We start from the raw sequence: 55,939 nt of genomic DNA on the forward strand, positions 1-55,939 counted from the left end.
TCTCATTGAGTGGCGGCGAGGCCGCCTCCGAAGGTCGTTCGGAATCCGCTTCGTTCCGACCTGACCTTACCGTTGTATAGCGGTTCTTGACAGTTCAAAGTACGTATTGGAAACTCGAACTGGAGTGTCGAACGTGGGCTGATTCCAAGTTGTCGGATTCATCCTGCGGCTAAAGCCGTAGATATTCTCCTTGATTTCGTATAATCCCCGCCTGGCCACCCATCTGCTGGCTGTCGGGCTCCAGTTCCGACTCGAGAGTCGCGGCGAACGCGTCGGTCATCGCGAACTCGTCGCCACGGCCCGCTGCCATCGTGTGTGCGATCGCCGCTGCGAGTTCGCGTTTCGACGCCAGTGGGCTCGCGGGTAGTTCGGAGCCGGGATCGGACGGCCGCTCGAGGACCGACTCGAGTTCCTCGTCGACCCGAACGATCGCGTCGACGTTCGCGTTGTAGGCGACGAACACCGGTAGCTCCTCGAGAGCGGCGATGTCCGCTTCCAGCCGGGCGTGAGCGTCCTGCATGGCACGGCCCTCTCCCAGACGCAGCGGGATAATCCCGTGGGTACCCGGTCGTCTTCCTGTCGGTACTCTCGGTTGTACGCGGTGTTCACTACCGTCGGGTGATGAGTTGTCGTTTCCTCGTCGGTCTGGTCTCTCCGTCCGTCGTGTACAAAATCGTTCGACTGCGACTGTCAGATGGAACGACGGCAAGCCGATCGCATTGACTGCTGCCCGACAGTGTGAAAACCGTCGCTTGACACGTCCTGATACGCGAGGACGGGACACTCCGCTTGATCAGTGTGACCAGCCGACGCCAAGGTCCGTCGTCTGCAGCTCTCGCGTAACACCGACTCTTCGGTCTGGCGCAACGATCCTCTTTTCTCTCTCCTTTGCTGTGTTCTCTCCACGACCAATGTGTCCCTGGGCTCGAGCGGACCGTCTGACCCAGCGGATCGAAACCGAGACGACCCGATGGCCACAGACACGATCGTGGCTACGTGACGAGCCCGGAGTCGACCGCGATGGCAGCGAGGACAACGAGACCGAGGCCGCCGATCCGGACGGCTCCCGCGAGGGTCGTTCGTCCCGACGGAACCGATTCGGCGACCGCGAGGACGACGAAAATCCAGCCCAACGTCATCCAGACGGTGTTCCCGCGAACGAACGATACCGTGAAACTGGTGGCAGCCAGCAAGAAGACGAGCGCGTTGACCGGCCAGCCGGACGGCTCCTCGAAGATTCTCGTAGACCCCAGCCACCCGGACTCCGTTCGTGACCTCGTCATTGGTGACCAACTCGTGTCGTCAGTGTGTAAAGATTGCCCTGTCGACTGGCGAACCCGATCCGGGCTCTTACAGCGAGAACAGTGTGAACGCCCACGAGCTACCTCTAGGGTGAAGGCCGTACGCTCGAGTGGCAGGCCACCCTACGGGGCCTCAATACGAAAGCAACCCGTACTAGGCGAGCGCGTCCTCGAGACGGTCGATCAACTCGGCGTTGCCGACGTGTAGCGGAGCCCTGTCGTGGAGGTCCGTCGGTTCGACCTCGAGAATCGACTGGCTGCCGTCGGAAGAGCGACCGCCGGCCGCCTCGATGAGGTACGCGATCGGGTTACACTCGAACTGCAGGCGCAGTTTGCCGCGGGGGCTGTCCTCGAGGGCGGGGTAGGCGAAGATGCCGCCATAGGTCAACACCTGGTTGACATCGCCGATCATCGCACCGCCGTACCGGAGCTTGTGATCCGGGTTCGACTCGATCTCGCGGACGTATGTCCGAAACTCGTCGTGCCAGTGTGGGACCCGGCCGCCGAAGCCGTAGACGAGCGGGTCGTCGGGCAGAGTGATCTCTTCCTCGACGACGGTTCGCTCGCCGCCCGTGAGTTCGTACTTCGTAACCGATCCGTCGCGGGCGTAGGCCATCGTCGTGATCGGTCCATAGAGGATCCAGCCGGAGGCGACCAGGGCCGTCCCGGGCGCTGGAAGCGGCTCCTCGTAGATGCCAAACACCGTCCCCATCGTGTTGTTCGATTGCAGGTTCGACGAGCCGTCGAGGGGGTCGACGGCGACGTACACCTGCTCGTCCCCGCCGTCGATGATCTCCGAGCGTTCCTCGCTTGCGTACTGGCCGACGCCGTCGATCGAGGTCAGCCGGTCGGCGAGCAACTCGTCGGCCCACACGTCCGCCTCGGCCTGGACCTCGCCGCTCGGGTTCTCTTCGTCGGCTTTCCCTCTGCGACCGACCAGTCCCTGGCGAATCTCGGCTGCCGAGCGAGCGATCGTGGCAACGACGTTCTCGACGGGATCGAGCCCTGATCCGGGTTCGGGGTCTGGGTCCGGGTCACGGTCACGGTCACGATCGCGATCGGGATCGGTGGCGGACATCCTACTCCGTGGCCTCGAGCGCGGCGTCGGCCGTTTCCTCCTCGTAAATGACCTTCTCGAGGGCGTCGAGGATACGCGTCGGGTTCTCGCGTTGCCAGACGTTGCGGCCGACGGCCAGCCCCGTCGCGCCGGCGTTGATCGCGGCCTCGACGGTCGAGAGGAACTCGTAGTCCGATGTCTTGGAGCCGCCGCTCATGACGACGTTCATGTCACCGGCGCACTTGCAGGCGTGTTCCATCGCCTCGGCGCTACCGGGGTACTTGACCTTCGCGATGTCGGCACCCAGCTCGAGCCCGAGTCGGGTTGCATAGGAGATGACCTCCGGCTTGGTATCGTTTTTGAGCCCCTGGCCACGGGGGTACGACCACATGACGACCGGCAGGTCGTGCTCGCGGGCGTCCTCCTGAACGTCGCGGAACTCCTCGGCCATCTCGACCTCGTGGTTCGAGCCGCCATAGAGCGTGAATCCGATGGCGTCTGCGCCGAGTTCGGCCGCGTAGTCGACCGAGCAGTTGACCGCCGAGTCGTACTCGCCCATCCAGAGGTTCGACGTGCCGTTGATCTTCAACAGGAGGTTGACGTCGTCCTCGAAGCTGGGGTAGTACCCCTCCGCGATCCCCTTCTGGACCGCCATACAGGAGACGGCGTCGTGAGTCGCCGTCTCGAACACCGTCGAGGGATCGAGCTTCTCGGGAACCTCCTCGAAGTCTACAGGCCCGTGCTCGAGCCCGTGGTCCATCGCCAGGATCAGTGATTTGCCGTCGCGAACGATCGGGGAGTCGTCGATCGGGATCATCTGGTAGATGGTCCGACAGTCCGCTATATATCTCTGATGGTCCTGATTATCGAAATTACGTACTTCTGTAGTAATTGTCCACGAAACCGACGGACGGCACGGCCCCTACCGAGAGTAGAACCACCCTTCGACGACGGCGAGAACGGGCATCCGAGGTTAATCGACCAGTTCGCGTGCGTTGTGTCGCCATGCGCGAACGTGTAACACGTCGAGATCGAGTGCGTTGGCGACCTCGGTTGCAGTAATCGTCGCCAGGCGTTCGGCCGATCGGATGCCGGCCTCGGCCAGTGTGTCCGCATCGTCCGGGCCGACGCCAGTGACGGCGGTAACGGGCGTCGGCTTCGGGTACGGACGTTCGTCCGGTCGTTCCCGACCGACCGTCTCGAACTCGGCCTCGTACTCGAAGGACTGCCAGTCCTCGTCGTCGCTGACGGCGATCCACTCCCGTTCGGCTTCGCCGAGCCCTCGGACCTCGTTCGAGCGTCGATCGAGGTCCCCGTCACCGTCGCCGTCGCTGACGAACGACCACGGCAGCGAGAACTTCCGTCGCAGGTCGTCGGCGACCGACTCGTCGACCCCCGCCTCCAGCAGCGATCGGTAGGAGTGGCGCTTCTCTCGAACCGCGGCCGGTTCGAGGCCCGCCTCCTCGAGTGTGGCGCGTTCGTCCCCACCGATCCGGGACCCCTCAGTGTCCTCCGGGCCCGAATCTGTCGACCCGACGACGTATTCCTTGCTCACGCGATCCACCAGTTGGCTGTATCTCACACTGTCTCGCCTTGAATTTTATTCTCCACTCGTCGACATCTCTTCGGACGACCACGACCGATCGCGGAGCGTACCGCCCGAACGGTCACTCTCGGCGGACGTGACTGGCTCATCGGTCGAAACCAACCGGCACACTTACGGAATCGTCGGCTGAATCACTGTCCATGGTTCGCGATCGGATCGAACGGATCGGCGTCGTCGGCGCAGGAACCATGGGCAGCGGCATCGCGCAGGTCGCAGCAACCCACGGGTACGACGTCGTGATGCGGGACATCGAAGCAGAGTTCGTCGAAAACGGGTTCGAATCGATCGAGGACAGCCTCGGTCGACTCGATTCGCGGGGTGACCTCGAGGAAGACCCCGAGACGATCCGCGGGCGCATCGACGGGACGACGAACCTCGAGACGTTCGACGACCGCGATCTCGTCGTCGAGGCCGCCCTCGAAGATATGGAGGTCAAAAAGGACGCGTTCGCCGACCTCGAGCGCGTCTGTGACGACGACGTGATCCTCGCAACGAACACGAGCACGCTGTCGATCACGTCGATCGCCTCGGACCTCGAACACCCGGAGCGCGTGATCGGACTGCACTTCATGAACCCGGTCCCGATCATGGAGGGCGTCGAAGTCGTCGTCGGCGAGAAGACGACCGACGAGGTCACCGACCTGGCCCACGAGCTTGCCGAAGACCTCGGAAAGACAACCTGGGAATCGGACGACAAACCCGGTTTCGTCACCAATCGCATTCTCATGCCCTGGATCAACGAGGGCATTCGAGCGTACGACGAGGGCGTCGCCTCCAAGGAGGACATCGACGCGGGGATGGAACTGGGGACGAACGTCCCCATGGGACCACTGAAACTCGCCGACCACATCGGTCTCGACGTCTGTCTTCACGCCTCCGAGACCCTCTACGAGGAACTCGGCGATCGGTACAAACCCGCGTACCTCCTCAAACGGAAGGTCGAAGCCGGCGACCTCGGCAAGAAGACCGGCGAGGGCTTCTACGACTACGAGTAGGCCTCGTCGCCGTCGACCGCCCTCTCGAGTGCCCCGGTAGAACGGTCCGGCTCGAGCCGGAACCCGGCGAGGTCGACGTTTTGGTGATCTTACCAGCGTTTCAACCGACGGTCTTGGACATCCTCAGTCTCCGCCCCAGTCTGTGTCTCGCCGAAAACGAGGTTCGGATGTCGTTACTGGTGGAGTGGCTTCTCGGCCATCTCACGGCGGAGGTCCTCGAGTCGCGAGCGCGAGACCTCGCCTTCGAACTGCTGGATGAGTGCGTACACTTCCGCGCGGGGGACCTTCACGTCGCCTTCCTTGACGACGTCTTCCGGACGCTCTCGGAGTTCGCGCATCGTTCCGACCGCGAGCAGGTACGGGATCGCCCACGCCGAGAGCCGGTTTCCGTGGCGCTCGGGGACGACCTCGAGGTAGCGGTGAGCGTCGTCGACGTACGTTTCCGCGCGGTCGGTAACCCGTTGGATGACGTTGGTGACCGCGCCGTGGTTCTCCTCGCGGGTCACCTCCTCGATCGCGACGTTTTCCTCCTCGAGCCACTCGGCCGGGAGGTAGACGTTGTTCTCCTCGTGATAGTCGTTCTCGACATCTTTGGCGATGTTGACCAGCTGCAAGAGCAACGCGAACGAGCGGGCGTTGTCTCGCATCTCTTCGGCCCGTTGTTCGGACGCGCCGCGGGCGACCAGCCCGGTGATGAGCGTCCCGACGGTGCCGGCGGCGTACCAGCAGTACTCCTCGAGCTCTTCCAGAGTCTGCAGTCGGAGCCCGCCCTCGTCGGCGTAGCGGTCGGTGAACATCGCCATTCCGTCGACGAGTTCGCGGACGGGATCGCGCATGATCTCGCGGGGCTCTTCGTCCAGGGACTCGAACGTGCCGAGCACACGGGGCGTCTCGGCGACGACTTCCCAGTCCTCGTTTCGCTTTTCGGGGTCCGGAACCCAGGGCTCGACCTCGTCCATGAACGCGGCGACGGTGCGGTCGGTGTCGGTCTCCGGATCGAGCAGTCGGTCGTACTCCTCGAGCAGTTCGGTCTGGGTCTCCGGCGGGATGTGACCGGCGTCCTCTATCGTGTCGGCAACTCTACATAAAAGGTAGCCGACGCAGATATGTTTCGCCATCGGCTCCTCGAGCCGATCGATAGTAATAGAGAACGTCCGCGAGACGCCGTGAACCGCGTCGTAACACCACTCCAGATCGGCGTGGGTTCCGTATTCGGGCTGGCCGGAGGTCATCTACTCGAGGATATTTTGGGCCCATCCCGGAAAAACGCCGCGGTCCCGGCGGAATACGGTCGGGATTCCTGACCACGCCTGTCGCAACTGCCGTTCGTCTACCGAACTGATCGTCGAATGTGCCGCCGTCGCCGCTTTTGCCGTCGAACGGTCGGCCGTGAGCCGTTGATCCACGGAAGTGAACGTCATACGAGTGTGGTAACAATGAAGGGCAGACCCCACGAAACCCGGGTATGGACTTCGCACTCTCGGCAGAGCAACGGCAGATCCGGGACATGGTATCGGAATTCGTCGACGAGGAGGTCGTCCCCGTCGCGGACGAAATCGACCACGAAGACGAGTTCCCGCAGGACCTCGTCGACGAGATGGCGGATCTCGGGCTGATGGGGATGCCGTTCCCCGAGGAGTACGGGGGTGCCGGGCTGGATTATCACTCCTACGCCATCGGCCTCGAGGAGATCTCGCGTGGCTCGGGTGGCCTGGGAACGATCGTCGCGGCTCACATCTCGCTTGCGGGGAACATGCTCTACGAGTTCGGCGACGAGTCCCAGAAAGAGGAGTACCTGACGCCGCTGGCGGAGGGACGAGATATCGGTGCGTTCGCGCTCTCGGAGGCAGGTGCGGGCAGTGACGTTCCGGCCATGGAGACTACCGCGGAGAAAGACGGCGACGAGTACGTGATCGACGGCGGTAAGCTCTGGATTTCGAACGGCTCCGTCGCCGACACTGTCACGGTCTTCGCCAAGACCGATCCGGAGGCAGGGAACAAGGGAATCTCGTCGTTTATCGTCCGTCCCGAGGAAGACGATGGCTTCATCGTCGAGAACACGGAGGAGAAACTCGGCGACAAGGGGTGTCCGACGGCGGAGCTGCGATTCGACGACCTGCGTATCCCCGAAGACCGGCTGTTGGGCGCGGAAGGCGACGGGTTCGTCCACGCCCTGAAGACCCTCAACGGCGGCCGCATCACGATCGCCGCCCGTGGCGTCGGTATCGCCCGTGCTGCCTTCGAAAACGCCAGGGACTACGCGAACGAACGCGAGCAGTTCGGCCAGCCGATCGGCGAGTTCCAGTCGATCAAACACAAACTGGCGGACATGGACACGAAAATCCAGGCCGCCAAGATGCTCATGCACAAGGCCGCTGACAAGAAAATCCGTGGCGAGAACTACATCAAAGACGCCGCCCAGGCCAAGCTGTACGCAAGCGAGGTCAGCCGCGAGGTCGCTAACGAAGGCATCCAGATCCACGGGGGGTACGGCTACACGAAGGACTTCCCCGCCGAGCGGTTCTACCGCGACGCCAAGCTCAACGAGATTTACGAGGGCACCAGCGAAGTGCTGCGGAACACGATCGGCGACCAACTGCTCGAGGAGTAGGGACACCGACTCCTCGTCTCACTGTGCAGACGGGCCGTTGAAAGTCGCTTCCGACGCAGTTGTGATCCGTATTCGGTCGCGCCGGGAACTCGCTTCACGGAAGCGTTTCACGATAGGGTGGGGTAGTTTACACGATTCGGTACGTCGCCGTCACGTCGACGGCCACGTCAATCGGGTTCGGCCGAATATTACGAGCGGATGGTGTAGCCGACGTGGCGTCGAGAAGTGTCGACCGTGGCTCCTCGCCGAGTGCTCGTTCGGTCGTTTCGATACTGATGACTTTCCCCAACGCCAGCCGCTCGCATTCGACTATCGTTTCGGCGCGTCGACGCGTGCGTTCGACGCCGTCCTCGAGTGCTCGTTCGTACAGTCGGTTGCGAGTCTCCGCCTCGAGCCCGAACTCGATCCCGTCGATTTCGGCTCCGGCGTTGGCCCCTGCGGTGACGACGTCGATCGCAGCGTCCGGATCGGTGTCTACCGCGAGTGAGACGGCTGCGACGACCGTCTCGTCGGCGTCGTCGAAGTCAGTCGTCTCCGTTATCCGGACGTTCGTCCGCCGACTTCGGTGGTTGCCCGACAGCGAGTCCCGGACGCGTTCGATCCCGTCTTCGGCCGCTGTTCGTGCGCTGTCGGGGGTCGGACCGCCGCGAGCGACGGTCAGTTCGACCTGGGCCCGCTCCGGGTCACACGTCGCCGTTCCCGTCGCTTCCGTCGTAACGGTGCGCTCTCCCATTCGTGACCAGTGTTCGTTCGAAACTTGATAAACGTAGGGCCGACGTGCCGACTGTTTTCGACGGTCAATCCTGTTCGTCGTCCTCCGCTTCGAGGTGGGTCTGGAGCCACTCGTAGTGCTCTCGTACCCGTCGTTCTCCCGCGTCGGTGAGCGCGTACACGTCGTGGATACCGTCCGTTCGCTCCTCGACGAATCCCGACTCGACCAGTGCCGACAGCGAGCCGTAGAACGATTTCGGGTCGATACGCTCGTCGTAGTGAGACTCGAGCCGGGACTTGAGCTGCTGTCCGCGGAGTTGTCCGTCGCCGGCAAGCAGGACACAGATGTCTCGCCGTCGGCCGCTCTGGAGCCATTTGGTCATAGATACGTGGACTGGCGTCGTCGAGCCGGTCGTTCGTTACGGTTTCGTCTTCACGTCATCTGTCGCTACAGACACTCATACTGTCGGACAAACCATTGTGCACACCGACCGCACTCGAGTCGCGATCGGGGGTGTACCGACTGTTGTCCAATAGTCTCATCCGAGGTCGAGACTCCCGCGAACGGCGGAGACACCGGTCCAGCAGACGCCGCCAAGCGCCGAGACGGCGACGACGAGCGACGCGCCGACTTCGATGACGGCTCCCCCGTCGCTTCGGAGTTCGTGCCGGAAGAGGAGCCAGCCGTTCGGATCGCCGATTACGACGCTCCCGGAGCCGACTGCCAGCGAGACGAGCACGCTGGCGATAGTCGCGCCGAGCAACACTGCAAGCGTGCCGACCGCTCCGACGGCGATGCTCGAGCACAGTACGACGACGACTCGCGAGTCGGGTTCGGCGACGTGGTCCGCCGACGGGCCGTATATGGCGAACCCCTGTGGGGGCCGGTTCCCCTTGGTGCGGTCGTCGCTTTCGTCGGCTTCGCGCTCGCCGCTTTCGTCGTCTCCTTCGTCGCTGGCCGCGCCACGAACACGCCCGAGCTCCGTAACCCGCACGCTCGAGGGGTACCGCAGCAGCGTCGCGGCCATCCAGAGATCGCCGACCGACCCCGCGGCGTTGGCTGCCAGCGGCACGAGCAACGCGGGGGACGGGTAGACCGCGATCGTAACCAGCCCGAGCGCAGTGATACCGACGAACGGCGCGAGCAGGACGACGAGCATCTCCCGGCGGGTAAACGCCGTCCCCTCGGTTTCTGCGTACGCGTATGGGAGCACGAAGTACGAGATGCCGATTCCGTAGGTCGGCCCGCCCGTCTTTCGATCGCTGTACCTGGTGATGAAGACGCCGTGGAGCAACTCGTGGAGGACGACCGTCAGCGCCACCAGCCCGAGCGAGAGGACCAACGACCAGCGGACGAACGGCGGCGCGGGGTCAACGACGATCGGCTCGAGTGTCCGTCCTCGAGCGATCGCGAGCACGTGGCCGAAAGCGTACGCGAACGCGAAAAACGCCACCACAGCGGTCGCGAGCCACTGGCAGGCGACGGGCCGGGTGAGGCGAAACTCCGCGATCGGGCGGCGTGTGGGCGGCTCCGGACGGCTCACGACACGCCCTCTCGTCGGCGGCGAAAAAGCGGTACCGGTATCGAACAGATCGCGAGTGTCCAACCCCATCGTCCTCGGGACCTCGTTTGTGAGCACGATTGTCGAAACCGACAGCTTCCCGGTGCTCGAATCCCGATGGTGACGTATGACCGACCGGGAGACCGAACCCGACGGCGACGGTTCCGAAACCGACCCCAACGACCGAACCGCCGCGAACGCAGGCATCGAGGCGACCTACCGCGAGACCGACGAGGAACGTCTCCTCGAGTTCGAGCGCACTGCCGGGACGGCCGCAACCGCTGCGATCGCCCAGAACGTCGAGGGCTACGCCATGCTGAAGGTCCGACCGACGGCGACCGGCGACGAACTCGAGCGCTACTACGGGTTCGACATGGCGCTTGACCACGCGGCGGAACTGCTTGGCGTCTCGGCCCGTGAGCTTCCAGTGCCGGCCGCGGCCGACGACATGGGAATGTAATATCCCGCGGAACAATCTTCACTGTCCCTCGAATAGGGGGAAAAAGCGGGAATCATAAATACGCGGAGTCGAACGATTCAGACGAGAATAGCCGTGGCAACTGAGTCGTTTCCCCGCCCGATCCGGACCCATCGACGGTTCTCCGCACTGCTCGCAGCGACTGCGCTGGGCGTTTACGTCTTGTTGATCGTCGGCGCGACGACCACGATCACGAACGCTGGTTCGGCGTGTTCGACGTGGCCGACCTGCCACGTGCCCACGGACCCGCTGAGTCAGACCCAACTCGTGATCGTCTGGGGCCACCGGCTCGCCGCCGTACTGGTCGGCGCGCTCGTCCTCGCGTCCGTCGTCGCCGCGGTCGTCGGCGACGCATCGCGTCGTGTCGGCGCAACGCTGCTCGCCTCGGCGGGCCTCTACGCCGTGCAGGTCGGCGTCGGGGCGGCGACCGCGACCCTGGGTCCTGCCGCGATCACGCCGGGACTGCACCTCGGGCTCGGCGTCGTCATCTTCGGCGGGGTCGTCCTCGCGCTCGCCTGGGACCTCGAGATCACGACGGGCGAAGAAGACGACGCGATCGAACTCGATGCGGGCGAACCGGAACCCGCAGCCACGGCCGACGAACGAACGCTTCCCTCGAGCGGCCTCGAACGCGCCAAACTCACCGGGTTCGCCTACTTCAAGATGATGAAGCCACGGCTGATGTGGTTGCTCTGTCTCGTCGCAGCCGCGGGAATGGCGCTCGCGGCCGGACCCGCGTTGGATGCACATACCATCGTCGCGACGCTCGGCGGCGGCGTCCTCGCGATCGGTGCCTCGGGCACGTTCAACCACGTTCTCGAGCGCGATGTCGATCGGAAGATGTCCCGCACGGCGGACCGACCGCTGGCGACCGACCTGATCCCGGTTCGAAACGCGATGGTGTTCGGGGGCCTGCTGACCGTCGCCTCGCTCGGCGTCTTCCTGACGATCAACCGGCTCGCGGCGGCGCTTGGGCTCGCAGCGATCCTGTTTTACAGCGTCGTCTACACCCTGTTGCTCAAGCCCAATACGGTCCAGAACACGGTCATCGGTGGCTTCGCCGGTGCGCTTCCGGCCCTGATCGGTTGGGCGGCCGTCACCAACGAAATCGGGCTGCCGGCGCTTGCACTGGCCGGCGTCATCTTCCTGTGGACGCCCGCGCACTTCTACAACCTCGCGCTGGCGTACAAAGACGACTACGCCCGCGGCGGATTCCCGATGATGCCCGTCGTCCGCGGTGAGACCGAGACCCGAAAACACATCGTCTACTACCTGGCCGGGACGCTCGTCGGCACGGTCGCGCTCGCCTGGATCACCGATCTCGGCGCGATCTACGCGGCCGCGGTCGCGATCTTCGGTGCCGTCTTCCTCTGGACGGCCGTCGTCTTGCACTTCGAGCAGACCGAGGCAGCGGCGTTTCGCTCGTTCCACGCCTCGAACGCCTTCCTCGGTGCCGTTCTCGTTGCAGTGCTGGTCGACGCGCTCGTACTCGTCTAGTCGAAGCCACCGATACGCCTAACGGTCCGCAAGCGCTAACGCCGTCGATGAATCGTCGCTCGTTTCTCGCCGCGGCCGCCGGTACAGCCGCCGTCAGCACCGCCGGCTGTACCGCGCTGTTCGATGCCTCGATGCCCGACGAACTCGAGGGTATCGACCCCGATCGACAACTCCCGGTACCGACGCTGGGCGACGGTACGATACCAGTCGACGTCTACGAGGACCCAGGCTGCGACGCTTGCCAGGAGTTCCAGGCCGACGTGTTCCCGGTACTCGAGTCGGCGTACATCGAGCCGGGTGTGATCGAGTATCGCCACTACGATTTCGTCGTGATGGCCGCCGCCGCGTCGCTCGAGATGGCCAACGCTGCCCGCGCGGTACAGGCCGCAACGCGGAGCGACGACGACCCCAATGGGGCGTTTTTCGCGTACAAATCGAGCGTCATGGCCGACGAACGCGAGAGCGACGACGAATTGGCTGTGGCCGCCGACGCCGACGCCGTCGATGTCGCTCCTGATGTCGTGACCGACGCACTCGAGGACGAGACCTACTACCCGACGCTGGCTGCAGACTGGGAGCGTGGCGCGGAGGCAGGCGTCGAGGCAACGCCGACAGTGATCGTCGACGGCGAAACCGTAGACACGCCGCTCGACCCGGATGCGGTCGGCGATGCGATCGAGAACGCAAGGTAGTGGCTCGAGTTAGGACGGTTCCTCGGGGTGTTGGCCGAAGGCCGCAGGCCGGAAGCCGACTCGAACGTCTACTGGTAGGCCTCGAACTCCTCGCCGAAGACGGCGAAGTAGACGACACCGATCATGCCGATGATCGAGGCGACGGTAAACGCCAGTTCGGGCGTCGCGTACTGCCAGAGGATACCGCCGAGTAGTCCGCTCGGGATCACGACGAGACCGCGGACGAAGTAGTACGAGCCGGTGACGCGACCTCCGGCCCCCTGCTCGGCCGGGCCGACGATCAAGGCCTTGTGCGCTGGGAGTCCGGCGAACCGCAGCCCGGAGAACGCAAACAGGGCGATCAGTACCCAGACGCTCTCCGGTGCGAAGATTAGCATGACCGGGAACGCAGCGTAGACGAAGAATCCGAAGCCGACGACCGGTTTGAGCCCGGTTCGTTCGGCGACCTTCGCCGCCGGGGCCATCGTCAGCAAGGCGACGAGCATTTCGATCCCCGACAGCACGCCGAAAAACGCTGCCGGAGCGAGATCGATCGTCCCGATTGCGGGCAGGGTCACCGTCCAGCCGATCTCCAGCATCCGGGTGATAACCAGGATAAAGAACACGTACACCATCCCGTTTGCGAAGCGGACGAACGTGTCCGCCACCAGCAGGGGGCGCAGCGGATCAGGCAGTGCCCGGAGGTCCTCGACGAGCCGACCGAAGCCGTCGAACTCCTTGCCGACGGTGTCCTCGGCGGCCTCGTACATGAAGTGCTGGACCACCGTCCCGAGGAGCGCGAACCCGATCGCGATCGCGAGTACCCCCAGGAATCCGGGCATGAACTCGTCGGCGACCAATACCGCGACGATAAGCGGTGCGAGGAGAAACGCCGCTCGGCGGAACGTCTCCGTGCTGGCGAACCCGCGGGCCAGCCGATCCGGCTCGGTAGCCTGCTTGACGATCGCGTAGTGGCCGCCGATTCCGAACGACTTCCAACACTGTGCGAGGAGGAGGCCGACGAACACCCACACCCACGGCTCGATGGTGACGATACCGAGATCGATAGGATCGACGAACGCGGCTGCCAGCCAGACGCCGAAGCCGATCGCCGACAGGAACCCGAAGACCGTCAGGGCGTAACGCGACCCGACGCGGTCCGAGATGACGCCGCCGTAGTAAGGGTACACCGCACCGATAACGTTCCCGAACGTCCCCCAGATCCCGACGATGAGGCCCGTCGCCCCGAGAAAGACCAGATACTCGGAGAGAAACCGGTTCGTCATCTGGAACCCGAGGCTGAACGCGAACATCGCCAGCGACAGGACGAGCACGTCCCGTTTGAGCGAAAAGAACTGCTGGAACGTCTCTAACGGCCCTGTTTCCTCCGCGTCGACGGTGACTTGCTCCCTTGACATCGTATCTCGAGTCGTAACTCGCGTTTCACGGACTGGTTTTATCGGTGGCGACGCCGATTCCGTCCTCGAATTTGCGTCGATCCCGAGCCCGAGCCCGTTCTCGTTCTCGTTTCCGTTCTCTTTTCCGCTCTCCCCCGGCAACCGCCGTCACTGAGCTGCTGAGACCGACGGCTCCGACGCAGCCGAACGGCTGCTCGGTCACGTCTCCACGTCGTTGCTCGAGGATAAATAGATTATCGTATATGGTCTACCGATATCGATTTACCACTCCGGGCACTCTCTCGTACCGAGGCCCACGGAACACCTATGACCGGCCGGAAAAACGCGATGCTCACGACGGAAGACCGGCGATGGTTGACGGGAGAGAAGCGATACGACGGGGAGCACGCGACACAACAGCGCTACCAACGCCGCCGGGATATCCGAGAGCGCGTCTACAACTCGCTGCTCGATTTCTCGGTACTGTTCGAGCACCTCGAGGACGACGAGCGGGAGAAACTGTTCGGCACGCCGGGAACGGAGCAGACGGCGGTCACCGACGACGACCGTCTGTCCGACGGCGTTTGCGACGCACTCGCGTTCCTGCTGTACAGTACGGGAATCGACGCGGCGATGGCCGGGGACGACGGAGCGACTCCGTTGGCGGAACGGTTGCTCGTCGACGCCTTTCACCGGGCAGGGCGTGAAGACGGCTATCTGGTCCAGGACGTGACCCTCGAGGTCGATGCGGTGGGGCTTCCCCGAGACTCGCTTCTCGATGACTTGGCGGCGGGAAACGAACTCTCACCGCAGGAACTCAGGGTCCTGCTCGAAAGCGAGGACGTCGACACGCGGGCGGTCCAGGAACACATTCGAGGACAGCTACTCGACGAATGATGGGGAGCACAGCGTCGGATGCCTGTGTTTCGCCGCATTCGGAGACAGTACGGACTACGACCAGACACCGGAGAACCAATCGATGACGACCACGACACCGACCGAGACGTTCGAACGGGAACTACGGAAGCTCTATCACGCGGAACTCGAGATTCTCGATCTACACGCGGATCTCGCGGACGCCGCGGCGAGTGACGACGTGGAGGCGCTCTTTGCGGATCACGAGGCGGAGACGGTCGAACAGATCCACCGGCTCGAGCGCATTTTCGAGGAACTGAACGAGAAGCCCCGGGCCGAAGGGAGCCCCGTCATGGAGGGAATCCTCGCGGAGAAAGACGAGATCGTTTCGACGGACGCCCCGCCGGCCCTTCGTGATCTGGACGTGTTGAGTACCGGGATGATGAACGAACGGTTCGAGATCACGGTTCTCGATCGCCTTCTGTTGTTGGCGACCGATCTGGACCTCCCGGAGGACATCTCGACCGAGCTGGCGGCGAACAGACAGGAAGCGAAGGCAGCACTCACCGAAATGGAAGCGATCGTCGAGCGACGACGGCTCGAGTAATCCGAGGACCACCTGTATGCCCAACTACTGGCGGTCGGAGCGGCTGTCGAAGCGACTTCAGACCCAGATCGGGTAGGATTCCGACCGTATCAACTTCCGGTTTCGATGGGAGCAGCCGAATCCCGGCGGCTGGATTCACGATCTGCTCGTCGACACCGACGGCGAGTGGCGGCAGTTTTCGAACCCGTCGCCGTGGATCGATACGGGTGAGCACGACGACCACACTGGGTTTTACGAGGACCGGCTAAGCTTCCTGCCCGACGATGGCTCTGTCCGCGGTTTCGAGGCGTTCGGCGGCTGGCTCACCGTTCACACCGGGATACGAACGATGCCCAGCGAGGCCGCCGCGTGCAAGCGAAGGTCCCGAACCGCTCGCGAATCGCTCGCGAATCGCTCTACCGGTCGCGGCCGGGCCCCGGTGGTCGTTCACTCCTCGAGCGTGCGGGCTTTCTCGATTCGCTCGAACTGCTCGTCGCTCAGGTCGACCTCGACCGCGCCGACGTTCTCCTCGAGTTGTGCGGGCGTCCGTGCGCCGACGATCGGTACGCAGGTAACGCGGTCCTGGTCCATCAGCCAGCGCAGCGATACCTGGGCCGGCGTGGCACCGATCTCGTTCGCGACATCGTCGACCGCGTCGAGTACATCCCAGGCCTGCTCGGTCACGTAATACTCGTCGAACATCTCGTCGAGACTCCCTCGCGACCCGTCCGGGGCTTCGAAGCCGCCGTCTTCGGTCCGTTCGTACTTGCCCGTGAGAAAGCCGCCGGCAAGCGGAGAGTACGGACAGACCGCCAGCTCCTGGTCGGCACAAACGTCGAGATAGTCGCTCACCTCGTCGTACTCGACGGCGTTGACCATCGGCTGGGTGACGTCGAACCGCTCGAGTCCGTCCACGTCGCTGGTCCACAGCGCCTTCGTGAGCTTCCAGGCGGCCATCGAACTCGCACCGAGGTAGCGGACTTTCCCCTCGCGGACGAGCTCGGTGAGCACCGAGAGGGTCTCCCTGATTGGCGTGTCGTCGTCCCAGCGGTGGATATAGTAGAGATCGAGGTAGTCGGTCCCGAGTCGCTCGAGCGTCCCCTCGATCTGGGCCCGGACGTGCTTGCGCCCGAGGCCGGAGTCGTTCGGCCCGGGCTCACCTCGGCCGTCGAAGGGGAAGTACACTTTCGAGGCGATGACGAAATCCTCGCGGTCGTGATCGGCGAGCCACTCGCCGATCCACTCCTCGCTGGTGCCGTTGGGGTCGCCGTAGACGTTGGCGGTGTCGATGAAGTTGACTCCCTGTTCCCAGGCGGTATCCAGCAGGTCGTGGGCCTCCTCGCGGTCAGTCTCGACCGTGTCGCCGTGTTTCTTGCCGAATCGCCAGGTACCGAAACAGAGCCTCGAGACGGCCGTCCCGGTGTTCCCGAGCGTGGTGTACTCCATGCAGAGCGGTTCGTCCGGCGCACTCAAAACGGATGGGGAAGCGGCTAACGCATCGGACGCGACCGTCTCTCGGTTCGGACTCGAGGTTTCAAATCGGTCGCTTGCAAGTGCCACCACAGCCGTCTTTCCGCGCGGGATCGGCACAGCGGGTGATGGACGCGACGAAACCAGCCGTCGACGACCTCGGTACGGAGACGGGACCGGATGTCGTCGAGTACGAGTACGATGCCGAAACGCCGGCCAGCATCGCCGCCGTCCACGCGATCTGTGCCGTCACCGATGTCGACCCGCTCGAAGCCCCGACGGAACTCGGGTTCGTCCTCCACGAACACGTCGACCCCTCGGCGATCGACATGCTGTTGGGCGACGGGACGGGGGACGGCGACGTCGTCGTCTCGTTCGAAGTCTCGAACGGGGGACGGTACGGCGTCGAAATCGTCGACGACGGACGGATCGAAGTCCGCACGCTCGAGTCTTCGTAGTCACAGTCGCCGGCCGCTATCGTCTCACGGGTGATCTCGAGCAGTCGTTCGACGAATCCGGTCGGCTTCAGGCCAGGCCTCGTGTCTCGAGGGGACGGGCTCGACCGGAGCGTCGTTCGGATTGGGGATCGAGAGCTGAGGACTGAGGGCTGAGGGCTGAGGACTGAGGACTGAGGGCTGAGGACTGAGGACTGACCATCATCTCCCGAACTCGAGTCGGCCACACCAACGCTCGGGGAGTCGGGATGTGAGAAAGCACGTCGGAGAGCCGTTTTGACGGTCGCGATCGGTGCGTCTCGGATCGATGCTTACTCCCAGAGGTGGATACCGACGACCGCGAGCGAGCTAAAGATGACTGCGGCCGCAAAGCCCCACGCCGCCTCGATCTCCGGTGCACTGGTCAACATCACGAGCGCGCCGATGGTCGCGACTGCCCCGAGCGCAAGCGCGATTCCAACGCCTTTGTCCGTCGTCGACTCCGTTTCCGTAGCCATATCCGACGGTTGTGAGCGCGGTCTCTTAATTGCACTTGTTTCGACTGGCGTGAACGAGTCTCACGCGGTGAGCGATTGGCAAGAACCGATCCGACGTTAGTGGGCCGATCGGTCTCAGTTGATCGTCGTGTGGACCGACTCTTCGTTCAGCGCGAGGTTCGCGGCGATTTCGGCGTTTCGCATCGCGTACTCCGCGGTCTGCTGGAGGCTCACGAGCACTTCTCGAACGCGAAGCAGTTCCTCGTTTGGCATCTCCGGGAGCGCCGACAGGATTTCGTTCTCACGGTCGGCACTCTCGTGGAACAGTTGCCGGACCTCGTTGGATTTGTCGTAATCGCGTTCGACGGCTGCTTCGACCGCCAGCGACGTGATTTCGTCGACCAGCTCGTTCAGCTCCCGAATATCACGCATTACCGAGCCGTCGACCTCCAGCGAGTGGCCGTCGGTCTCGATGACGATGTCGGCGATGTCCTCGGCGTTGTCCGCGGTCAACTCGAGGTTCTTCGCGATCGAACGGTACCCGATCAGCGGGAAGCCGCTGTTGAGACCGACCGCCCGCGCCAGGTTGGGGTTCTGGTAGGCGGTAAAGATCAGGCGCAACAGGAGGACGAAGATCTTGTTCGCCTGCCGTTCCCGGTTCAGAGCCCGCTGTGCGAGGTCCGGGTTGCCGTGGGCCAGGGCCTTGATCCCCTCGCTGCGCATCGTCTGTCCCGTTCGCTCGAGTCGCTCGAGGAGGTTGTGCAGGGAGAAGTCCTCGGGATCGACGGAACAGCGGATCGAAATGCTCTCGGGCGTCTCCTCGATGACGCCCAGTCCCATGAGCTGGGTTTCGGCCTGGTAGACCGCGTTGATGTGATCGGACTCGAGGGCACCGTCCTCACACTCGACTCGAATGACGCGTCGACCGAGGACGTACTGGGCGACGATCGCGCGCTCGACCGCGTCGGCCGTCAGGTCGTCGGCGTGGATGATCGCTTCGGTCTCTTCGGAACTGGCCGACTCGGGCATCACTGTCAGCGTTCCCTTGCCGCTGGTCCGCAGCGACACCTCGTCGCCTTTCTCGACTCCGTGTTCGCTCGCCCATTCGGCGGGGAGGGTCATCGCCAGCGTCGACGGCCCCAGTCGCTGCACTTTCCGCGTTTCCATACGATGCATATTGTTCGCACTGACCTTAATCTTGACTATACAGCCCTTATATTCCGACGAGTGATTATATTGTGTCGCGTTGCCGGGACGCGTCGGCCAACCTTATATGTAGCTCTCGTCGGCGAGGGGCACCTCTCTCAAACGGTGATCGTACGGTACGCGGCGACCCCTCGTCTCGTACTACTGAGCGACGGTCAGCCCACACCCGATTGCGTCTCGAGTGCGATCGGTGTCTGCAGTGGTTTGTCCGGCAGTATCAAGCGACCTTGACGAGTCGCGTCGTGAATCGGCCGGTTCGAACCCGTATCCACCCTCGAAGCTCCTCGTCGAGGTCGGGGTCGTCGGTGTCGACGTGTAACGCGTCGATCCCGTCGAGCTTCTCCGCGGAGGCGACGACCTCGAGTTCGTCCGCTCGCCGGATCACGGGTGGGGAGAGCTGGTGATTGCCGCGGCCGAAGACGAACCCCTGCCCGCCGATCGGCGAGACGACGATCGTCGCCGGCTCCTCGAGAACGTCGAGGAGTTCCTCCTCGGCGGCGTCCCGAGCCAGGAGTGTCCCGTCGGTCCCGTCCCCGTCTGTATCCACACGCCACACGTCCACGCCCAGCGGCGACGGCTCGAGACCCAGCGCTTCTTCGATCGCGCCGACGGTGCTTCCGGGTCCGAAGACGTACGTTCGGCCGGGTTCGATCTCGCGTGCGAAGCCGGTCGCCAGCGAATCGACGCTGCCACTGGCCAGTTGCTTGCTCGACTGGACGTCGTCGGCCACGGGGACGGGAACGACTGCCCGCAGTTCGGCACGAACCTCTCCCTCTCGGTAGGCTTCCTCGTCGATGTCGTTGACTTCACGGCTGCCGACGCGGTCGAACTCCGCGGCGATTCGGCCGGCGTCTTCGGGCGTGACGGCGAACACGGACGAGTAGATTTTGACGCCTGCCGGAACGCCGAGGACGGGAACCGGAGTTCGCTCCTCGTCCGTCTCGTTGGCTTCCTCGATCGTCTCCGCGACATCGACCGCCGTCCCGTCCCCGCCGACGAACAACACGAGATCGACCTCGCGCTCGAGGAGGGCACGGACTGCCCGGCGAGTGTCGTCCGCGGTCGTTCCGGCGTCCGCGGGATCATCGGGTCTCGCCGGCTCTCCCGGGTGATCGTCCGCGGGGTCGTAGACGACGACTGGCTCGAACCCCACCCCACGAGCCGCGCGTTCGCCCATCACGCCTGCGGCCGTGTAGACCGTACAGTCGGGCTCGCGGTCCCGGAGCGATCGCAACGCGGCACGGGCCCGTTCGGGCGAACGTGGCTCTGCGCCACGCTCGCGGGCCGCATCGACTTTCCCGTCAGTTCCTTTCAGCCCGACCCGACCGCCCATGCCGGCGATCGGATTGACGACGACGCCGAGAGCGTCCATACTGTGACTATGCCAGTGACCGTACGTGAGTCTGCGGGTTCGCCGTCCGTGTGTCTGCCGTCCCGTCAGAGACGAGCATCTCATCGCTCTCGAAGTGAGCGGCTGCTGGGAGTTGCCGGCACTCGATGCGGTTTCTGAAAAACTAAGGGGGCTCGGTACGGATCGCCGACCATGAACACACTCACGCAGGTCCTGCTGGAAGCGGAACCGACACTCCCGATGGACATCGTCGGCTGGGGGACGCTGCTCCTCGGGTTGCTCGTCGCGGTCGTCTGGCTGGTGTACCTGTATCGTTGATCGACGCGCCCGCTTGCCTTTCCCGTGGAGATGAATCGGACTCGATCGGCCCTACCGTGCCGGAGAGCGGTGTCCGTACCGGTTCCGACCTCGGTTCCGGTCCCGGTCCCGTCCCGATCCCGATCCCGTCAGGAGTCGAGGTGCGATTCGGACGCCGGAGCGTCCACGCGCTCTCGCAACCAGTCGGCGGCCTTCCGAACCGGTTCTTTTTCCGTTCCCTGGAGTACGATCCGAACCGACTCGCCAGGGTAGCTGCCGACCGACACCTCGTACCTGTTTCGGACCGACTCGAGGCGGTCCAGTAACGCGCTCTCGGGCTCGTCGGCGACGACCTCCTCGCGGTGGGTTTCGGTCCCCGAAAACTCCTCTTCGACCGATTGGAACATCGCCCGCATCTCCGAGGGGACGCCCGGGAGAACGTAGATGCCCTCGACGGCAGCGCCGGGTGCGACCCCGACCTCGTTGTGCAGCGCCCGCGCGCCGGCCGGGAGGTCGGCCGTCCCCTCCGTCAGGTCCGATCGGGAGTAGCCCTCTTCCTCGAGCCAGGCCAGCGCGGCCTCGTGTTCCTCGAGCGGGCGGCCAAGCGCCGCGGCGACGCCGTCCATCGTGACGTCGTCGTGGGTCGGTCCGACGCCACCGGTGACGACGACGGCGTCGTACTCTGCACGGTACTCGTTGACGACGCGGGCGATGTCGCCGATACGGTCCGGAACCGTGGTGACGCGCTCGACGGAGACGCCGCGCCGAGCAAACCGCTCACAGAGCCACGTAGCGTTCGTGTTCGTCGTCTGCCCCGCGAGCAGTTCGTCCCCGACCGTGACGACCGCGACGTTCATACCGTGGCATTAGACCCCGACCTTCAAATGCGTCTCGTCCGACGACGTTCCTCCCAAAACCCTCAGATCGTTGAATTGATGGCCTAATACGACAGTTTGCTAACCACAAGATTCAATTCTGATAATTAGAAAAGGGAAGACGATGTCACGTAGCCGGACGGAATCGAAGGGGGCGGATGCGACTACGGTGTTGTCCGCACTCGGAAACAAGTACAGCGCGGAAATCCTCTGTGCGGCGGGGACGCCGAAGTCCGCACAGGCACTGAGCGAGGACGTCGAGATACCGATCGCCACGTGCTACCGGCGGATCGAGGAGCTCGTCGACGCGGGGCTGTTGACCTGTGAGGGGCGGCGACTCTCCGAGAAGGGACGACGGACGAACATCTACCGGCGGACGTTAGACGGGATAGAGATCGACTTCTCGGACGACAACCCTGTCTACTCGAAGAAACGCCGCACGGAAGCGAAAAACCGGTTGCAGGATCAACTCGACGACTGACTGCCGCCGGCCGCGATCGGGTCCAGTTCTTTGCTTGTCGGTCGGAACTTCTGGGAAAACATTCGTCGACACCACTCGGTACAGAATCGCAGATACACACGGAGAACGGCCGGACGACAGTCACGGTACACGGTAGGAAGCACCGGCGGAGGAAGTGAGACGTCGGTGGCGTTGCGAACCTGCGAACCACCTCGTTTCCGTTGGTTCTACCCCCAGTAGGGAACCTCACCGCTTTCGCCGTGAGATATCAGAGGTAGCCTTCTTCGGCCAGCCGCTCGATCCCTTCCTCGAGTCGCTCCTCGCTCGCGGCGTAGGAAATCCGCGCGTAGCCGGGCGTACCGAACGCACTACCCGGGACGGTCGCGACGTGGGCGTCCTCGAGTGCACCCTCGCACCAGGCTTGATCGTCGTCGTCTACGGGCAACATCATGTAGAACGCGCCATCCGGCACGGCGACATCGACGCCGTGGTCCTCGAGCAGACCAACGACCATATCGCGACGTCGTTCGAACGCCTCGACCATCTCGTCGACGGCCTCGTCGGTGTTCTCGAGGGCTTCGATACCGGCGTGCTGGACGAAGTTGACGGCCGAGGAGACGGAGTGGCTGTGGAGCTTGCCGGCCTGGTCGATCAGGTCCTCGGGGCCGGCGAAGTAGCCGAGCCGCCAGCCGGTCATCGAGTAGGCTTTCGAGAAGCCGTTGACCGTGACGGTTCGGTCTTCCATCCCCTCGAGCGTGCCGAGGCTCGTCGGCTCGACGCCGTAGGTGATCTCCTTGTAGATTTCGTCGGAAATAACCGTCACGTCGTGTTCGACGGCAAGATCGCGGACGCCCTCGAGGGCTGCGTCGGAGTAGACCGCGCCGGTGGGGTTCGACGGGGAGTTGACGACGAGCAGTTCGGTTTCGTCGGAGACCGCAGTCTCGAGTTCCTCGAGTGCGGGCTCGAGCTGGAAGTCGGTCTCGGAGAGGTCGACGCGCGTGAGGTCGCCGCCGGCCATCTTGACCATCGCTTCGTAGGAGACCCAGGCCGGGTCCAGCAGGACGACCTCGTCGCCCTCGCCGACGAGTGCCTGGACGATCTCGTACAGCGCCTGTTTCGCACCGGGCGTGACGATGATCTCGTCGGTGGTGTGCTCGAGGCCGTCGTCGGCGAGTTTGTCGGCGATGGCCTCCCGCAGCTCGATGATTCCCGCGGAGGTGGTGTATCCGGTGTGGCCGGCGTCCATCGCGTCCTTGCCGGCTTCGACGATGTTCTCCGGTGTCGGGAAATCGGGCTCGCCGACCGAAAGGTCGACGACGTCTTTCCCCTCGTTTTCCAGTTCGGTCGCGAGTGCCGAGATGGCAAGCGTCGCGGACGGTTCGACTCGAGTCAGGCGGTCGGTAAACTCCATGGTCATGGCTGATTACTGTGGATCGGGTAGTTCCTCGACGAGGTCGAGCGCGCCGCCGACGGCTTTCGCGGCGTTTTCGACCCGTTCGCGAGCCTCTGCGGCGGACATGCCGGGCCCGGTCACGCCGAGGGTTACGGGGGTGTCACGCTCGAGACTGACGTCCGAGAGCCGCTGTGCGGTGGCGTCGGTGATCACCTGGTCGTGATCGGTGTCGCCGGTGATCACGCTTCCGATCACGACGACGGCGTCGATCTCCTCGAGGCGGGCGAGTCGATCGGCAGCGAGGGGCGCGTCGTACGCGCCCGGGACGCGGACCGTCTCCGCGACCGTAGCGCCGCCGTCGGCGGCGGCCTCGAGGGCCTCCTGCTCCATCTGCTCGGTGATCGGACGGTTGAACTCGGCGACCACCAGTCCGAGCGTGGTCATACCCGTGCGGTGGCGGCGGCGGGTAAAAGAGGTACCGTTCTCGCCCCGTGTTTCCGGCATCCGGCGGTCGTGTCGTCTCCGTCGATGCGCTCTCGACAGTCGTCCTCGAAGCGAGAGACAGAGCGAAAGCGGCGGCTGCGTGGCCGACCGGACGGCCCGTCCGGTCGTCGGCTCGATCGCCCGACAATGTCCTCGAACGTGACCAGATGTATGATCCGCGGGGCGGTCGGTACACACGGACGTGTTCTAGAGTGAGAACGCTTAAGCGGCGGCGTGGACAATCGCCGCGCAATGACAACGTTACGGACGCCGGGGCCGACGATCGGGGTCGTCGGCGGCGGACAACTCGGTCGAATGCTCGCGGAGGCGGCCGCACCGCTGGGCGTCGAGGTGATCGTCCTCGACCCGACGCCGGACTGTCCGGCCGCCCTCGTGGCCCGCGATCAGATCGTCGCGGAGTTCGACGACGAGGCCGGTATGCGGGAGCTGGCAGCACGATCGGACATCCTCACTTTCGAGATCGAACTCGCCGACCAGAACGTCCTCGAGCGGGTCAGCGAGGATTCCGGAACGCCGGTTCACCCGAAGCCGTCGACGCTCGAGACGATCCACGACAAACTCGTCCAGAAGCGTGAACTCGAAGAGGCAGAGGTCCCCGTCCCGCCGTTTCGGGACGTATCGGACGCCGACGATATCCGTGACGCGATCGACGACTACGGCGGGCCGGTCATGTTGAAGGCCCGCACCGGCGGCTACGACGGTCGCGGCAACGTTCCGGTCGAATCGAAATCCGAGGCAGAAGAGGCTCTCGAGTCCGTCGCCGGCCCCGCGATGGTCGAGTCGTTCGTCGACTTCGAGCGTGAGGTGTCGGTTATCGCTGCCAAAAGCGACGACGAGACGGCCGTGTTCCCGATCGGGGAGAACGTCCACGTCGACGAGATTCTCCGGGAGACGATCGTGCCCGCACGCTCGAGCGACGCCGTCGAAGAGCGTGCACGTCGGGTCGCCGAGGACGTACTCGAGGTGATGGATGGGCGGGGCGTCTACGGAATCGAGCTGTTCGAAACAACCGACGGGGAGATTCTCCTCAACGAAATCGCACCTCGGCCCCATAACTCCGGCCACTGGACCATCGAGGGCGCTCGGAGCTCGCAGTTCGAACAGCACGTCCGCGCGGTGCTTGGCTGGCCGCTGGCCGCGACCGATCTTCGCTCGCCGACCGTGATGACGAACCTGCTCGGCGATGTCGAGGAGTCCCAGGACGCACAGCTGCGGGACCTCGACCGGATTCTCGAGACACCCGGCGCACACCTCCACTGGTACGGAAAACGCGAGGCGCGGCCGCTGCGAAAACTCGGCCACCTCACGCTGACGGCCCGTGACGACGCGACCGACACCGAGGACCTCCTCGAGCGTGCCCGCGAACTCGAGTCGGCTCTGACGTTCGTGCCCGCCCAGGAGGAGATCGAGTCATGACCGACAGCGTCACCGACCTCATCGACAGGTTCCAGAAGCAGGCCGATCAGGATCGATCCGCCGCCGCGACACCCGATGTCGGGATCGTCATGGGCAGCGACTCCGACCTCGAGACGATGATGACCGGCGGCCGGCGTCGTGGGGCCTACGACGCCTTCGTCGACGAACTCGGCTTCGCGGAGCAGACCAATTACGAGAGTCCGCCCGACGAGCGCTTTACATTCGAGACCTACGTCACCTCCGCACATCGGACGCCGGACCTGATGATGGCCTACGCCGAGACGGCGGAAGATCGGGGACTCGAGGTGATTATCGCTGGCGCGGGCGGGAAGTCGGCCGACCTGCCGAACATGACCGCCTCGATCGCGTACCCGCTGCCGGTGATCGGCGTCCCGGTCCAGGAGAAGTCAGTCGACAGCGTGATCGGAATGCCGACCGGCGCACCCCTGGTCGCCGTCGACGCCGGCAAGTCGTTCAACGCCGCGCTGTCGGCTGCACAGATTCTCGCACGCGAGCACGAGGAACTTCGGGAGCGGCTGGTCGCCTACCACGAGGACCTGCGTGAGGGCGTCGGAACGGTCTCTCGAGCCCTCCACGACGACGGAACGCCGGCGTTTCGTGGCCGCGAGGACTGACACGACAGCCAGCCGACGCTAAGACTCTGTCGCGAGTTCCCGAGGCCGACCCCTGTCGGCTCGAAAGCGGTCGTCGAGAGCCACACGTCTCACAGCCCCTCGAGCGTTGCTCGGAGCCCGTTTGCCTGCCTATTTAATTCAGACTTGGGAGATCGATAGATAGTTCCCTGTGATCGTTCAGGTCATTTTCAGCCCTGAAGCCGCCTCTTGGCACGTCACGACCCGGAAAACGAACAATCAACCCTTATATGCGTGCGGTCTGAACCTCCGAACGTTACGGAGATGAACGACTGGATAGCGATCGGGGCACTCGCGGTCGTAGGACTGTTGATACCGCTGGGGATGATGGCGGTGTCGTACCTGCTACGTCCGAGCGTACCCGAAACGAACAAACGTGCCACCTACGAGAGTGGCGAGGTTCCGACCGGCGGGACGCGCGTCCGGTTTAACATCCAGTACTACATGGTTGCGCTTCTGTTCCTCGTTTTCGACATCGAGACCGTCCTACTGTTCCCGTGGGCGGTCGTGTACCTGGATGCGATCAACCACGACGCCATCTCGCTGGCCGAAATCCTCGGGCCGATGGTCGCGTTCGTTGCCATCCTACTCGTCGGACTCGCGTGGGCCTGGCGCAACGGCGCAGTACAGTGGGCACGAACACCTAGTCAGGTGGAGGCCGATCGGTGATCAACTATGGGTAGCGACGAACCAGAAACACAACCACGACAAGCGATACACGACAGCACAGCGCCGTCGACGGACACCCGCGACTCCCGCATCGGCGAGGGCGTCGACGACCGCTTCAACTCGAAACTTCGCGAGGCGTTCGGCGCGTCGCCGTTTATCCTCACGAAGTTCGACGAGTTCATGAACTGGGTTCGCGGGAACTCCATGTTCATGCTGCAGTTCGGAATCGCCTGCTGCAGTATCGAGATGATCCACACCTACGCGATCAAACACGACGTCGACCGCTACGGGGCCGGTGTGCCGCGAGCCTCCCCACGACAGGCCGACGTCATGATCGTTCCCGGGACGATCGTCTCGAAGTTCGGGCCGCGCATGAAACGCGTCTACGACCAGATGCCCGAACCCAAGTTCGTGGTCGGGATGGGATCGTGTACGATCTCCGGGGGCCCCTTCCAGGAAGGGTACAACGTCGTGAAAGGAGCCGAGGAGATCATCCCGATCGACATCCACGTTCCGGGCTGTCCCCCTCGTCCGGAGGCGCTGATCTACGGCATCCTCAAACTCCAGGAGCGAATCCAGAACGGGGAGTCCTCACCGGTCGTCGTCAAGCCGTACGAACTCGAGGAGTTCGGGGACCTCCCAGAGGACGAGCTCGTCCAGAAGCTAGCCGACGAGATCGACGAAGACGACCTCGTGATGCGTTACAACTGGGCTGATTCGCCATGAGCACGGGACTAGAGGAGACGTCGGACGCCGAGACAGTAGACGTCACGGAGGCAGAGCTCGAGGCACTGATCGGTGACCGCGCGCTCGCGCGAGACGAACACGAGAACGCACCCGGGTTCGTCGTCAACCCCGACGAAGTCCAGAGCGTCCTGGGGGACCTCAAAGACGAGGCCGGATACGACCACCTCTCGTGTGTCACCGCACAGCAGTACGAGGACCGGTACGAGTCGATCTACCACCTCAAAAAGTACGACGACGCGAGCGACGAGGTCAGTATCGTCGTACCGACGACCCGTGACGACCCGGTAAGCGAGAGCGCGGAACCGGTGTTCCGAACGGCGGACTGGCACGAGCGGGAGGCCTACGACCTGGTCGGTATCGAGTACGCCGATCACCCGGACCTGCGGCGCATTCTCCTGCCCGAAACCTGGCAGGGACACCCCCTCTCGGACGATTACGACCAGGACAAGCCCCAGCTCGTCACGCTGGCCGAACACGAGAACCCGCTGGCCGACGACCACCACGACGCCGAGTCGGACACGATGTTCCTGAACGTCGGTCCACACCACCCGGCGACCCACGGCGTGCTCCACGTCAAAACGGTGCTGGACGGCGAGACTATCGTCGATGTCGATCCCGACATCGGTTACCTGCACCGCTGTGAGGAGCAGATGTGCCAGCAAGGGACCTACCGCCACCAGATCATGCCCTACCCCGACCGCTGGGACTACGTCTCCTCGGGGCTGCTCAACGAGTGGGCATACGCGCGGGCGATCGAGGACCTCGCCGACATCGAGGTTCCCGAGTACGCCCAGGTCATCCGAACGATGGGGGCCGAACTCTGCCGGATCGCCTCGCATATGCTCGCGCTGGGGACCTTCGCGCTGGACGTCTACGGCGAGTTCACCGCCATCTTCCAGTACACATTCCGCGACCGCGAGGTCGTCCAGGACATCCTCGAGGACCTCACGGGCCAGCGGATGATGTTCAACTACTTCCGCGTCGGCGGCGTCGCCTGGGACCTGCCGGAACCCCGCGAGGAGTTTTTCGAGCAGACCCGGGACTTCCTCGACGAGCTCCCGGCGAAGGTCGCCGAGTACAACGACATGGTCACCTCGAACGAAATCTTCCAGACCCGGTGTATCGACACCGGCGTTCTCGAGCCCGACGTGGCCAAAGACTACGGCTGTACGGGGCCGGTCGCCCGTGGCTCCGGGGTCGACTACGATCTCCGGCGGGACGATCCGTACGGCTACTACGAGCACCTCGACTGGGACGTCGTCACCCGCGACGGCTGTGACAACTACGCACGGGTGCTCTGTCGGATGGAGGAAGTCGAGGAGTCCGCGAAGATCATCGAGCAGTGTCTCGACCTGCTCGAGGAGTGGCCCGAGGACGACCGCGAGGTACAGGCCAACGTCCCGCGGACGTTGAAGCCGGACGCCGGCAGCGAGATTTACCGTGCGGTCGAGGCGGCGAAGGGCGAACTCGGTATCTACATCCGGTCGGACGGCACCGATAAACCAGGCCGGTTCAAGATTCGGAGTCCGTGCTTCTCGAACCTGCAGGCGCTGCCGGAGATGACCGAAGGGGAGTACATTCCGGACCTGGTCGCCTCGCTCGGTAGTCTGGACATCGTGCTCGGAGAGGTGGATCGATGAATACGGCACCGACCCCACTGCAGAGCGATACGGTACTCCTCCCGGAACTGATCGGCGACCTGACCGGGATCGCCGAGTTCGGCGTCGCCGGCGAACTGCTCGCAGCGTTTATCGGTGCGTTCATCGTCGGCAGCCTGATGCTCGCGATGACCGGCATCGCCGGCCCCTGGGCCAAACGAAAGATCACGGCCGCGTTCACGGATCGAATCGCGGTCAACCATCTCGGACCGGGCGGCATTCTGGTCATCGTCGCCGACTCCGTCCGTCTGCTCTCGAAGGAGAACATCATTCCCGAAGACGCAGACCGACCGGCCTACGACCTCGCACCGATTATCATCGCCGGATCGGCGCTGCTCGGGTTCGCCGTGATCCCGATGGGAAGCGGCATCCACCTCGCCGACCCCGAAGTCGGGCTGGTGTACGTCTTCGCCGTCGCGGGGATCGCCTCGGTCGGTCTGATGATGGCCGGCTACGCCTCGGGGAACAAGTACTCGATGCTAGGTGGGCTGCGTGCGGTCGCACAGAACATCGCCTACGAAATCCCGCTTGTCGTGACCGGGATGTCGGTCGTGCTCTTTGCGGGCTCGCTCCGGATGAGCGAGATCGTCGCCGTCCAAAACGAGACGACCCTGTTTACGATCCCCGGCCTCGAGTGGGCGATTCCGGCGTGGTTCGCCCTCGTCAATCCGTTCGCGTTCGTGCTGTTCCTGATCGCGAACTTCGCCGAAGTCGGTCGGAACCCCTTCGACATGCCGGAAGCCCCGGCAGAGCTCGTCGCTGGGTACCAGACCGAGTACTCGTCGGTGTACTTCGTGTTGGTCTATCTCGGGGAGTTCCTCCACATCTTCCTCGGTGGGGCAATCATCACGACGATCTTCCTCGGTGGCCCTGCGGGGCCCGGGCCGGCGGAGCTTGGGATCGTCTGGTTCATCATCAAGATCTGGTCGGTGTTCCTGCTGACCCAGTGGCTTCGGTCGGCTATTCCACGGGTCCGGATCGACCACCTCATCGAAATCGGCTGGAAGGGCCTGCTGGTCCTTTCGTTCGCTAACCTCTTCCTGACTGCAGCAATCGTCGGGGTGATTCAATGATCGGACTACTCAAATCCATGGCAACGACGATGAAACACGCGCTGGACGGCTCCACGTTCACTGTGGAGTACCCCAAGACCGCACCCGACGTCTCACCGCGGTTCCGGGGCGTCCACAAGTGGAGCCAGGAGCGGTGTATCTGGTGTCGCCAGTGCGAGAACGTCTGTCCAAACGATACCATCCAGATCGTGATGGACGACCAGCGCAACGGGGAACAGTACAACCTCCACATCGGGCAGTGTATCTACTGTCGACTCTGTGAGGAGGTCTGTCCCACCGACGCCATCCTGCTCACCCAGAACTTCGAGTTCACCGGTGACACCAAGCAGGACCTGGTCTACAACAAAGAACAGCTGAAGTCGGTACCGTGGTACAAGGACATCGACCCGCTCGAGTCACGCGAACCCGACCGGGGCGCGTGGATCGGCGAGGGTGAAGGAGAGGTCGACTACCAGTAACAATGATGGAAACACTCGCGTTCGCGCTGTTCGCGATCGTGACTCTCGCCAGCGGTGCCGGGGTCGTGCTCCTCAAGGACCCCTGGCACGCGGCGCTCATGCTGGGCGTGGCGCTGCTGTCGGTTGCGGTCCACTACATCATGCTGGCCGCGGAGTTCGTCGCCATGATGCAGGTGCTCGTCTACGTCGGCGGCGTACTCATCCTGGTCACCTTCGCGGTGATGCTCACCCAGCGTGAGGGCTCCGACGAGGGTACCGCGACCGGTGCGAGCTCCGACGAGGTGGTACAGCGATGACGACCAAACCGGAACTCCGGCTCGGACGGACGCTCGTCCCCGGCCTGCTGGCCGTCGCTCTCTTCGGGCTAATGGCGATGATCGTCCTGAACACGTCGTTCGAGACGATGGCGGACGGGTTCGGCGTCGACTCGATCACCGCCGCCATCGGCTACGCGCTGTTCAACCTCGGGCCGCTGCAGGCCGAGGCCGGCGTCGCTGGAACGGAGCCGTTCCTCGCGGCGTTCCTGCTGATCGCGATCGTCCTCGACGCGGCGCTCGACGCCTCACTGGTCCTCGCAAAACGCGAGGAAGAAGGCGAGCCGGTCTCGGCGCTGGCGAATCAGGCTGCTGATGCTGGTACCGGTGTCGCTGTGGCTACCGGAACCGGGAACGGGACCCCGACCTCGAGCGACCGACCGGCCGTCACCGACGGACGCGGCGACGGCCGCGACGACGAGGAGTCGACGGGAGGTGAGACGCGATGAGCGTCGGTATCGAGCACTACGTCCTCCTGTCGATGGGGCTGTTCTGTATCGGCCTCTTTGGCATCCTGACGCGTCGCAACGCACTGATGTTCCTGATGTCAGTCGAGCTCATGCTGAACGCGGCCAACATCAATTTGATCGCGTTCGCGCTGTACCACGGGGACCTCACCGGACAGGTGTTCGCTCTGTTCGTGATGGCGCTTGCCGCCGCCGAGGTCGCCGTCGGGCTCGGGATCATCCTGGTGCTGTATCGCAACTTCCGTGACGTCGACGTCACGGTCCCGACGACGATGAGGTGGTAAGATGGAAGGTGTATTCAGCTACGCTCCGGCGATAGCGGCGTTCCCGCTCGTGGCGTTCGTGATCGCCCTGGCCTTCGGCAAATACATGCCGAAGAAAGGGGCGTTCGCGGGTATCTTCGCGACGCTCGGCTCACTCGTGCTGTCCGTGTTGATGCTGGTTGCCGTCGCGAGCGGCGAAGTGTATCACGAGACGCTCTACGAGTGGGCAATCGGCGAGACCCCGTCGGGAATCGGCGGGATCGAGTTCACGTTCGGCATCTTGATCGATCCGCTGTCGGCCCTGATGCTCGTGATCGTCTCGCTGATCGCCTTCCTCGTCCACGTCTTCAGCCTCGGGTACATGAACGCCGAGGGCGAGACCGGCCTGCCGCGGTATTACGCCGGTCTCGGCCTCTTTACGTTCAGCATGCTCGCGTTCGTCTTCGCGGACAACCTGCTGATGGCGTTCATGTTCTTCGAGCTGGTGGGGCTGTGTTCGTTCCTGTTGATCGGGTTCTGGTTCCGCACCCGCTCGGCTCCGTCCGCGGCGAAGAAGGCGTTCCTGGTCACCCGTTTCGGTGACTACTTCTTCCTGATCGGGGTCGTCGCGATCGCGGCGACGTTCGGCACGCTGCAGTTCGCCGGTGACGGATCGTTCGTCGCGGCCGCCGAAGCCGCCATGGACGGCACCGGCGAGGCCTGGACGCCCGCCGGAATCGGGATCGAGAGCTGGGTGACGGTCACCGGCCTCCTCGTCCTGGGCGGAGTCATCGGTAAATCCGCGCAGTTCCCGCTGCACACCTGGCTGCCCGACGCGATGGAAGGTCCGACCACCGTCTCCGCGCTCATTCACGCGGCGACGATGGTCGCGGCCGGCGTCTATCTGGTCGCCCGGATGTTCGGCTACTACGCACTGTCGCCGACTGCACTCGCGATCATCGCCTTCGTCGGCGGCTTCACTGCCCTGTTCGCGGCGACGATGGGCGTCGTCAAAGACGACATCAAGCAGGTGCTGGCGTATTCGACGATCAGCCAGTACGGCTACATGATGCTCGGTCTGGGCGTCGGCGGCTACGTCGCCGGAGTCTTCCACCTGATGAACCACGCCTTCTTCAAGGCCTTGCTGTTCCTGGGTGCCGGCTCCGTCATCGTCATCATGCACCACGAACAGGACATGTGGAAGATGGGCGGCCTGAAGGACAAGGCTCCCGTCACCTACTACACGTTCCTTGCCGGCGCGCTCGCGCTTGCGGGAATCATCCCGTTCTCGGGCTTCTGGTCCAAAGACGAGATTCTGTTCGACGCGATGATCGTCGGGCTCGAGGAGCCGGTCATCCTCGCGGCCTACGTGATGGGGCTGCTCGCAGTCTTTTTCACCGGCTTCTACACGTTCCGGATGGTCTTCCTGACCTTCCACGGTGAACCGCGGTCCGAGACTGCCGAGGACCCACATCCGGTCGGCTGGTCGATCAAGGCTCCGCTGATCGTGCTCGGCGTGCTCGCACTCGTCGCGGGCATCGCCAACCTCGCGCCGGTCGCCAAGCTTACCGGACTGGACATTACGTTCCTCCAGGGCTGGCTCGACGGCGAGTACGGTGCAGTCGAGGGACTGACCTACGGCGCGTACAGCGATCTCCTGGCCTACGAGACCGGCGTCATCGGCTCCGAGCAGCTCACGGTGTTGCTCGCCGCGGGCCTGTCGCTGCTGCTTGCCTTCTCCGGTGCCGGTCTCGCCTGGAAGCTCTACAACGTTCCCGAACCCGTTGCCCACAAGGAGCGACTCGGGAGCGTTCGCGAGACCATCGAGGCCAACTACTACCAGGACGAGTACCAGGTCTGGCTTGCGGAAGGGCTCACGCTGCCGTTTGCCCGTGCCGCCGATCGGTTCGACCAGACCGTCATCGACGGACTGGTCGACGGCGTCTCGACGGGTAGCCGATCCGCCGGCAGCCGGATGCGTCGGCTCCAGACCGGCATCGTGACCAACTACGCGGCCCTGCTGGTGGCCGGGTTCATCGCGTTACTTGTCGTCCTCGGATTCCTCGGGGGGTGGTTCCTATGATGATCGAAGCGCTCATCGCGGTCGCACTGGTCGGCGCGCTCGTGACGTTCCTCGCGCCGAATCGTATTGCCGGCAAGCTAGCGTTTGCGATCAGCCTGGTACCGGCCGCGCTGAGCCTGTGGATGTTCTCGGCGTTCGATGGTGCCGGCAACGCCTTGCTCGAGGGCGATCTCGCCTTCGAGTCCCAGGTCGAGTGGCTCCAGCTAAGCGAGTACTCGATCTCGTGGTTCGTCGGTCTCGACGGTATTAGCCTGCCGCTGGTCGTGTTGACGACGATCCTGACGACCCTCGCGATCGTGAGTTCGTGGACGCCGATCGACGAGCGTGAGTCCCAGTTCTACGGACTCTTGCTGTTCATCGAGGCGAACCTGATCGGCGTCTTCGCGGCGCTCGATTTCTTCGTCTGGTTCATCTTCTGGGAGGCCGTCCTCATTCCGATGTACCTGCTGATCGGTATCTGGGGCGGCCCACGCCGGAAGTACGCGGCGATCAAGTTCTTCGTCTACACGAACGTCGCCTCGCTTTTGATGTTCGGTGCCTTTATCGCGCTGGTGTTTGCGCTGCCGGAGGTCACGACGTTCGCACTGCCGGATGTCGCGACGGCGATGCTCAACGGCGGGCCGGAGGCGATGTTCGGCGTCGCCGGCACGACGCTGGCGTCGATCGTCTTCGTCGCGATGTTCATCGGCTTCGCGGTGAAGGTGCCGATCGTCCCGTTCCACACGTGGCTGCCCGACGCCCACGTCGAGGCACCGACCCCTGCGTCGGTGCTGCTGGCCGGTGTCCTGCTGAAGATGGGAACCTACGCACTGCTGCGATTCAACTTCACCATGTTCCCGGACCAGGTCGAAGCTTACGCCGTGCCGATCGCGGCGATCGCCGTCATCAGCGTCATCTACGGGGCCTTGCTCGCGCTGGCCCAGACGGACCTCAAACGGATCGTCGCCTACTCGTCGGTCTCGTCGATGGGCTATGTCATCCTCGGGCTGATCGCGTACACGCAGTTCGGGGTCGGCGGCGCGACCTTCCAGATGGTCTCGCACGGCCTGATCTCCGGGCTGATGTTCATGGCGGTCGGGGTCATCTACAACGCGACTCACACCCGGATGGTGACGGACATGTCCGGAATGGCAGACCGGATGCCCGTCGCGGTTGGCATCCTCGTGGCCGGTGCTTTCGGCTACATGGGGCTGCCGCTGATGAGCGGCTTCGCCGCCGAGTACTTCATCTTCTTCGGCTCGTTCGGTGCCGACTTCCCGTACGCGCCGATCTTCACGGCACTCGCGATGTTCGGCATCGTGCTGGTCGCGGGCTACCTGCTGTTTGCGATGCAGCGTGCCGTCTTCGGACCGTACAACTTAGAAACCGACTACGAGGTGAGCACGGCCCCGCTGCACGACATCGCACCGATGTTCGTGTTGCTGGGGCTGATCATCGCCCTGGGCGTCGCGCCCGATCTGATCTTCGAGATGATAACCGACGCAGTCGATCCGATCCTCGACGGAGGTGAGCTGTAATGGCGGTGTTCGACCTACCCGGCTGGACCGGGCTCGCACCGGCGCTGATCCTGGCGGCGACGGCACTCGTGTTGTTCGTCGTCGACAGCATCTCGCCACGGTCGACCAACCGCGCGGTACTGGCCGGCATCTCGGTCACCGGCGCGCTGGCGTCGCTTGCCGTCGCCGTCTGGTTTATCGCTGCCGGCGTCGGCCAGAGCGGTCTCGAGGGACTCGGCGTCATCGAGCTGTTCGACGGCGGGGCCGAGTTCGCCGGTGGCAGCCAGTTCGTCGTCGACCAGATGGCACTGTACTTCATGATCATCGTCGCCGTCGTCACCGCTCTGGTGTCGGTGGCCAGCTACGACTACATGGACGGCCACACCTATCAGGCGGAGTACTACTCCCTGATGATCCTGGCTGCGACCGGGATGTCCCTGATGGCCGCCGCCAACAGCCTCGTGACGATCTTCATCGCACTCGAGTTGGCGAGCCTGCCGTCCTACGCCCTCGTGGCGATCCTGAAGGACAACCGCGGCAGCGTCGAGGCCAGCCTGAAGTACTTCCTGATCGGTGCGCTGTCGTCGGCGATCATGGTCTACGGTATCTCACTGATCTACGGTGCGACGGGCTCGCTGCAGCTCGACGCAATCGCGAGCGAGCTCGCCGCCGCGGACGCCGACGACTACGCCTACGACGGCATCCTCGGACTCGGTATCCTGATGCTGATCGGCGGCTTCGCGTTCAAGACCGCAAGCGTCCCCTTCCACTTCTGGGCTCCCGAAGCCTACGAGGGCGCACCCGCACCGATCAGTGCCTTCCTCTCGTCGGCCTCGAAGGCCGCCGGGTTCGTGATCGCGTTCCGCGTGTTCACGACCGCCTTCCCGCTCGAGGTTACGGCTGGCCTGATCGGCATCGACTGGACCTGGGCGTTCATCATCCTCGCGATCGTCACGATGACGGTCGGGAACTTCGCGGCCGCAACCCAGGACACGGTCAAACGGATGCTCGCTTACTCGTCGATCGGTCACGCCGGGTACGCTCTGATCGGGCTGGCCGGGCTGACCGTCGACGGCGGCGAACTCGTGATGGGTGCGGCGATGATGCACCTGCTGGTCTACGGCTTCATGAACACGGGTGCGTTCCTGTTCGTCGCCCTGGCGGAGTACTGGGGCGTCGGCCGCACGTTCGAGGATTACAACGGGCTCGCGACGCAGGCACCGGTCGCCTGTTTCGCGCTCGGGATCTTCATGTTCAGCCTCGCAGGCATCCCGCCGCTGGGTGGGTTCTGGAGCAAGTACTTCCTCTTTACCGGCGCGATCGGCGTCGGGAGCACCGCGATGCTGGTCGTCGCAGCCGCGCTCGTGGTCAACAGCGCACTGTCGCTGTACTACTACTCGCGGCTGGTCAAGGCGGTCTGGATCGAAGACCCCCTCGTCGACCGTGACGCGCTGACCCAGCCGACCGGCCTCTACGCGGCGATCGTCTTCGCCGCGGTAATGACGGTCGTGTTGCTGCCGGCGTTCGGTCCGGTCTCCGAGACCGCGATCGAAGCCGCGGCCGCCGTGATCTGAGCGCCGTCTCGTCGCTTCGTTTCGCTCGGTTTCGCGGTTTCGCTGTTTCGCGGTTTCGCTGTTTCGCGGTTTCGCTGTTTCGCCGTTTCGCTGTTTCGCCGTTTTTCGGTTGGCTATTCCAGCCGTTCGTGTGGGACTCCCGCGAGCACTCGAGACCGTTGCGTTCGTCCCGATGGCTCGGTCGATCGACACCGGCGATCGAGAAACGAAGACGAACCGACGACCGGTACCTTTTCCCCCTCGGGATTACAACCCGCGACAAATGGTTTTCCGGCTCGTGCTCGGGTGCGGAACCGTCGGCCGCCACGTCGTCGAACGGCTGGCCGAGCGCGACGGCCGCGACGATCGACTGCTCGTCATCACCGACGACGAGAACCTCGTCGAAACCCTGCGAGACGAGAGCATCCCCGCTCGACACGGTGACCCGACCGACCCAGCAGTCGTCGCGAACGTCGACCCACCGGACCTGCTGTTCGTCGGCAGCGACCGCACCGACATCAACAGAACCGCACTCGAGCACGCCCGAGACCGGTTTCCCGACGCCGAAATCGTCGCCTATCTCGGTGGGAACTCCACGCTGACCGACCGGACCGACTTCGGCATGGACGCGGACCGCATCGTCGACACGACCTCCCCCATCGTCGAGACGGTACTCGATACCACCGCGGCCCCGGCTGCCGGAACGGCGATCGAACTCCGTCGTCACCTCGAGGCGATGGACGGTCGACTCGCCGTCGTCACCCACGACAACCCCGACCCCGACGCCATCGCGAGTGCGGCCGCTCTGGTCGACATCGCCGAGTCGCTGGGAGTCGAGGCGGAGGCCTGCTACTACGGAGACATTTCCCACCAGGAAAACCGGGCGATGGTGAACCTACTCGACATCGAGTTGCGGAACGTACCGTCGGACGACTCCCTCGAGGAGTTTGCGGGGTTCGCGCTCGTGGATCACTCGCGTCCGGGGGTCAACGACGGCTTGCCCAAAGACCTCCACGTCGACATCGTCATCGACCACCATCCGCCGCGGGGGCCGGTCCCTGGCGAGTTCGTCGACCTCCGGGACGGGGTCGGTGCGACCAGCACGATGTTGACCGAGTATCTCGAGCAGTTCGGCCTCGAGTTCGATTCGTCGACGGCGACGGCGCTGCTGTATGGTATTCGCGTCGACACGAACGACTTCTCTCGGGAAGTGTCGCCGGCCGACTTCGAGGCGGCGTCGATGCTTCACCCCCACGTCGACGCGTCCGTGCTGCGACAGATCGAACAGCCGACGGTCGAGGGTGACACCCTGGAAACGATCGCCCGGGCGATCAAGAACCGGACCCAACGCGGCTCGGTGGCGGTCGCAAGCGTCGGCCAGCTTTCGGACCGGGACGCCCTGCCACAGGCGGCCGATCAGTTACTCGCCATGGACGGGATCGAGACGACGCTGGTCTTTGGCTTCCGCGAGGAGATGGCGTTTCTCTCGGCCCGATCGCGGGACAACGATGTCGACCTCGGCGAGGCGCTGCGGGATGCGTTCGACCGTATCGGCAGTGCGGGCGGTCACGCCGACATGGCCGGTGCGCAACTCGAGGTCGGAGTGCTCGGACGGATCGACGACGAAGACGAGGCCGAATCGATTCTCAGCGTCGCGGAGGAAGTGATTTCGAACCGGTTCTTCGAAGCGATCCGGACGCGGCCGGGTGTGCCCTCTGGGGCCTACGACCAGACGAGCGAGTGGCTGTTCACCGTTCCCGAGGACGGCGACCGAGACCGAAGCGAGCGGGCTGCCGATGTGGGTGTCGAGCGGGAGGACGGCCCCGACTACGGCCCCGATCCCGAGGGAGTCGACGAGACCGGAACCGGGCCCCTCGGCGCTGGTCGGTACGAGGACGAAGAGAGGGAAGGGGGTAACGAAGATGACGGGGACGACGGGGACGACGGGGACGACAGAGAAAACGAGTAGCACTCGAGTACGGACAGCCGAACCGGCACCGACGATACCAACGACACGCCAGCAGCGGACGACACGCTCGAAGACGGACCGAGTACGCAGTACTTTTGCGCACGGCACCGTTACCGTGACGTATGGAGGTTGCGTCGGACCGGCGAAAGCCCCAGGTCGAGGAGTACATGACTCGGGACGTAGCGACGGTCTCGCCCGACGCGACCGTCGGCACCGTCGCGACCCGAATCGCGGAGAGCAACGAGCACAACGGGTTTCCGGTCTGTGAACGCCGGCGCGTGGAGGGGTTCGTCAGTGCCCGGGACCTGCTACTTGCCGACGACGACGAGCCGATCTTCAAGGTGATGACGACGGACCTGCTGGTGGCCCATCCCGAGATGAAAGTGACCGACGCCGCCCGGGTCATCCTCCGGTCCGGTATTCAGAAGCTCCCGGTCGTCGACGATGCCGGGAACCTCGTCGGAATCATCTCCAACGCCGACGTGATCCGCAGCCAGATCGAACGGGCAACGCCGGAGAAGGTCGGGAAACTGCTTCGCACGCTCGAGCAGATCCACGACGTCTCGCTCGATCAGGAACGGCGAACCGTCACGCTGGACGATCTCACCCCCACCCAAGGGAAGGTCTACGCTGACGAACTCGAGGGACGACGCTACGAACTCGAACGGGGACTGGCCGAGCCCCTGGTGGTCATCGACAACGCCGGCACGTTGCTGCTCGCGGACGGGCACCACCGCGTACTCGCAGCCGACAGGCTCGGTATCGACGAGATGGACGCGTACGTCATCGTCATCGAGTACGAGATCGATCTCGGCATGGCTCGCACGGCGGAGAAGGAAAACCTCGAGCGGATCGACGACATCGAGGTCGTCGACTACGCACGTCACCCGCTGGTACAGACGACCAAACGGTTGCAGTCGGACGACTGACGCCCTGGCCTTCTGTTCCGACGGGAAACTGCTACCGCCGGACTCCTCGACACTGTTTTTCGTTCCGACGAAGACTGTCGCTGTCGGAGCAGGCCGGCTCCCAGCGAGCGTCTGTGGTCGTGTCCCTCGCCCGGAGTAGCCGTCGTCTCGGCTTTCGTTCGGCCCAGCGGGTGCCGTTGGCAGTCAGGCGTCGCGTTCGATCACGAACTCGGTGAACTCCCGGAGCTTTCGGTCCGTCTCCTCGTCGAACCCGACGGTCTCGAGTTCGTCACGTGCCTGGGCCGCAAGTGTCAGCGCCCGCTCGCGTGCGTACTCGATGCTGCCGGCGTCCTCGATGATCGACAGCGCCTCGAGTACCTCTTCGTCGGTGTTGTCGTCGGCCTCGAGGAGTGCCGAGAGTCTGGCCGCCGTCTCGGGCCCACTCTCCGCTAACGCGTGGATGACGAGCAAGGTCTGTTTCCCTTCCCGAACGTCGTTCCCGAACTCCTTGCCGAACTCGCCGGCACGACCCAGCGAGTTCTCGACGTCCAGGATGTCGTCGCCGATCTGGAAGGCAACGGCGGTCAGTTCAGCGTAAGTGGCGACGGCCTCCTCGACCTCGGCTGGCTGGCCGGTGATGATCGCGGCCAGCCGGGCGACGATCCTGGCCAGACAGCCCGTCTTGCACGCACACATCTCGAGGTACTGTCCGGGTGTCACGCGAACGTCACCCTCGTTGTGCCAGCGGATGTCCATCCCCTGGCCGAGGTGAGTTCGGTTGAGTTCGTACAGCAGCATCTCGTAGGCGGCTAGCCGCTGTTCGGCGGGCACGTCGCCGGGGTCCTCCGTCAGAATCTTCAGCGGCAGGAAGTACATCGCGTTCCCCGCGTTCAGTGCCACGTCCTGGCCGTAGATGTGGTGCAGTGCCGGTTCCCCACGTCGTTTCGCGGCTTCGTCCTCGACGTCGTCGACGATGATCGTGCCGTTGTGCAGGATCTCCGGAATACAGGCGTACGGCAGATACTCCGCCGGGTCCTCTCCGAACCCCTCGACGAAGACGAGAAAGAGCACGGCCCGCCAGCGTTTGCCGCCCCGATCGAGCAGTTCCCAGAGCGGGTCCGCCAGCGCCCGCTGAATCCCTTCGGGATCGTACTCGTAGGTCGGCTCGCCGAAGAACGACTCGAGGTACGCGGCGTCGATCTCCCGCGGGACGATCTCCGCGATGGCCTCGTCGATCGCCGGCCGCCACTCGGCAAGCGTTTCCCGCATACTCCCCTCGAGAGTCAGCGGGGTAAAAAAGATTCTCAGTTTCACGTGATCGGTTCGGCGGACCGACGGTTCGTCGCGCTGGCCGACTTCCTGCGTCGGTCGCGTTTCGAATCGAAAAAGCGGAACAGTTACCATACCCCAGTGCAACCCATCCCGCATGACAGACTGGATCGGTGACGTGTTTACGAGCGACGCAGGATGGAGCCACCTCGAGGACCTGGTCGATGTCGGCAACCGAATGGCCGGCAGCGAGGGCGAACGCGAAGCTGCGGAACTGACCCGCGATGCCCTCGAGCGCGCTGGTGCGCGCAACGCCCGCCTCGAGACGTTCGACATCCAGGGCTGGACCCGCGGCGACAGTACGGTCCGGGCAAGCGAGGACGCACTCGACTGCATCGCGCTCCCGCGAAGCCCTGACGACGCGGCAACTGCGGAACTGGTCGATCTCGGCTACGGACTGCCAGCGGACTTCGAGGATGCCGATCTCGAGGGGAAGGTCGTGATGGTCCGCAGTGACATCCCCGACTACTACGAGCGGTACATCCACCGCCGGGAGAAGTACTACCACGCGGTCGAACACGGCGCGGCCGCGTTCGTCTACCGCAACCACGTCGAGGGCTGTCTCCCGCCGACAGGGAGTGTCGGCACTCAGGCAGACCCGATCGGGGAGATTCCGGCCGTCGGCGTCTCGAGCGAGGTCGGTACACGGCTCGCTCGCCGGTACGACGGCGAGGAGGTGGCGGTGCGAGTCGACGCGGACGTACACGACGCGGAGAGTCAGAACGTCCACGCCGAACTCGGTCCCGACACCGACGAACGCGTGCTCGTGACGAGCCACGTCGACGCCCACGACATCGCAGAGGGGGCGATGGACAACGGCGCGGGAACGGCGATGGTCGTCGAACTCGCGACCGCGCTGGCGGCCCGCGAGGACGAACTCGACACTCGCGTCGAGTTCGTCGCCTACGGTGCCGAAGAGGTCGGCCTGGTCGGCTCCTCGTACCACGCCGAGCGAGCCGCTCACGACTCCATCAAGGCCATCGTCAACAACGACGGCGTCGTCCGGGGGCGTACCCTATCGCTTACTACCCACGGGTTCGACGGCCTCGCGGCCGCGGCAGAGACCGTCGCCGAGCGCTTCGGCTACCCGATCGAGACGATTCCCCAGCTGGGGCCCCACAGCGACCACTGGCCGTTCACCCAATGGGGCGTCCCCGGCTACCACGTCATGTCCACCTCCGACGAGGTCGGGCGTGGCTGGGGCCACACCTTCGCCGACACCTTCGACAAACTCGAGAAGCGCGACCTCCTCGAGCAGGCGTTCCTGCTGACGGAACTGGTCGTCGTCCTCGCGGGCGACGAGCGAACGGTCGAACCACGCGAGCCCAAAGCGATCGCCGCGGACCTCGAGGAACAGGACCTCGCCGAAGGGATGCGGATTACGGGCGACTGGCCGTACGACTTCGACTGAGCCGTCGACACGACGATCCCCCCAGCCGTACGTTTTTGCATCGGCCGGGTGAACTGCCGGCCATGGACTCGGTCGCGTGGCCGTCCGACGCCGAGCCGATCGTCGGCGTCGTCACGAGCATCTCCGATCCCGAGACAGACGACGCCGCCGTTGGGAACGACCTGGTGGACGACGCCGCCACAGTGACCGACTCACGCGACGGAACCGTCGTCGCGGGACCGCTCGAGGACATCCTCGAGGCCGATCCCCTGCCGTCCGTCCTCGTCGTTCGTGGGGACGACGGCTTCTCCGCGGTCGCTCGCGCCGTTACTGGGACTGACACCGATGTCGAGAACGCCGGTGTCCCACCCGTGCTCGCTCTTCGACCCGCAACCGGGCTCGATGCCGTCGTATCGTCGCGACTTGCCGACGCGCTCGTGGCCATCATCGAAGGCGAGGGCCGCGTTCGGGAACGGACGGTCCTCGAGGTCGACGTGCCCGAGGGGGAGCCCGCGGCGGCGTTCGACGTCACGCTCGTTACCGACGAGCCGGCGCGCATCTCCGAGTACGGCGTACACACGGACGAAAGCCGACACCGGCGCGGCGTCGACTCGTTTCGCGCCGACGGCGTCGTCGTCGCGACTGCCGCGGGAAGCCGGGGGTACGCGAGCGCGCTCGAGGGGCCGTTGCTCTCCCCGGCGATCGATGGCGTCGTCGTCGCCCCCATCGGGCCGTTTTCGACGGACACGTCACGGTGGGTTCTCTCGCCGCCCGTCTCGTTGTCCGTCGAGCGTGACGAAGGCTCCGTAACGGTCGTCGCCGACGGCCGGTCGGTCGGGACCGTCTCGGCCGACGACGTGATCACGGTCGCGGCCGGCGGAACGTTACGGACGGTAACCGTTCCGGACGATATCCCCTCGATGAAGACCGATGCCGAAGATCGCGGGTAGACTGCGTGGAATAGACGCGAGGCGGCGACGAGAACGCGAAAATACGACGGAACTGCGGACCGATCGGACGACCGTCGAGCGGCGAGGATCGCCGCGTTAGCTGTTGTAGGGCTCTTCGTCCCGGTGGTGGTTGGGGTTGGCGTTCTCGAGGGCGTCGGCCTCTCGCTGGTCGGACTTGTGCTCGATATCCTGGCGGCGTTGCTCCTCGTCTTCCCGCTCTCGAGCCTCCATCTCTTCCTCGGTGAGCTCTTCTTCCGTCTGTTCTTCTCTCTCCGTGTCTTCTTTCGCCAGTTCTACGTCCCGCCCGTGCTCGTCCTTGTCAGTATCGTCGGTCATCGTGATCCCGAACGGGGCTACCGGGAGTCGACGAAAAGACGTTGGGCTTGCGACGGACGGCTGCCAGTCCCGATCCCGTCGCCGTCCGCCCGTGGCAGGTTCTCGGTTCGATCCATCGCCGTTTCGAACCCGAAGCGTTATCCTGACAGTCATAATTAGTTGCTGCGAAGACGTGTAATGAGTGGGCCGACACGTACCCGACGACGACTCATGGCGAGCACGGGCGCGACCCTCCTGACGGGCGTTGCTGGCTGTCTCGGTGACGACCCCGAAGAGGACGTAACGTTCGACCATCCGGACGACGTCCGGGCCGACGAGCCGTTCGAGTTGACGATCGACGGCCTCCCCGAGGAGACTCCAGTGGAGGTGGCGATGGAATCCGACAGCGGGATCGACGCTACCGTCACCGTCGAGACCGACAGCGATGGACGGATCGATCTCGCCGACCAATCCGTCGTGGACGGGGACGTGCCGACCGATCTCGACATCCCGACCACTGTCGCCCTGATCCAGTTCGCTTCGGAGTCGTTCTGGCAGTATCAGCCGCCGGAAGAGGAACGGGTGACCTACAGCGTTAGAACAGATGACGAAGAGTACGGGTCGACCGAACTGAGGCGCTCTCACCTCGATCGAAGTACGTACGATGACCCAGCACACAGTGAGTTGGTCGGCGGGGTGTTTACACCGCCTATCGACGACGAGGGGCCAGGCATACTCGTCCTCCACGGGTCAGAGGGTGAGCCCCTGTTTGAACACGCTGCCACACTGGCCCATCGCGGGTTCACAACGTTTGCACTGCACTACTTCGACGGACCCGGCCTTCCCGACGACCTCGTCGAAATTCCACTCGAGTACGTCGAGACGGCAGCCCAGTGGCTACTCGAGCACGAGCGCGTATCGAGCGACCGGGTCGGTGTCATCGGAATGTCGAAGGGAGGCGAACTCGGACTTCTCGCTGGGAGTCGAAGTGACGAAATCGGCCCCGTCGTCTCGATCGTTGGTAGTGGGCTCGTCTGGGAGGGAATCAACGACACCGGCGTCGAGCCACCGGAAACGTCATCGTGGTCGATCGACGGTGAACCGGTTCCGTACGTGCCGTACGATAGAGGCCCGTTCGAAGACGATGTCTCGATGAGAGAGTTCTACACACAGTCGCTCGAGGCCGCACGTGCCGACACCATCGACGAGGCTACGATTCCCGTCGAAGAGATCGACGGAGACGTGTTACTGGTCTCGGCCGGTAACGATGAACTGTGGCCGACCGAACGGCTTCACAACGTCACGGCAGATCGACTCGAGGAACGTCCCCAGTCGACTGTCGAACACCTTCGGTACGGAGATGCCGGACACGGAATCTTTCCGCCATACAGCCCAGTCATGGGGACGAATAGAGCCCGCTTCGGCGGTTCGCGAGCCGGAAACGCTCGAGCGGCTCACGATCACTGGCCGGCCGTTCTCGAGACGTTGGCGACGCTCGATTGAGTCCGTTACCAGGCCTCGCCGGACGCCAGGTCGACGTCGCTGTCGCCTTTCTCCGAAGGGCAGATATCCGCGAGGACGCAGTCGCTACAATCCGGATTGCGTGCCGTACAGACCGCGCGGCCGTGATCGATACAGAGGTGGGTAAACTGCTGCCAGTACCCCTCGGGAACGATCTCCATCAACTCCTCTTCGATGCGTTCGGGTCGCTTTTCCTCCGTGAGTCCGAGTCGTCGGGAGAGTCGCTGGACGTGCGTGTCGACGACGATCCCCTCGACGACATCGTGACCGTGCTGGAGAACGACGTTCGCCGTCTTGCGGCCGACACCAGAGAGGTCGGTCAGTTCGTCCATCGTATCCGGCACCTCGCCGTCGTGTTCCTCGACGATCGCTTCACAGGCGCTCTTGATGTAGCCTGCCTTGTTGTTGTAGTAGGTGATCGAGTCCAGATCCTCCGCGAGTTCGTCCTGCGGGGCCGCTGCGTACTCCTCCGGCCCATCGTACTTCTCGAACAGGTGCTCGGTTTCCTTGTTCACTCGCTCGTCCGTACACTGTGCCGAGAGGATGACGGCGATTAGCAACTCGAGTCGGTCCGAGTACCGCAGCGAAATCGTCGAGTCGGGGTACTCCGCCTCGAGGCGCTCGGTGACGTCCTCGGCCTGTTCCTGCCGCGTCTCGCGTGGGGTTCCCATAGGGGTGTGGTGGGATGCGGGTGGTTTCAGCGTTCGGGTTCGTCCGACCGCGTGACCGGGACTCGCTTCCGACGGCAGCCTGCCAGATGCCAACACCTAACCACGATCCGACCGTCGGGTATCCAACGAACGAGACGATGACCCGATCCGACGGGCCCGGCCGAGAGGCCGGACCTCCGGCAATCCGCCTCGACGGACTGCGAAAGACGTTCGGCAGCGGCGAGAACGCGGTGACGGCCGTCGACGATGTCTCCTTCGAGATCGAACGCGGCACCGTCGTCGGCCTGCTCGGACCGAACGGCGCTGGCAAGACGACGACTATCAAGTCGATGCTCGGCCTGATCGTCCCCGACGCGGGAACCGTCGAGATCGATGGCATCGACGTACACAGCCAGCCGACGCGGGCCTACGATCGCGTCGGCGCGATGCTCGAGGGCGCACGGAACGTCTACTGGCGGTTGACGGTCCGGGAGAACCTCGCGTTCTTCGCCGGACTAGGTGGTGACTCCCCCTCGACCGTCGGCGGCCGTCACGACGCGTTGCTCGAGCAGTTCGGGCTCGCTGACCGGGCGGAGACGGTCGTCAACGAGCTCTCCCGCGGGATGAAACAGAAGGTGTCGCTGGCCTCGACGCTGGCCCGCGACGTGGACGTGGTGTTCATGGACGAGCCCACGCTCGGCCTGGACGTCGAGACCTCCCTGGAGCTGCGTGCGGAGATCCGACGACTCGCGGACCGAGACGACGTCACGATCCTGGTCAGCAGCCACGATATGGACGTGATCGAAGACATCTGTGACCACGTGTTGGTCCTCGAGAACGGGCGGGTCGTCGCCGACGACGAGGTCGACGCCCTGCTCGACGTGTTTCGCTCTCAAGAGTACCGGATCGAGGTCGACGACGTACTTCCGGCGGCGGCACGGACCCGACTCGAGACGGCTGTCGACGCGGAGTGGACGGCTGAACGGGACGACCGCCGTCGAACGACGATCTCGTTCACCGCGACCGGCGGCGACGAGTTCTACGACGTAATCGACGTACTTCGGGAACACGACCTCCCGCTCAGGGACGTCGAGTCGGTGACGCCCGATCTCGAGGACGTGTTTCTCGAACTCACTGCCGAGGACGGGCAGCGTTCCACGGCCGAGAGTCCAGCCGACTCGAGTTCGCCGGCGCGTCCGTCGCGGGACGGCGAGCCGGCGAGAGACGGCGGGGCGGAACCGGCCCGAGACGCCGGCGAGGAACTCGAGCGAGGTGACCGACGGTGAGCGACGGGACCCGGCGTGACTCTGGCGTGCCGGTTTCGATCCCCGATAGCTCGATTTTCCCGCTACTGTGGGTCGTTGCCCAGAAACAGGTCGTGTTACTCCTCCGGTACCCGCTGAACACCCTCTCGCGGTTCCTGACGATGTTTATCTTCTTCCTGGTGGTCTTCTTCGGCGGGCAGGCCGTCGCCGGCCCCGCGATCACCGACACGCTCGACGGGATCATCGTCGGCTTTTTCCTGTTTACGCTGGCGATCACCGCCTACTCCGGGCTGGCCTGGAACGTCACCCGCGAAGCCCAGTGGGGCACTCTCGAGCGACTCTACATGTCTCCCTACGGGTTCGGGACCGTCATGGCCGTCAAGGCAGGCATCAACGTCTGTCTGAGTTTCCTGTGGGGTGTGGCGCTGCTCCTCGCGATGATGCTCGTTTCCGGACGGTGGCTCACGTTCGACGTCGTCACCGTCGTCCCGCTGGCGGCGCTGACACTCGCGTCCGTGATCGGCATCGGCTTCTGTTTCGCCGGGCTCGCGCTGGTCTACAAGCGCCTCGAGAACCTGTTCCAGCTCGTGCAGTTCGGGTTCGTGCCGCTGATCGCCGCGCCCGTCTGGAGCTACGAGTGGCTGACACTGTTACCGATCGCCCACGGCAGCTTCCTCACCCGAGTTGCGATGAGTGATGGGGTTCGGCTCTGGGAGTTCCCGGCGTCTGAACTCGTGATACTGACGGTCGTCAGCGTAGCGTATCTTGCGGCCGGCTACTACTGTTTCGTGTTTGCAAGCAGGAAGGCACGGCGGGAAGGGTTGCTCGGCCACTATTGAGTGCCGAGGATCGCCGCCGAGTTCGGCCTATTCTCCGCAGCGAGATGCCGTGAGCTTTAAGCGACCGTCACACCCGTGTGAGGGTATGAAAGCTACCGCGATGGCCCACCCCATTCAGGGATTGGTCAAATATCACGGGATGCGCGATCACGTCGAGCGACTTCCGTACCACGACAGTATCAGCGTCTGTACGGCCCCGAGCCACACCCGCACGACCGTCGAGTTCTCGATGGACTACGACGAGGACACGTTCGTCGTCGACGGCGAGGAACTCGAGGGGCGCGCCCACGAGCGCGTCGAGGCCGTCGTCGAGAAGGCCCGTTCGATGTCGGACGCGGCCCACACCGTCTACCCCGTCCGCCTCGAGAGCGAGAACAGTTTCCCGACGAACGTGGGGCTTGGCTCCTCGTCGTCGGGCTTCGCTGCGGCGGCGATGGCCCTGGCCGAGGCGGCCGAACTCGACGCCTCGCGTGAAGAGATTTCGACGATCGCTCGCGTCGGTTCCGCGTCGGCTGCCCGCGCGGTGACGGGGGCGTTCTCGCAGCTACATACCGGGATGAACGACGAGGACTGTCGGTCCCGACGTATCCCCACGAATCTCCACGAGGACCTCAAGATCATCGTCGGACTCGTTCCGTACCACAAGGAAACGGAAGACGCACACGACGAGGCCGAGGACAGTCACATGTTCCAGGCCCGCAACGCCCACATTCACGAGCAGATCGCGAAGATGCGTGATTCGCTGCGCGAGGACGACTTCGACGCCGTGTTCGAACGCGCCGAGCACGACTCGCTGTCGCTCGCAGCGACGACGATGACCGGCCCCGAGGGGTGGGTCTACTGGCAGCCCGCGACGCTCGCAGTCTTCAACCGTGTCCGCGAACTCCGCGAAGAAGAGGACATCCCCGTCTACTTCTCGACGGACACCGGCGCGAGCGTCTACGTCAATACGACCGAGGAACACGCCGAGTTCGTCGAAGAAGAGATCAGCGACACCGGCGTCTCGACGACCATCTGGGACGTAGGTGGCCCCGCTCGCCTGCTCGAGGACGAGGACGACCACCTCTTCTGATACTACCGGACAACAGCCAGTACACACCCGATCTCACTCGAGACGCGATCGGTGTGTGCAGTGTTTTGTCCGGCAGTACGAGACTGGGTGTTGTCCGGCAGCTCCGGTACAACCGGTTCGGGTCGCGGTGATACCGGAATATTGGGACAGCAATCCGTACGAGGGACACGCTCTACAGCGTGCTCGGAGTGTCACGTTCGACGGGAGTCGGATCGTTGTCTCGTCGCGCCGCCGTTCTGTTGTTTGACTTGGGCGAGCAAGTGTTGCCCCGCAGGAGACTCGGTGTCGTACTCGCCGGCGTTGAACACGATGTCGGTGCCACAGATGAACGCCTTCGCGTCGATGGCGTCTGCGGCTGCGGCGGCTTGTCCATCGGTGTGGATACGCACGTCGGAGTAGACAGTGCCCTAAGTTCGTTGTGTTCGATAGCTACCGTGTCCGTGTTGTTCGCATCAGCGGCCAGTCGTAGTAGTAGGCTTCGAAGAAAAGACGGCCGCCCAGCCGATCGCTGTCGAGTACCTACAGCGGCACTGGAGGCACGTATCCAGGCACGTCGGCTTCGTGATTGTGGTACTCCGGATAGCAATCGAAGTAGTGGTACTTACCGGTGTACTTGTACTTCCCTTGGCCGAGAACGCGATACTGAGCCGGTGGCTCGACACCCATGCCGATGTAGCAGTCCCGAATCTGGCAGATGAGATTGAGCCCCATATAGAAGCGAAAGCCCGGCAGATCGAAGTTGGTTGGCATCAATTCGAGACAGGCATCAGGCTCACGATCGAACGGATCGTCTCCTTCGATGACCTGCTCTGAGCCGGAATCATCCGTGTAGCTGGTGTGGACTCCAGAGACGCCCTCGATAGTGAGATCCGTGATCGGGGACTGATCGAGAAGGGCCTGACCGATCGAGAAGAAGTTCTCTTCGGTCGTTTGGTCACTCGAAGTCAACTCCGCAATCACCTCCTCGTCAATCGCGTCGACTGGTGGGTCCTCCAAGTCCGCAGTGATCGTCGAAAGGTCCTCCTCGAGATAGATCCCTTGCTTGTACATCGGACCCTTTCGTTCGATCCCCTCGGGCAGATCCAGCGGAGCGGTAATGTCCTCTCGCTCGTGACTCACAGTCTGCCGATGGAGCGTTTCAAAGTACTCCTCGACGGCCTCCCACTCCAACTCGAGCAGTGCTAACAGGACGCCTGCGATTCGGTCTGGGTTGTTCGGCGGCGACAGCGTGTCGTAGCCCTTCTCACGGTAGACGTGGTACTTGGCGAATCGGCGGGCCTGGGAGATACTCTCGTCCTCTTGATTTGTTCGTTCCGGAGGGTTGTCCGGATATCCGTCCTGTCCGTGACCTTGGATGTCCCCCTCAAAACCGACTGAGATTGTATGGTCAACGGAATTATTATCAGTCACTGCGACTCCAAATCCGTTCTCATCTTCACCAATAATTTTTGCATCCATCCGTTATTCCTCCTCGAAACGGCTCCCGTTGGTCTCTCCTTCTGCACGCTGCTCGTCGTCATCACTGCGACCGAGTTTCTCCTTGCCCCAGCCGATCGCTCGGCCGATGCCGTCACGCACAGCATCGACTGTGCCAGCCGCTTTGTTGTATCCTCCCTCGAGTTTCTGGCCGCCATCGACTGCCTGTGTAAGACCAAAGGAACCCGCAGAGAGGACCGCAGTCAACCCAGCCGCGGACGCAACCTCTGGACTCTGTGCTATTGCTTCTCCGAGATAGGGAAGCGCCTCCACGATTTCGTTCCCTTCTAATCGGTTGGCGAAATCCTCTTCCATCGACGTTCGAGTTCCGGCCATCATAGTGCCAGTCCCGACTGCCGCCATCGCTCCAGCAGTTTTGTCCGCCCAGTTGGCGTGAACCTCGTCCTCGAGAGAGTCCAGCGAGGACTGGGTCTGATCGATGGTCTGGCTGTTTTCGGTGACTTCCTCGCGAAGCTCTTCGACCTCGTCGGCGAGGTCCTTGACCCCTCTGTAATTGTTCTCGACACTAACCTCGGCAGGCGCTCGCTGGACGTGAACATCCGTCCCCATCCGATTCACGACTAACGGCTCCTCGCCGGACAAGGCCTGATCTGCGGCCTCGTCGGCCTCACGCTCGAGTTGCGGATCTGGATCGATCTCCAAATCCGCCCCTTCCTGGGGCATCATGGAGATGGGCGCGCCGCCGTTCTGTTGTTTGACGTGGGCGAGTTCGTGGGCGAGCAAGTGTTGCCCCGCAGGAGACTCGGGGTCGTACTCGCCGGCGTTGAACACGATGTCGGTGCCGCAGGTGAACGCCTTGGCGTCGATGGCGTCTGCGGCTGCGGCGGCTTTTCCGCCGGTGTGGATACGCACGTCGGAGAAATCCGCATCCATCCGGTCCTCGAGGGAGCGACGGAGGTCGTCCTCGAGGGGCCTGCCGCCGTTGCCGATGACCTCGAGTACCTGTTCGGGCACGTCTTCTGGGGCTGTCTCGAGTCCCTCGAAGGCACGCTGGATGTGTTGTTCGTCGTCACTGGCGTCACTGTCGTCGTTACTGGCGTCGTCGCTGATGTCGGCCTGTGAGAGTGCAGCGCCGCCGGGGATAGTCGCGGGCTCTGGTACTGTAGGGTCAGGTTGGGCTCCGGGCTGGTGTGCCCCGGGCTGCTGTGTGCCGGGTTGGTGGCCGGGTGCTGGCTGCATCGCCTGGGACTGGCCGTCTGCCACCTGACCATCGTTTCCGGACTGCTTGTCACTACGCACGGTCGACTCCGCTGTCGAGTCGTCGGTCTCCGCCTCCGCTGACTCTTCTGTCTGCCCTTTCTTCTTGTACATTAGCTACCCCCTCGAGTCGCGGTACCGGAACGACGGTACCAGTTGGTGAAACATTGCGCCATTTCGTTCAAATCCATTTCACTTCTACATAAATATTTCCCACTGCTCGTCTATAGTTGATTTCAGCCGCGGGTGGAAACGCGAGACTCGAGAGGCCTGTTCGGTGCCGATGGTGGGGAGATGCTGTGTGATCGGGCGGCAACACGATTCGTTTTGTCCGTAGTACGGTTTCCCTCGGCCGTCTCTCGGCCGTCTCTCGGCCGTCTCTCGAGTGTGGATCGAGTGCCGACAGGGTATGAATCGAGACCGACGGCTGTACCCCAACCAGTCACCATCTTACTCTTTTCCAAGGAAGATTGCGTAACGAACAGGTGCGCACGAAAGTGCGCATGAGCCGGAGTGCAAGGGTGGTGCCATTCACTCCGACCCATACACGCTTCCCCCGCGTAGCAGTATCAATCCAACATTGATGTTGACGAAATAAAAACCTACCGACGTCCATCGCCCCAGTCACGACCGTGTCTGGATCGCTTTCTGGATTGTTCGCTGCCGTGTCGGGGCCTGGAAGCGCAGACACACGTGCTCTCGAGAATCACCAACGGCGGCTATCGGATCATGGTCGGCCCCGATCCCCACGACGTGGCGGTGATCGACCCGGAGCGGTGGGGTGAGGGCCCAGCGAACGGCCGTATACCGTTTTTCGACTCGGAAATACCCTCAGAGCGGCTGCCACGTTCGTGGTGAATCGTTCAACCGCTCGTGGCCGTCTTCGGTCACGATCACCAGATCCTCGATCCGGACCCCGAACTCCCCCTCGAGGTAGACGCCGGGTTCGACGCTGAAGACCATGCCGGGCTCGAGTTCCCGGTCGTTTCCCGCGGTGATGTACGGCGGTTCGTGGACGTCGAGCCCGACGCCGTGTCCCGTTCGGTGGAGGAACTGCTCGCCGTAGCCCCGGTCCTCGAGGACCTCGCGAGCGACGCGGTCGATCTCCTCGGCTGGAACGCCGGGTTCGACGGCCTCGATGGCCGCGTTGTGAGCCTCGAGGACGGCGTCGTGAACGGTGTCGAACTCGGCTGGCGGCTCGCCGTCGAAGACGACGGTGCGGGTCTGGTCGCCGGGATACCCACCTGCGCGAGTCCCGAAGTCGAGCACGACCGGGTCACCGGACTCGATCGTTCGGTCGCCGCTGCGGTGGTGGGGTCGTGCGCCATTGGGGCCGGAGCCGACGACGGTCTCGAAGGAGACCCCCTCGCCGCCGGCGTCGGCGAGTCGATCTTCGATCTCCGCGGCGAGTTCGTCTTCAGTCATACCGACTGCCGTCTCACCCAGCGCACGGATCTCCTCGCTGACCGTATCGGAGATCGACGCGGCTTCCCGCAGGGCCTCGAGTTCGGCTTCGTCCTTGCAGAGCCGCAGATCCTCGAGGACCTCGCTTGCCAGGCCGAACGACGCTTCGGGGAACGTCCCCCGTAGGTCCTGGGTGAACAGCGCCCACATGCGGTCGTCGACGAGCAGTCGGCCGCCGGCGAGCCCGAGGTCGTTGCCGACGGACTCGAGGAGGGCCGTCGGGTCGTCCCCGTCGCTCCAGGTCCGGATATCGTCGACCGGCGACTCGTCGCCGATCTGATCGTCGTACATCTCGGGGGCGACGAACAGCTGTGTGTCGGGGGTGACGAACAGGAACAGGTGCCGTTCCATCGGTTCCTCCTCGAACCCGGCGAGATAGTGCATGTTCGAACTCGGGAAGCAAACGAGCGCGTCGATTCCCCGCTCTATGAGCGTCTCGCGGGCGCGTTCGAGGCGGTGCCGGACGGCGTCGTCGGACTGGTGTGTGGTCATAGTCGACGATTCGGGAGCAGGGGTAAAGTTCCCGCCGATCCCGACCGTTTGGCTGCCAGTATATAGTCGTAGAGTCCCAACGCGAGGTATGCACGTCGTCGTCCTCGGCGGTGGCTACGCCGGACTGACGCTGACGCGGTTGCTCGAGAGCGAACTGCCCGGCGACGCGGAGCTGACCCTGGTCGACGAGACGCCCGATCACCTCGTCCAGCACGAACTCCACCGGGTCATCAGGCGGCCGGAACTCGCCGACGCGATCACCGTCTCCCTTCCCGCAGTGCTCGATCGTGCGAGGGTTCGGGTCGCCCGCGTCGAGGGGATCGACCGCGAAAGTCGCGTCGTCTCGCTCTCGAGCGGCCGGCTCGAGTACGATGTCGCGGCGGTCTGTTTAGGGGCCCAAACGGCCTACTACGGTCTCGACGGCGTCCGCGAGCACGCTCTCCCGCTCAAGCGGTTGCGACACGCAAACCGCATCCGGAAACGGGTTCGGACAGCCTGTCGGACCCGCGAGCGACCTCGGTTCGTGATCGGTGGGGCCGGCCTCTCGGGCGTGCAGGTTGCGGGCGAAGTAGCCGAACTCGTCCGGGAAGAGCGATCCCAGTCGACGATCACGCTCCTCGAGCAACGCGAGCGCGTCGCGCCGAACTTCCCGCGTCCCTTCCAGCGGGCAGTCCGGGAGGCCATCGAGAACCAGGGTGTCGATGTCCGTACGGATGCGACCGTTCGGGACGCCGACGGCGAACGCGTCGGCCTGGAATCCGGCACGGCGGTCCCGTACGACGGATTCGTCTGGACGGGCGGTATCGCCGGCCCGGAGGTACTCGGTGGGGAGCGACCGACGGTCGAGAGCGACCTGCGGCTGGACGACCGCACGTTCGTCGTCGGGGACGCGGCCCGAGTGATCGACGCCGAGGAGGAGTTCGTCCCCGCGAGCGCGCAGGCGGCGGTTCGGGAGGCACGGACCGTCGCAGCGAACGTCTCGCGGCTGGTCGATAGAGTGGAAGACGGCGACAGCAATGGTGACGACGAACCCCTCGAGGAGTTTACCTTCGATACGCCGGGGTGGCTCGTCAGCGTCGGCGACGATGCCGTGGCACAGATCGGCCCCGCCGTCGTCACGGGAAAATCGGCCAAGGCGTTGAAATCGACGGTCGGTCTCGGCTATCTCTCGTCGGTCGGAGCCACGAAGACGGCGCTCGAACGCGTTCGCGAGGAGTTCGACCCTCGAGGGACCGGCGAACCGCGGTAGGTGTCGCGGTCGGTCGGCGGCTGGACTGGAGGTGCTGTCAGCTTGCAGTCATCACCTTTCTCCCCTTCCCTCAAGTCCAGCGGTCCAGCCCCGTCTGCGTGATGCTCTCCTCGATTCGCTCGAAGCCCCGGGCGACCTCGTCCGGATCGACGGCCCACTCGTCGGTGACGTACTCGCGGGCCGCCTCGAGGTCGGGATCGGGCGTCGCGTCGAACTCGTAATCGTCGGTGACGTTCGGATCGCGGAACAGTTGTCGAACGCGGTCGCCATACTCGACGCTGTCCCCGCGGGCCTCGAGGACGCTCCAGAGGTCGCCGTGTTCGGTAATCGCTTTGATCGCCGTCTTCGGCCCGATGCCGGAGACACCGTCGTTGAAGTCCGTCCCGATGAGGATGGCGGCGTCGATCAGTTGCTCGAGGGTCAGGTCGTGTTTCTCGAGGGTCGCCTCGAGATCCATCAGTTCGGGATCGCCCTTGCTCGTCAGCTGTCGTAGCGTCAGGGGCGCACCGAACAGCAAGGCGTCGTAGTCCTCGGAGCCGACGTAATCGGCGTCGCCGCGCCGGACCATGTGTGCAGCCTGAGCTTCACCCTCCGCCGGCGCTTCGACGATCGGTACGTCCAGCAACCGGAGCAGTTCGCGGCTGGTCTCCTGAATGGTGGGTGTCAGCCGCTGTGTGCGGGACTCGAGTTGGGCGATAGCGACCTCGTCGCCCTCCTCGCGGGCCGTCTCGAGTTGTTCCTCGTAGGTTCGGCGCTGTTCTCGACGGGATTCGATTTCGTCTTCCTTCAACTCGGAGGGACCGCCGTCGAAGACCATCACGGGGGTAACGTCGTTCTCGAAGAACTTCGGCAATCCCTGGACGATGCCGACGAGATTGGCGACCTCAGTGCCGTCGGCGGTCGTGTAGATGTCGCTGTCGGTCCACTTGACCGTCGTCGTCAGGTACCGGTAGAGCCAGTTGTGGGCGTCGACGGCGACTACTCCTTCGATCTCGGAAAAGGGGACCTCCTCGATGACTGCAATATCGCGAAGCGCTGCGTTTCCCATTACCGCGGTATTGGTGAGACTGGGATTTGAAACGTCGGCTTCCGACTCGATCCAGTTCGGTCGGGTTCGATCGGCACCGACACACCCTCGAGTTGAGGCAGGACAGACGACAAGACATTTGAGAGCTGGTTTTGATAACTG

At 64.0% G+C, this 55,939-nt stretch carries 55 protein-coding genes and 2 pseudogenes; 32 read left to right on the forward strand and 25 right to left on the reverse strand.

Features of this window, described 5'->3' with window-relative positions; all coding sequences use genetic code 11:
• Window positions 1–193: 193 nt before the first annotated feature.
• The 5 genes and pseudogenes from C446_RS07570 to C446_RS07590 form a co-directional block, all read right to left on the reverse strand.
• Window positions 194–520, reverse strand: a pseudogene (locus tag C446_RS07570) (ADP-dependent glucokinase/phosphofructokinase); the annotation flags it as partial.
• A 472-nt stretch (window positions 521–992) separates the two neighbouring features.
• Window positions 993–1,283, reverse strand: a complete 291-nt coding sequence (locus C446_RS07575; RefSeq protein WP_006672501.1) for a hypothetical protein — start codon at window positions 1,281–1,283, stop codon at window positions 993–995.
• Window positions 1,284–1,455: 172 nt separating this feature from the next.
• On the reverse strand, window positions 1,456–2,379 hold the full coding sequence (locus C446_RS07580; RefSeq protein WP_006672502.1) for a class 1 fructose-bisphosphatase: 924 nt from the start codon (window positions 2,377–2,379) through the stop codon (window positions 1,456–1,458).
• Between the two features lies 1 nt (window position 2,380).
• Window positions 2,381–3,175: a class I fructose-bisphosphate aldolase gene (locus tag C446_RS07585; RefSeq protein WP_006672503.1), complete on the reverse strand. Its 795-nt coding sequence runs from the start codon at window positions 3,173–3,175 to the stop codon at window positions 2,381–2,383.
• A gap of 156 nt (window positions 3,176–3,331) precedes the next feature.
• Window positions 3,332–3,922: a DUF7409 domain-containing protein gene (locus tag C446_RS07590; protein WP_006672504.1), complete on the reverse strand. Its 591-nt coding sequence runs from the start codon at window positions 3,920–3,922 to the stop codon at window positions 3,332–3,334.
• Between the two features lie 182 nt (window positions 3,923–4,104).
• On the opposite strand from C446_RS07590, the gene C446_RS07595 reads away from it, so the two are divergent.
• Entirely contained in the window at window positions 4,105–4,959 is an 855-nt protein-coding gene (locus C446_RS07595; protein WP_006672505.1) for a 3-hydroxyacyl-CoA dehydrogenase family protein, read from the forward strand.
• A 173-nt stretch (window positions 4,960–5,132) separates the two neighbouring features.
• On the opposite strand, the gene C446_RS07600 is transcribed toward C446_RS07595, so the two are convergent.
• Complete coding sequence (locus C446_RS07600) at window positions 5,133–6,191, reverse strand: phytoene/squalene synthase family protein (RefSeq protein ID WP_006672506.1); 1,059 nt, start codon at window positions 6,189–6,191, stop codon at window positions 5,133–5,135.
• 233 nt (window positions 6,192–6,424) lie between these two features.
• Between C446_RS07600 and C446_RS07605 the strand changes: the two genes are divergently transcribed.
• Window positions 6,425–7,570, forward strand: a complete 1,146-nt coding sequence (locus C446_RS07605) for an acyl-CoA dehydrogenase (protein WP_006672507.1) — start codon at window positions 6,425–6,427, stop codon at window positions 7,568–7,570.
• A gap of 127 nt (window positions 7,571–7,697) precedes the next feature.
• Here the strand turns inward: C446_RS07605 and C446_RS07610 are convergent, their stop codons facing one another.
• The 3 genes from C446_RS07610 to C446_RS07620 form a co-directional block, all read right to left on the reverse strand.
• Window positions 7,698–8,303: an SIMPL domain-containing protein gene (locus C446_RS07610; RefSeq protein ID WP_006672508.1), complete on the reverse strand. Its 606-nt coding sequence runs from the start codon at window positions 8,301–8,303 to the stop codon at window positions 7,698–7,700.
• Window positions 8,304–8,367: 64 nt separating this feature from the next.
• Window positions 8,368–8,664, reverse strand: a complete 297-nt coding sequence (locus C446_RS07615; protein WP_006672509.1) for a PadR family transcriptional regulator — start codon at window positions 8,662–8,664, stop codon at window positions 8,368–8,370.
• Window positions 8,665–8,820: 156 nt separating this feature from the next.
• A complete protein-coding gene (locus C446_RS07620; RefSeq protein ID WP_049920095.1) occupies window positions 8,821–9,825 on the reverse strand; it encodes a DUF3267 domain-containing protein in 1,005 nt (334 codons plus the stop codon).
• Between the two features lie 145 nt (window positions 9,826–9,970).
• On the opposite strand from C446_RS07620, the gene C446_RS07625 reads away from it, so the two are divergent.
• From C446_RS07625 to C446_RS07635, 3 genes are all read left to right on the forward strand, one after another.
• Window positions 9,971–10,303: a DUF7111 family protein gene (locus C446_RS07625; protein ID WP_006672511.1), complete on the forward strand. Its 333-nt coding sequence runs from the start codon at window positions 9,971–9,973 to the stop codon at window positions 10,301–10,303.
• Between the two features lie 93 nt (window positions 10,304–10,396).
• Window positions 10,397–11,818, forward strand: a complete 1,422-nt coding sequence (locus C446_RS07630; protein ID WP_006672512.1) for a heme o synthase — start codon at window positions 10,397–10,399, stop codon at window positions 11,816–11,818.
• A 47-nt stretch (window positions 11,819–11,865) separates the two neighbouring features.
• Complete coding sequence (locus C446_RS07635) at window positions 11,866–12,510, forward strand: DsbA family protein (RefSeq protein ID WP_006672513.1); 645 nt, start codon at window positions 11,866–11,868, stop codon at window positions 12,508–12,510.
• 68 nt (window positions 12,511–12,578) lie between these two features.
• On the opposite strand, the gene C446_RS07640 is transcribed toward C446_RS07635, so the two are convergent.
• Window positions 12,579–13,907, reverse strand: a complete 1,329-nt coding sequence (locus C446_RS07640) for an MFS transporter (protein WP_049920096.1) — start codon at window positions 13,905–13,907, stop codon at window positions 12,579–12,581.
• Window positions 13,908–14,213: 306 nt separating this feature from the next.
• Here C446_RS07640 and C446_RS07645 point away from each other — a divergent pair, with 306 nt between their 5' ends.
• Window positions 14,214–14,783 carry a hypothetical protein gene (locus tag C446_RS07645; RefSeq protein WP_006672515.1) on the forward strand — a complete coding sequence of 190 codons (570 nt, stop codon included), beginning with the start codon at window positions 14,214–14,216 and terminating at the stop codon, window positions 14,781–14,783.
• A gap of 82 nt (window positions 14,784–14,865) precedes the next feature.
• On the forward strand, window positions 14,866–15,348 hold the full coding sequence (locus C446_RS07650; protein WP_006672516.1) for a DUF892 family protein: 483 nt from the start codon (window positions 14,866–14,868) through the stop codon (window positions 15,346–15,348).
• A gap of 426 nt (window positions 15,349–15,774) precedes the next feature.
• On the opposite strand, the gene C446_RS07655 is transcribed toward C446_RS07650, so the two are convergent.
• The gene (locus tag C446_RS07655) at window positions 15,775–16,773 is read right to left on the reverse strand and encodes an aldo/keto reductase (RefSeq protein ID WP_006672517.1); all 999 of its coding nucleotides are present in this window, start codon (window positions 16,771–16,773) and stop codon (window positions 15,775–15,777) included.
• Window positions 16,774–16,925: 152 nt separating this feature from the next.
• Here C446_RS07655 and C446_RS07660 point away from each other — a divergent pair, with 152 nt between their 5' ends.
• Entirely contained in the window at window positions 16,926–17,255 is a 330-nt protein-coding gene (locus C446_RS07660) for a HalOD1 output domain-containing protein (protein ID WP_006672518.1), read from the forward strand.
• Between the two features lie 308 nt (window positions 17,256–17,563).
• Here C446_RS07660 and C446_RS07665 read toward each other — a convergent pair whose 3' ends face one another.
• The 3 genes from C446_RS07665 to C446_RS07675 all read right to left on the reverse strand — a co-directional run bounded on the left by C446_RS07665 (window position 17,564) and on the right by C446_RS07675 (window position 20,306).
• Window positions 17,564–17,749, reverse strand: coding sequence for a DUF7525 family protein (locus tag C446_RS07665; RefSeq protein ID WP_006672519.1), 186 nt, complete (start codon window positions 17,747–17,749; stop codon window positions 17,564–17,566).
• A 114-nt stretch (window positions 17,750–17,863) separates the two neighbouring features.
• Window positions 17,864–18,895: a phosphate signaling complex PhoU family protein gene (locus C446_RS07670; RefSeq protein ID WP_006672520.1), complete on the reverse strand. Its 1,032-nt coding sequence runs from the start codon at window positions 18,893–18,895 to the stop codon at window positions 17,864–17,866.
• Window positions 18,896–19,151: 256 nt separating this feature from the next.
• Window positions 19,152–20,306: an ATP-NAD kinase family protein gene (locus C446_RS07675; RefSeq protein WP_006672521.1), complete on the reverse strand. Its 1,155-nt coding sequence runs from the start codon at window positions 20,304–20,306 to the stop codon at window positions 19,152–19,154.
• Between the two features lie 171 nt (window positions 20,307–20,477).
• On the opposite strand from C446_RS07675, the gene C446_RS20255 reads away from it, so the two are divergent.
• Window positions 20,478–20,603 carry a hypothetical protein gene (locus C446_RS20255; RefSeq protein WP_006672522.1) on the forward strand — a complete coding sequence of 42 codons (126 nt, stop codon included), beginning with the start codon at window positions 20,478–20,480 and terminating at the stop codon, window positions 20,601–20,603.
• Window positions 20,604–20,731: 128 nt separating this feature from the next.
• On the opposite strand, the gene C446_RS07680 is transcribed toward C446_RS20255, so the two are convergent.
• Window positions 20,732–21,439: a competence/damage-inducible protein A gene (locus C446_RS07680; RefSeq protein WP_006672523.1), complete on the reverse strand. Its 708-nt coding sequence runs from the start codon at window positions 21,437–21,439 to the stop codon at window positions 20,732–20,734.
• A gap of 142 nt (window positions 21,440–21,581) precedes the next feature.
• Between C446_RS07680 and C446_RS07685 the strand changes: the two genes are divergently transcribed.
• Window positions 21,582–21,938 (forward strand): winged helix-turn-helix domain-containing protein, encoded by a 357-nt coding sequence (locus C446_RS07685; protein ID WP_049920092.1) that lies wholly within the window; start codon window positions 21,582–21,584, stop codon window positions 21,936–21,938.
• A gap of 247 nt (window positions 21,939–22,185) precedes the next feature.
• Here the strand turns inward: C446_RS07685 and C446_RS07690 are convergent, their stop codons facing one another.
• Together C446_RS07690 and ribH are read right to left on the reverse strand one after the other, a co-directional pair.
• Window positions 22,186–23,334: a pyridoxal phosphate-dependent aminotransferase gene (locus C446_RS07690; RefSeq protein WP_006672525.1), complete on the reverse strand. Its 1,149-nt coding sequence runs from the start codon at window positions 23,332–23,334 to the stop codon at window positions 22,186–22,188.
• Between the two features lie 6 nt (window positions 23,335–23,340).
• A complete protein-coding gene (gene ribH / locus C446_RS07695) occupies window positions 23,341–23,754 on the reverse strand; it encodes a 6,7-dimethyl-8-ribityllumazine synthase (RefSeq protein WP_006672526.1) in 414 nt (137 codons plus the stop codon).
• A gap of 291 nt (window positions 23,755–24,045) precedes the next feature.
• Here ribH and purK point away from each other — a divergent pair, with 291 nt between their 5' ends.
• From purK to C446_RS07770, 15 genes are all read left to right on the forward strand, one after another.
• Entirely contained in the window at window positions 24,046–25,230 is a 1,185-nt protein-coding gene (purK, locus tag C446_RS07700) for a 5-(carboxyamino)imidazole ribonucleotide synthase (RefSeq protein WP_006672527.1), read from the forward strand.
• The gene (locus C446_RS07705; protein WP_006672528.1) at window positions 25,227–25,865 is read left to right on the forward strand and encodes an AIR carboxylase family protein; all 639 of its coding nucleotides are present in this window, start codon (window positions 25,227–25,229) and stop codon (window positions 25,863–25,865) included. Before purK ends, C446_RS07705 begins: the two co-directional genes overlap by 4 nt.
• A gap of 282 nt (window positions 25,866–26,147) precedes the next feature.
• A complete protein-coding gene (locus C446_RS07710; protein WP_006672529.1) occupies window positions 26,148–26,552 on the forward strand; it encodes an NADH-quinone oxidoreductase subunit A in 405 nt (134 codons plus the stop codon).
• A gap of 6 nt (window positions 26,553–26,558) precedes the next feature.
• Entirely contained in the window at window positions 26,559–27,278 is a 720-nt protein-coding gene (locus tag C446_RS07715; protein WP_006672530.1) for an NADH-quinone oxidoreductase subunit B, read from the forward strand.
• Entirely contained in the window at window positions 27,275–28,939 is a 1,665-nt protein-coding gene (locus C446_RS07720) for an NADH-quinone oxidoreductase subunit D (protein ID WP_006672531.1), read from the forward strand. Before C446_RS07715 ends, C446_RS07720 begins: the two co-directional genes overlap by 4 nt.
• A complete protein-coding gene (locus C446_RS07725) occupies window positions 28,936–30,030 on the forward strand; it encodes a complex I subunit 1/NuoH family protein (protein ID WP_006672532.1) in 1,095 nt (364 codons plus the stop codon). Before C446_RS07720 ends, C446_RS07725 begins: the two co-directional genes overlap by 4 nt.
• Window positions 30,027–30,488 (forward strand): NuoI/complex I 23 kDa subunit family protein, encoded by a 462-nt coding sequence (locus C446_RS07730; RefSeq protein ID WP_006672533.1) that lies wholly within the window; start codon window positions 30,027–30,029, stop codon window positions 30,486–30,488. Before C446_RS07725 ends, C446_RS07730 begins: the two co-directional genes overlap by 4 nt.
• 2 nt (window positions 30,489–30,490) lie before the next feature.
• On the forward strand, window positions 30,491–30,784 hold the full coding sequence (locus C446_RS07735; RefSeq protein ID WP_006672534.1) for an NADH-quinone oxidoreductase subunit J: 294 nt from the start codon (window positions 30,491–30,493) through the stop codon (window positions 30,782–30,784).
• Complete coding sequence (locus C446_RS07740; protein WP_006672535.1) at window positions 30,781–31,251, forward strand: hypothetical protein; 471 nt, start codon at window positions 30,781–30,783, stop codon at window positions 31,249–31,251. Before C446_RS07735 ends, C446_RS07740 begins: the two co-directional genes overlap by 4 nt.
• Window positions 31,248–31,553 (forward strand): NADH-quinone oxidoreductase subunit NuoK, encoded by a 306-nt coding sequence (gene nuoK / locus C446_RS07745; protein WP_006672536.1) that lies wholly within the window; start codon window positions 31,248–31,250, stop codon window positions 31,551–31,553. Before C446_RS07740 ends, nuoK begins: the two co-directional genes overlap by 4 nt.
• 1 nt (window position 31,554) lies before the next feature.
• Window positions 31,555–33,594, forward strand: a complete 2,040-nt coding sequence (nuoL, locus tag C446_RS07750; protein WP_006672537.1) for an NADH-quinone oxidoreductase subunit L — start codon at window positions 31,555–31,557, stop codon at window positions 33,592–33,594.
• A complete protein-coding gene (locus C446_RS07755; RefSeq protein WP_006672538.1) occupies window positions 33,591–35,111 on the forward strand; it encodes a complex I subunit 4 family protein in 1,521 nt (506 codons plus the stop codon). Before nuoL ends, C446_RS07755 begins: the two co-directional genes overlap by 4 nt.
• Window positions 35,111–36,664: an NADH-quinone oxidoreductase subunit N gene (locus C446_RS07760; RefSeq protein WP_006672539.1), complete on the forward strand. Its 1,554-nt coding sequence runs from the start codon at window positions 35,111–35,113 to the stop codon at window positions 36,662–36,664. The genes C446_RS07755 and C446_RS07760 overlap by 1 nt, the downstream gene beginning before the upstream one ends.
• 262 nt (window positions 36,665–36,926) lie before the next feature.
• Window positions 36,927–38,612 (forward strand): DHH family phosphoesterase, encoded by a 1,686-nt coding sequence (locus C446_RS07765; protein ID WP_083861088.1) that lies wholly within the window; start codon window positions 36,927–36,929, stop codon window positions 38,610–38,612.
• 122 nt (window positions 38,613–38,734) lie between these two features.
• A complete protein-coding gene (locus C446_RS07770) occupies window positions 38,735–39,541 on the forward strand; it encodes a CBS domain-containing protein (protein ID WP_006672541.1) in 807 nt (268 codons plus the stop codon).
• Window positions 39,542–39,724: 183 nt separating this feature from the next.
• Here C446_RS07770 and C446_RS07775 read toward each other — a convergent pair whose 3' ends face one another.
• Window positions 39,725–40,789 carry a polyprenyl synthetase family protein gene (locus C446_RS07775; RefSeq protein WP_049920097.1) on the reverse strand — a complete coding sequence of 355 codons (1,065 nt, stop codon included), beginning with the start codon at window positions 40,787–40,789 and terminating at the stop codon, window positions 39,725–39,727.
• A gap of 157 nt (window positions 40,790–40,946) precedes the next feature.
• Here C446_RS07775 and C446_RS07780 point away from each other — a divergent pair, with 157 nt between their 5' ends.
• Window positions 40,947–42,260: a M28 family peptidase gene (locus tag C446_RS07780; RefSeq protein ID WP_006672543.1), complete on the forward strand. Its 1,314-nt coding sequence runs from the start codon at window positions 40,947–40,949 to the stop codon at window positions 42,258–42,260.
• A 62-nt stretch (window positions 42,261–42,322) separates the two neighbouring features.
• The gene (locus C446_RS07785) at window positions 42,323–43,189 is read left to right on the forward strand and encodes an NAD(+)/NADH kinase (RefSeq protein ID WP_006672544.1); all 867 of its coding nucleotides are present in this window, start codon (window positions 42,323–42,325) and stop codon (window positions 43,187–43,189) included.
• A gap of 96 nt (window positions 43,190–43,285) precedes the next feature.
• On the opposite strand, the gene C446_RS07790 is transcribed toward C446_RS07785, so the two are convergent.
• Complete coding sequence (locus C446_RS07790) at window positions 43,286–43,525, reverse strand: hypothetical protein (RefSeq protein ID WP_006672545.1); 240 nt, start codon at window positions 43,523–43,525, stop codon at window positions 43,286–43,288.
• A 177-nt stretch (window positions 43,526–43,702) separates the two neighbouring features.
• Between C446_RS07790 and C446_RS07795 the strand changes: the two genes are divergently transcribed.
• Window positions 43,703–45,007, forward strand: a complete 1,305-nt coding sequence (locus C446_RS07795) for an acyl-CoA thioester hydrolase/BAAT C-terminal domain-containing protein (RefSeq protein ID WP_083861087.1) — start codon at window positions 43,703–43,705, stop codon at window positions 45,005–45,007.
• A 5-nt stretch (window positions 45,008–45,012) separates the two neighbouring features.
• Here the strand turns inward: C446_RS07795 and nth are convergent, their stop codons facing one another.
• A complete protein-coding gene (gene nth / locus C446_RS07800; protein WP_006672547.1) occupies window positions 45,013–45,696 on the reverse strand; it encodes an endonuclease III in 684 nt (227 codons plus the stop codon).
• A gap of 86 nt (window positions 45,697–45,782) precedes the next feature.
• Between nth and C446_RS07805 the strand changes: the two genes are divergently transcribed.
• The 3 genes from C446_RS07805 to mvaD all read left to right on the forward strand — a co-directional run bounded on the left by C446_RS07805 (window position 45,783) and on the right by mvaD (window position 48,851).
• Window positions 45,783–46,961 (forward strand): ABC transporter ATP-binding protein, encoded by a 1,179-nt coding sequence (locus tag C446_RS07805; RefSeq protein ID WP_006672548.1) that lies wholly within the window; start codon window positions 45,783–45,785, stop codon window positions 46,959–46,961.
• Window positions 46,958–47,779 (forward strand): hypothetical protein, encoded by an 822-nt coding sequence (locus C446_RS07810; protein WP_006672549.1) that lies wholly within the window; start codon window positions 46,958–46,960, stop codon window positions 47,777–47,779. The genes C446_RS07805 and C446_RS07810 overlap by 4 nt, the downstream gene beginning before the upstream one ends.
• A gap of 85 nt (window positions 47,780–47,864) precedes the next feature.
• Window positions 47,865–48,851, forward strand: coding sequence for a phosphomevalonate decarboxylase MvaD (mvaD, locus tag C446_RS07815; RefSeq protein ID WP_006672550.1), 987 nt, complete (start codon window positions 47,865–47,867; stop codon window positions 48,849–48,851).
• Between the two features lie 224 nt (window positions 48,852–49,075).
• Here the strand turns inward: mvaD and C446_RS07820 are convergent.
• The 4 genes and pseudogenes from C446_RS07820 to C446_RS07835 form a co-directional block, all read right to left on the reverse strand.
• A pseudogene (locus C446_RS07820) lies at window positions 49,076–49,249 on the reverse strand (eCIS core domain-containing protein); the annotation flags it as partial.
• Between the two features lie 121 nt (window positions 49,250–49,370).
• Window positions 49,371–50,309 (reverse strand): hypothetical protein, encoded by a 939-nt coding sequence (locus C446_RS07825; RefSeq protein ID WP_006672552.1) that lies wholly within the window; start codon window positions 50,307–50,309, stop codon window positions 49,371–49,373.
• Between the two features lie 3 nt (window positions 50,310–50,312).
• Window positions 50,313–51,659, reverse strand: coding sequence for an eCIS core domain-containing protein (locus C446_RS19960; protein ID WP_006672553.1), 1,347 nt, complete (start codon window positions 51,657–51,659; stop codon window positions 50,313–50,315).
• A 717-nt stretch (window positions 51,660–52,376) separates the two neighbouring features.
• A complete protein-coding gene (locus C446_RS07835; protein WP_006672554.1) occupies window positions 52,377–53,501 on the reverse strand; it encodes a M24 family metallopeptidase in 1,125 nt (374 codons plus the stop codon).
• Between the two features lie 88 nt (window positions 53,502–53,589).
• Between C446_RS07835 and C446_RS07840 the strand changes: the two genes are divergently transcribed.
• Window positions 53,590–54,750, forward strand: a complete 1,161-nt coding sequence (locus C446_RS07840; RefSeq protein ID WP_006672555.1) for an NAD(P)/FAD-dependent oxidoreductase — start codon at window positions 53,590–53,592, stop codon at window positions 54,748–54,750.
• A gap of 70 nt (window positions 54,751–54,820) precedes the next feature.
• On the opposite strand, the gene fen is transcribed toward C446_RS07840, so the two are convergent.
• Window positions 54,821–55,798, reverse strand: a complete 978-nt coding sequence (gene fen, locus C446_RS07845; RefSeq protein ID WP_006672556.1) for a flap endonuclease-1 — start codon at window positions 55,796–55,798, stop codon at window positions 54,821–54,823.
• Between the last annotated feature and the right edge of the window lie 141 nt (window positions 55,799–55,939).

It is taken from the genome of Halobiforma nitratireducens JCM 10879, from assembly GCF_000337895.1.
In the GTDB taxonomy this organism is placed as follows: domain Archaea; phylum Halobacteriota; class Halobacteria; order Halobacteriales; family Natrialbaceae; genus Natronobacterium; species Natronobacterium nitratireducens.

Excerpts from the sequence above, each read along its gene's own strand:
- C446_RS07675 (WP_006672521.1), bottom strand. The coding sequence starts at position 20,306 with ATGGACGCTCTCGGCGTCGTCGTCAATCCGATCGCCGGCATGGGCGGT.
- C446_RS07635 (WP_006672513.1), top strand. The coding sequence starts at position 11,866 with ATGAATCGTCGCTCGTTTCTCGCCGCGGCCGCCGGTACAGCCGCCGTC.
- purK (WP_006672527.1), top strand. The coding sequence starts at position 24,046 with ATGACAACGTTACGGACGCCGGGGCCGACGATCGGGGTCGTCGGCGGC.
- C446_RS07610 (WP_006672508.1), bottom strand. The coding sequence starts at position 8,303 with ATGGGAGAGCGCACCGTTACGACGGAAGCGACGGGAACGGCGACGTGT.
- C446_RS07735 (WP_006672534.1), top strand. The coding sequence starts at position 30,491 with ATGATGGAAACACTCGCGTTCGCGCTGTTCGCGATCGTGACTCTCGCC.
- C446_RS07825 (WP_006672552.1), bottom strand. The coding sequence starts at position 50,309 with ATGGATGCAAAAATTATTGGTGAAGATGAGAACGGATTTGGAGTCGCA.
- C446_RS07755 (WP_006672538.1), top strand. The coding sequence starts at position 33,591 with ATGATGATCGAAGCGCTCATCGCGGTCGCACTGGTCGGCGCGCTCGTG.
- C446_RS07575 (WP_006672501.1), bottom strand. The coding sequence starts at position 1,283 with ATGACGAGGTCACGAACGGAGTCCGGGTGGCTGGGGTCTACGAGAATC.
- C446_RS07595 (WP_006672505.1), top strand. The coding sequence starts at position 4,105 with ATGGTTCGCGATCGGATCGAACGGATCGGCGTCGTCGGCGCAGGAACC.
- C446_RS20255 (WP_006672522.1), top strand. The coding sequence starts at position 20,478 with ATGAACACACTCACGCAGGTCCTGCTGGAAGCGGAACCGACACTCCCG.
- C446_RS07680 (WP_006672523.1), bottom strand. The coding sequence starts at position 21,439 with ATGAACGTCGCGGTCGTCACGGTCGGGGACGAACTGCTCGCGGGGCAG.
- C446_RS07785 (WP_006672544.1), top strand. The coding sequence starts at position 42,323 with ATGGACTCGGTCGCGTGGCCGTCCGACGCCGAGCCGATCGTCGGCGTC.
- C446_RS07685 (WP_049920092.1), top strand. The coding sequence starts at position 21,582 with ATGTCACGTAGCCGGACGGAATCGAAGGGGGCGGATGCGACTACGGTG.
- C446_RS07790 (WP_006672545.1), bottom strand. The coding sequence starts at position 43,525 with ATGACCGACGATACTGACAAGGACGAGCACGGGCGGGACGTAGAACTG.
- C446_RS07770 (WP_006672541.1), top strand. The coding sequence starts at position 38,735 with ATGGAGGTTGCGTCGGACCGGCGAAAGCCCCAGGTCGAGGAGTACATG.
- C446_RS07605 (WP_006672507.1), top strand. The coding sequence starts at position 6,425 with ATGGACTTCGCACTCTCGGCAGAGCAACGGCAGATCCGGGACATGGTA.
- C446_RS07640 (WP_049920096.1), bottom strand. The coding sequence starts at position 13,907 with ATGTCAAGGGAGCAAGTCACCGTCGACGCGGAGGAAACAGGGCCGTTA.
- C446_RS07705 (WP_006672528.1), top strand. The coding sequence starts at position 25,227 with ATGACCGACAGCGTCACCGACCTCATCGACAGGTTCCAGAAGCAGGCC.
- C446_RS07600 (WP_006672506.1), bottom strand. The coding sequence starts at position 6,191 with ATGACCTCCGGCCAGCCCGAATACGGAACCCACGCCGATCTGGAGTGG.
- C446_RS07795 (WP_083861087.1), top strand. The coding sequence starts at position 43,703 with ATGAGTGGGCCGACACGTACCCGACGACGACTCATGGCGAGCACGGGC.
- C446_RS07710 (WP_006672529.1), top strand. The coding sequence starts at position 26,148 with ATGAACGACTGGATAGCGATCGGGGCACTCGCGGTCGTAGGACTGTTG.
- nuoK (WP_006672536.1), top strand. The coding sequence starts at position 31,248 with ATGAGCGTCGGTATCGAGCACTACGTCCTCCTGTCGATGGGGCTGTTC.
- C446_RS19960 (WP_006672553.1), bottom strand. The coding sequence starts at position 51,659 with ATGTACAAGAAGAAAGGGCAGACAGAAGAGTCAGCGGAGGCGGAGACC.
- C446_RS07585 (WP_006672503.1), bottom strand. The coding sequence starts at position 3,175 with ATGATCCCGATCGACGACTCCCCGATCGTTCGCGACGGCAAATCACTG.
- C446_RS07835 (WP_006672554.1), bottom strand. The coding sequence starts at position 53,501 with ATGACCACACACCAGTCCGACGACGCCGTCCGGCACCGCCTCGAACGC.
- C446_RS07655 (WP_006672517.1), bottom strand. The coding sequence starts at position 16,773 with ATGGAGTACACCACGCTCGGGAACACCGGGACGGCCGTCTCGAGGCTC.
- C446_RS07780 (WP_006672543.1), top strand. The coding sequence starts at position 40,947 with ATGACAGACTGGATCGGTGACGTGTTTACGAGCGACGCAGGATGGAGC.
- fen (WP_006672556.1), bottom strand. The coding sequence starts at position 55,798 with ATGGGAAACGCAGCGCTTCGCGATATTGCAGTCATCGAGGAGGTCCCC.
- C446_RS07805 (WP_006672548.1), top strand. The coding sequence starts at position 45,783 with ATGCCAACACCTAACCACGATCCGACCGTCGGGTATCCAACGAACGAG.
- C446_RS07580 (WP_006672502.1), bottom strand. The coding sequence starts at position 2,379 with ATGTCCGCCACCGATCCCGATCGCGATCGTGACCGTGACCGTGACCCG.
- C446_RS07650 (WP_006672516.1), top strand. The coding sequence starts at position 14,866 with ATGACGACCACGACACCGACCGAGACGTTCGAACGGGAACTACGGAAG.
- mvaD (WP_006672550.1), top strand. The coding sequence starts at position 47,865 with ATGAAAGCTACCGCGATGGCCCACCCCATTCAGGGATTGGTCAAATAT.
- C446_RS07690 (WP_006672525.1), bottom strand. The coding sequence starts at position 23,334 with ATGACCATGGAGTTTACCGACCGCCTGACTCGAGTCGAACCGTCCGCG.
- ribH (WP_006672526.1), bottom strand. The coding sequence starts at position 23,754 with ATGACCACGCTCGGACTGGTGGTCGCCGAGTTCAACCGTCCGATCACC.
- C446_RS07615 (WP_006672509.1), bottom strand. The coding sequence starts at position 8,664 with ATGACCAAATGGCTCCAGAGCGGCCGACGGCGAGACATCTGTGTCCTG.
- C446_RS07715 (WP_006672530.1), top strand. The coding sequence starts at position 26,559 with ATGGGTAGCGACGAACCAGAAACACAACCACGACAAGCGATACACGAC.
- nuoL (WP_006672537.1), top strand. The coding sequence starts at position 31,555 with ATGGAAGGTGTATTCAGCTACGCTCCGGCGATAGCGGCGTTCCCGCTC.
- nth (WP_006672547.1), bottom strand. The coding sequence starts at position 45,696 with ATGGGAACCCCACGCGAGACGCGGCAGGAACAGGCCGAGGACGTCACC.
- C446_RS07670 (WP_006672520.1), bottom strand. The coding sequence starts at position 18,895 with ATGGAAACGCGGAAAGTGCAGCGACTGGGGCCGTCGACGCTGGCGATG.
- C446_RS07660 (WP_006672518.1), top strand. The coding sequence starts at position 16,926 with ATGGACGCGACGAAACCAGCCGTCGACGACCTCGGTACGGAGACGGGA.
- C446_RS07840 (WP_006672555.1), top strand. The coding sequence starts at position 53,590 with ATGCACGTCGTCGTCCTCGGCGGTGGCTACGCCGGACTGACGCTGACG.
- C446_RS07625 (WP_006672511.1), top strand. The coding sequence starts at position 9,971 with ATGACCGACCGGGAGACCGAACCCGACGGCGACGGTTCCGAAACCGAC.
- C446_RS07765 (WP_083861088.1), top strand. The coding sequence starts at position 36,927 with ATGGTTTTCCGGCTCGTGCTCGGGTGCGGAACCGTCGGCCGCCACGTC.
- C446_RS07720 (WP_006672531.1), top strand. The coding sequence starts at position 27,275 with ATGAGCACGGGACTAGAGGAGACGTCGGACGCCGAGACAGTAGACGTC.
- C446_RS07645 (WP_006672515.1), top strand. The coding sequence starts at position 14,214 with ATGACCGGCCGGAAAAACGCGATGCTCACGACGGAAGACCGGCGATGG.
- C446_RS07775 (WP_049920097.1), bottom strand. The coding sequence starts at position 40,789 with ATGCGGGAAACGCTTGCCGAGTGGCGGCCGGCGATCGACGAGGCCATC.
- C446_RS07725 (WP_006672532.1), top strand. The coding sequence starts at position 28,936 with ATGAATACGGCACCGACCCCACTGCAGAGCGATACGGTACTCCTCCCG.
- C446_RS07665 (WP_006672519.1), bottom strand. The coding sequence starts at position 17,749 with ATGGCTACGGAAACGGAGTCGACGACGGACAAAGGCGTTGGAATCGCG.
- C446_RS07760 (WP_006672539.1), top strand. The coding sequence starts at position 35,111 with ATGGCGGTGTTCGACCTACCCGGCTGGACCGGGCTCGCACCGGCGCTG.
- C446_RS07730 (WP_006672533.1), top strand. The coding sequence starts at position 30,027 with ATGATCGGACTACTCAAATCCATGGCAACGACGATGAAACACGCGCTG.
- C446_RS07740 (WP_006672535.1), top strand. The coding sequence starts at position 30,781 with ATGACGACCAAACCGGAACTCCGGCTCGGACGGACGCTCGTCCCCGGC.